General features: G+C 57.9%; 53 protein-coding genes and 4 tRNA genes (1 of these 57 cut by a window edge). 14 read left to right on the forward strand and 43 right to left on the reverse strand.

Translation table 11 applies throughout. The features are described 5' to 3' along the window. Positions 1-84: 84 nt before the first annotated feature. The 4 genes from hemG to pepQ are packed head-to-tail and all read right to left on the reverse strand — an operon-like array spanning position 85 to position 4,075. Positions 85-627, reverse strand: a complete 543-nt coding sequence (gene hemG, locus ABLV54_RS03435; RefSeq protein WP_023291587.1) for a menaquinone-dependent protoporphyrinogen IX dehydrogenase — start codon at positions 625-627, stop codon at positions 85-87. A gap of 11 nt (positions 628-638) precedes the next feature. Further along, entirely contained in the window at positions 639-2,090 is a 1,452-nt protein-coding gene (gene trkH / locus ABLV54_RS03440) for a Trk system potassium transporter TrkH (protein ID WP_004886724.1), read from the reverse strand. Positions 2,091-2,129: 39 nt separating this feature from the next. Beyond that, positions 2,130-2,744, reverse strand: a complete 615-nt coding sequence (locus ABLV54_RS03445) for an IMPACT family protein (protein WP_004886726.1) — start codon at positions 2,742-2,744, stop codon at positions 2,130-2,132. After that, complete coding sequence (pepQ, locus tag ABLV54_RS03450) at positions 2,744-4,075, reverse strand: Xaa-Pro dipeptidase (RefSeq protein ID WP_032454527.1); 1,332 nt, start codon at positions 4,073-4,075, stop codon at positions 2,744-2,746. Before pepQ ends, ABLV54_RS03445 begins: the two co-directional genes overlap by 1 nt. Positions 4,076-4,266: 191 nt before the next feature. Between pepQ and fadB the strand changes: the two genes are divergently transcribed. Continuing rightward, positions 4,267-6,456 (forward strand): fatty acid oxidation complex subunit alpha FadB, encoded by a 2,190-nt coding sequence (fadB, locus tag ABLV54_RS03455; RefSeq protein WP_248861067.1) that lies wholly within the window; start codon positions 4,267-4,269, stop codon positions 6,454-6,456. A 9-nt stretch (positions 6,457-6,465) separates the two neighbouring features. Continuing rightward, positions 6,466-7,629 carry an acetyl-CoA C-acyltransferase FadA gene (fadA, locus tag ABLV54_RS03460; protein ID WP_004886733.1) on the forward strand — a complete coding sequence of 388 codons (1,164 nt, stop codon included), beginning with the start codon at positions 6,466-6,468 and terminating at the stop codon, positions 7,627-7,629. A 193-nt stretch (positions 7,630-7,822) separates the two neighbouring features. On the opposite strand, the gene fre is transcribed toward fadA, so the two are convergent. Both fre and ubiD read right to left on the reverse strand, forming a co-directional pair. Beyond that, positions 7,823-8,524: an NAD(P)H-flavin reductase gene (fre, locus tag ABLV54_RS03465; protein ID WP_004886735.1), complete on the reverse strand. Its 702-nt coding sequence runs from the start codon at positions 8,522-8,524 to the stop codon at positions 7,823-7,825. A 49-nt stretch (positions 8,525-8,573) separates the two neighbouring features. Further along, on the reverse strand, positions 8,574-10,049 hold the full coding sequence (gene ubiD / locus ABLV54_RS03470) for a 4-hydroxy-3-polyprenylbenzoate decarboxylase (protein ID WP_023291584.1): 1,476 nt from the start codon (positions 10,047-10,049) through the stop codon (positions 8,574-8,576). A gap of 178 nt (positions 10,050-10,227) precedes the next feature. Here ubiD and rfaH point away from each other — a divergent pair, with 178 nt between their 5' ends. Continuing rightward, complete coding sequence (gene rfaH / locus ABLV54_RS03475) at positions 10,228-10,716, forward strand: transcription/translation regulatory transformer protein RfaH (RefSeq protein WP_004886742.1); 489 nt, start codon at positions 10,228-10,230, stop codon at positions 10,714-10,716. On the opposite strand, the gene tatD is transcribed toward rfaH, so the two are convergent. From tatD to udp, 9 genes are all read right to left on the reverse strand, one after another. Then, a complete protein-coding gene (gene tatD / locus ABLV54_RS03480; protein ID WP_050534278.1) occupies positions 10,713-11,504 on the reverse strand; it encodes a 3'-5' ssDNA/RNA exonuclease TatD in 792 nt (263 codons plus the stop codon). The genes rfaH and tatD overlap by 4 nt on opposite strands. A gap of 43 nt (positions 11,505-11,547) precedes the next feature. Further along, a complete protein-coding gene (tatC, locus tag ABLV54_RS03485; RefSeq protein WP_004886745.1) occupies positions 11,548-12,327 on the reverse strand; it encodes a Sec-independent protein translocase subunit TatC in 780 nt (259 codons plus the stop codon). A gap of 2 nt (positions 12,328-12,329) precedes the next feature. Then, positions 12,330-12,854, reverse strand: a complete 525-nt coding sequence (gene tatB / locus ABLV54_RS03490) for a Sec-independent protein translocase protein TatB (protein ID WP_048296407.1) — start codon at positions 12,852-12,854, stop codon at positions 12,330-12,332. Positions 12,855-12,857: 3 nt separating this feature from the next. After that, positions 12,858-13,109: a Sec-independent protein translocase subunit TatA gene (tatA, locus tag ABLV54_RS03495; RefSeq protein ID WP_002883425.1), complete on the reverse strand. Its 252-nt coding sequence runs from the start codon at positions 13,107-13,109 to the stop codon at positions 12,858-12,860. Positions 13,110-13,238: 129 nt separating this feature from the next. Beyond that, on the reverse strand, positions 13,239-14,879 hold the full coding sequence (gene ubiB / locus ABLV54_RS03500) for a ubiquinone biosynthesis regulatory protein kinase UbiB (protein ID WP_044521773.1): 1,641 nt from the start codon (positions 14,877-14,879) through the stop codon (positions 13,239-13,241). Next, positions 14,876-15,481: an SCP2 domain-containing protein gene (locus tag ABLV54_RS03505; protein WP_032454522.1), complete on the reverse strand. Its 606-nt coding sequence runs from the start codon at positions 15,479-15,481 to the stop codon at positions 14,876-14,878. Before ABLV54_RS03505 ends, ubiB begins: the two co-directional genes overlap by 4 nt. Positions 15,482-15,494: 13 nt before the next feature. Then, positions 15,495-16,250 carry a bifunctional demethylmenaquinone methyltransferase/2-methoxy-6-polyprenyl-1,4-benzoquinol methylase UbiE gene (gene ubiE / locus ABLV54_RS03510; protein ID WP_023291579.1) on the reverse strand — a complete coding sequence of 252 codons (756 nt, stop codon included), beginning with the start codon at positions 16,248-16,250 and terminating at the stop codon, positions 15,495-15,497. 70 nt (positions 16,251-16,320) lie between these two features. Continuing rightward, positions 16,321-17,769 carry a DNA recombination protein RmuC gene (gene rmuC / locus ABLV54_RS03515; RefSeq protein ID WP_023291578.1) on the reverse strand — a complete coding sequence of 483 codons (1,449 nt, stop codon included), beginning with the start codon at positions 17,767-17,769 and terminating at the stop codon, positions 16,321-16,323. Between the two features lie 133 nt (positions 17,770-17,902). Continuing rightward, positions 17,903-18,664, reverse strand: a complete 762-nt coding sequence (gene udp, locus ABLV54_RS03520) for a uridine phosphorylase (RefSeq protein WP_002883419.1) — start codon at positions 18,662-18,664, stop codon at positions 17,903-17,905. 272 nt (positions 18,665-18,936) lie between these two features. Between udp and ABLV54_RS03525 the strand changes: the two genes are divergently transcribed. Then, positions 18,937-19,749 (forward strand): dienelactone hydrolase family protein, encoded by an 813-nt coding sequence (locus tag ABLV54_RS03525; protein WP_023291577.1) that lies wholly within the window; start codon positions 18,937-18,939, stop codon positions 19,747-19,749. 58 nt (positions 19,750-19,807) lie between these two features. On the opposite strand, the gene metE is transcribed toward ABLV54_RS03525, so the two are convergent. Continuing rightward, complete coding sequence (gene metE, locus ABLV54_RS03530) at positions 19,808-22,072, reverse strand: 5-methyltetrahydropteroyltriglutamate--homocysteine S-methyltransferase (protein ID WP_050534277.1); 2,265 nt, start codon at positions 22,070-22,072, stop codon at positions 19,808-19,810. 231 nt (positions 22,073-22,303) lie between these two features. On the opposite strand from metE, the gene metR reads away from it, so the two are divergent. Next, positions 22,304-23,257, forward strand: a complete 954-nt coding sequence (metR, locus tag ABLV54_RS03535) for an HTH-type transcriptional regulator MetR (RefSeq protein WP_050534276.1) — start codon at positions 22,304-22,306, stop codon at positions 23,255-23,257. Here the strand turns inward: metR and ABLV54_RS03540 are convergent. The 3 genes from ABLV54_RS03540 to pldB form a co-directional block, all read right to left on the reverse strand. Then, positions 23,145-24,044 carry a carboxylate/amino acid/amine transporter gene (locus ABLV54_RS03540; protein ID WP_023291574.1) on the reverse strand — a complete coding sequence of 300 codons (900 nt, stop codon included), beginning with the start codon at positions 24,042-24,044 and terminating at the stop codon, positions 23,145-23,147. The two genes, metR and ABLV54_RS03540, sit on opposite strands and share 113 nt — an antisense overlap. Before the next feature lie 88 nt (positions 24,045-24,132). Continuing rightward, on the reverse strand, positions 24,133-24,933 hold the full coding sequence (gene yigL / locus ABLV54_RS03545) for a sugar/pyridoxal phosphate phosphatase YigL (RefSeq protein ID WP_348813631.1): 801 nt from the start codon (positions 24,931-24,933) through the stop codon (positions 24,133-24,135). A 44-nt stretch (positions 24,934-24,977) separates the two neighbouring features. Further along, the gene (gene pldB, locus ABLV54_RS03550; protein WP_008807942.1) at positions 24,978-25,970 is read right to left on the reverse strand and encodes a lysophospholipase L2; all 993 of its coding nucleotides are present in this window, start codon (positions 25,968-25,970) and stop codon (positions 24,978-24,980) included. 109 nt (positions 25,971-26,079) lie between these two features. On the opposite strand from pldB, the gene rhtB reads away from it, so the two are divergent. After that, on the forward strand, positions 26,080-26,700 hold the full coding sequence (gene rhtB, locus ABLV54_RS03555) for a homoserine/homoserine lactone efflux protein (protein WP_002883411.1): 621 nt from the start codon (positions 26,080-26,082) through the stop codon (positions 26,698-26,700). Positions 26,701-26,862: 162 nt separating this feature from the next. Beyond that, positions 26,863-27,795, forward strand: a complete 933-nt coding sequence (locus ABLV54_RS03560) for an Rpn family recombination-promoting nuclease/putative transposase (RefSeq protein WP_050534275.1) — start codon at positions 26,863-26,865, stop codon at positions 27,793-27,795. Between the two features lie 44 nt (positions 27,796-27,839). Here ABLV54_RS03560 and rhtC read toward each other — a convergent pair whose 3' ends face one another. The 3 genes from rhtC to pldA all read right to left on the reverse strand — a co-directional run bounded on the left by rhtC (position 27,840) and on the right by pldA (position 31,276). Beyond that, positions 27,840-28,460: a threonine export protein RhtC gene (rhtC, locus tag ABLV54_RS03565; protein WP_023291572.1), complete on the reverse strand. Its 621-nt coding sequence runs from the start codon at positions 28,458-28,460 to the stop codon at positions 27,840-27,842. Positions 28,461-28,521: 61 nt separating this feature from the next. Continuing rightward, positions 28,522-30,348 carry an ATP-dependent DNA helicase RecQ gene (recQ, locus tag ABLV54_RS03570; RefSeq protein ID WP_050534274.1) on the reverse strand — a complete coding sequence of 609 codons (1,827 nt, stop codon included), beginning with the start codon at positions 30,346-30,348 and terminating at the stop codon, positions 28,522-28,524. A 67-nt stretch (positions 30,349-30,415) separates the two neighbouring features. Next, positions 30,416-31,276 carry a phospholipase A gene (pldA, locus tag ABLV54_RS03575; protein ID WP_004886777.1) on the reverse strand — a complete coding sequence of 287 codons (861 nt, stop codon included), beginning with the start codon at positions 31,274-31,276 and terminating at the stop codon, positions 30,416-30,418. Between the two features lie 152 nt (positions 31,277-31,428). On the opposite strand from pldA, the gene yigI reads away from it, so the two are divergent. Together yigI and rarD are read left to right on the forward strand one after the other, a co-directional pair. Then, a complete protein-coding gene (gene yigI, locus ABLV54_RS03580) occupies positions 31,429-31,893 on the forward strand; it encodes an acyl-CoA thioesterase YigI (RefSeq protein WP_002883404.1) in 465 nt (154 codons plus the stop codon). Positions 31,894-31,941: 48 nt separating this feature from the next. Further along, positions 31,942-32,838, forward strand: a complete 897-nt coding sequence (gene rarD / locus ABLV54_RS03585) for an EamA family transporter RarD (RefSeq protein ID WP_023291570.1) — start codon at positions 31,942-31,944, stop codon at positions 32,836-32,838. Between the two features lie 84 nt (positions 32,839-32,922). On the opposite strand, the gene corA is transcribed toward rarD, so the two are convergent. From corA to ABLV54_RS03620, 7 genes are all read right to left on the reverse strand, one after another. Next, complete coding sequence (gene corA / locus ABLV54_RS03590; RefSeq protein WP_002883400.1) at positions 32,923-33,873, reverse strand: magnesium/cobalt transporter CorA; 951 nt, start codon at positions 33,871-33,873, stop codon at positions 32,923-32,925. A gap of 355 nt (positions 33,874-34,228) precedes the next feature. After that, positions 34,229-36,391, reverse strand: coding sequence for a DNA helicase II (gene uvrD / locus ABLV54_RS03595; protein WP_004886784.1), 2,163 nt, complete (start codon positions 36,389-36,391; stop codon positions 34,229-34,231). A 63-nt stretch (positions 36,392-36,454) separates the two neighbouring features. Next, positions 36,455-37,171: a 5-amino-6-(5-phospho-D-ribitylamino)uracil phosphatase YigB gene (gene yigB, locus ABLV54_RS03600; protein WP_023291569.1), complete on the reverse strand. Its 717-nt coding sequence runs from the start codon at positions 37,169-37,171 to the stop codon at positions 36,455-36,457. Next, the gene (gene xerC / locus ABLV54_RS03605; RefSeq protein ID WP_044521758.1) at positions 37,171-38,073 is read right to left on the reverse strand and encodes a tyrosine recombinase XerC; all 903 of its coding nucleotides are present in this window, start codon (positions 38,071-38,073) and stop codon (positions 37,171-37,173) included. The genes yigB and xerC overlap by 1 nt, the downstream gene beginning before the upstream one ends. Further along, positions 38,070-38,777, reverse strand: a complete 708-nt coding sequence (locus ABLV54_RS03610) for a DUF484 domain-containing protein (protein WP_044521756.1) — start codon at positions 38,775-38,777, stop codon at positions 38,070-38,072. The genes xerC and ABLV54_RS03610 overlap by 4 nt, the downstream gene beginning before the upstream one ends. Further along, positions 38,774-39,598 carry a diaminopimelate epimerase gene (dapF, locus tag ABLV54_RS03615; RefSeq protein WP_002883394.1) on the reverse strand — a complete coding sequence of 275 codons (825 nt, stop codon included), beginning with the start codon at positions 39,596-39,598 and terminating at the stop codon, positions 38,774-38,776. Before dapF ends, ABLV54_RS03610 begins: the two co-directional genes overlap by 4 nt. Before the next feature lie 35 nt (positions 39,599-39,633). Continuing rightward, complete coding sequence (locus ABLV54_RS03620) at positions 39,634-39,837, reverse strand: lipoprotein (protein WP_004886794.1); 204 nt, start codon at positions 39,835-39,837, stop codon at positions 39,634-39,636. A 138-nt stretch (positions 39,838-39,975) separates the two neighbouring features. On the opposite strand from ABLV54_RS03620, the gene cyaY reads away from it, so the two are divergent. Then, positions 39,976-40,296: an iron donor protein CyaY gene (gene cyaY, locus ABLV54_RS03625; protein WP_023291566.1), complete on the forward strand. Its 321-nt coding sequence runs from the start codon at positions 39,976-39,978 to the stop codon at positions 40,294-40,296. A gap of 133 nt (positions 40,297-40,429) precedes the next feature. Here the strand turns inward: cyaY and cyaA are convergent, their stop codons facing one another. Continuing rightward, positions 40,430-42,982, reverse strand: coding sequence for a class I adenylate cyclase (cyaA, locus tag ABLV54_RS03630; protein ID WP_002883383.1), 2,553 nt, complete (start codon positions 42,980-42,982; stop codon positions 40,430-40,432). A 357-nt stretch (positions 42,983-43,339) separates the two neighbouring features. Between cyaA and hemC the strand changes: the two genes are divergently transcribed. The 4 genes from hemC to hemY are packed head-to-tail and all read left to right on the forward strand — an operon-like array spanning position 43,340 to position 47,421. Next, positions 43,340-44,281, forward strand: coding sequence for a hydroxymethylbilane synthase (gene hemC, locus ABLV54_RS03635; protein ID WP_032454513.1), 942 nt, complete (start codon positions 43,340-43,342; stop codon positions 44,279-44,281). Further along, positions 44,278-45,018, forward strand: a complete 741-nt coding sequence (gene hemD, locus ABLV54_RS03640; RefSeq protein WP_023291564.1) for a uroporphyrinogen-III synthase — start codon at positions 44,278-44,280, stop codon at positions 45,016-45,018. The genes hemC and hemD overlap by 4 nt, the downstream gene beginning before the upstream one ends. A gap of 21 nt (positions 45,019-45,039) precedes the next feature. Continuing rightward, complete coding sequence (hemX, locus tag ABLV54_RS03645) at positions 45,040-46,221, forward strand: uroporphyrinogen-III C-methyltransferase (RefSeq protein WP_023291563.1); 1,182 nt, start codon at positions 45,040-45,042, stop codon at positions 46,219-46,221. A gap of 3 nt (positions 46,222-46,224) precedes the next feature. After that, the gene (gene hemY / locus ABLV54_RS03650) at positions 46,225-47,421 is read left to right on the forward strand and encodes a protoheme IX biogenesis protein HemY (RefSeq protein WP_023291562.1); all 1,197 of its coding nucleotides are present in this window, start codon (positions 46,225-46,227) and stop codon (positions 47,419-47,421) included. Between the two features lie 462 nt (positions 47,422-47,883). Here hemY and ABLV54_RS03655 read toward each other — a convergent pair. The 13 genes from ABLV54_RS03655 to rffG all read right to left on the reverse strand — a co-directional run. After that, positions 47,884-47,960, reverse strand: a tRNA-Pro gene (locus tag ABLV54_RS03655). Positions 47,961-48,002: 42 nt separating this feature from the next. Then, positions 48,003-48,089: transfer RNA gene (locus ABLV54_RS03660), tRNA-Leu, on the reverse strand. A gap of 23 nt (positions 48,090-48,112) precedes the next feature. Continuing rightward, positions 48,113-48,188 (reverse strand) — tRNA-His (locus tag ABLV54_RS03665). A gap of 55 nt (positions 48,189-48,243) precedes the next feature. Continuing rightward, positions 48,244-48,320: transfer RNA gene (locus ABLV54_RS03670), tRNA-Arg, on the reverse strand. Between the two features lie 102 nt (positions 48,321-48,422). Continuing rightward, entirely contained in the window at positions 48,423-49,808 is a 1,386-nt protein-coding gene (locus ABLV54_RS03675; protein ID WP_032454511.1) for an amino acid permease, read from the reverse strand. A 206-nt stretch (positions 49,809-50,014) separates the two neighbouring features. Further along, positions 50,015-50,755: a lipopolysaccharide N-acetylmannosaminouronosyltransferase gene (gene wecG, locus ABLV54_RS03680; RefSeq protein ID WP_023291561.1), complete on the reverse strand. Its 741-nt coding sequence runs from the start codon at positions 50,753-50,755 to the stop codon at positions 50,015-50,017. Between the two features lie 11 nt (positions 50,756-50,766). Further along, positions 50,767-52,113: an ECA oligosaccharide polymerase gene (wzyE, locus tag ABLV54_RS03685; protein ID WP_032454510.1), complete on the reverse strand. Its 1,347-nt coding sequence runs from the start codon at positions 52,111-52,113 to the stop codon at positions 50,767-50,769. Further along, complete coding sequence (locus tag ABLV54_RS03690) at positions 52,110-53,186, reverse strand: TDP-N-acetylfucosamine:lipid II N-acetylfucosaminyltransferase (protein ID WP_050534272.1); 1,077 nt, start codon at positions 53,184-53,186, stop codon at positions 52,110-52,112. The genes wzyE and ABLV54_RS03690 overlap by 4 nt, the downstream gene beginning before the upstream one ends. Next, the gene (gene wzxE / locus ABLV54_RS03695; RefSeq protein ID WP_050534271.1) at positions 53,183-54,433 is read right to left on the reverse strand and encodes a lipid III flippase WzxE; all 1,251 of its coding nucleotides are present in this window, start codon (positions 54,431-54,433) and stop codon (positions 53,183-53,185) included. Before wzxE ends, ABLV54_RS03690 begins: the two co-directional genes overlap by 4 nt. Before the next feature lies 1 nt (position 54,434). Then, entirely contained in the window at positions 54,435-55,565 is a 1,131-nt protein-coding gene (gene rffA / locus ABLV54_RS03700; protein ID WP_050534270.1) for a dTDP-4-amino-4,6-dideoxygalactose transaminase, read from the reverse strand. A 4-nt stretch (positions 55,566-55,569) separates the two neighbouring features. Continuing rightward, positions 55,570-56,244 carry a dTDP-4-amino-4,6-dideoxy-D-galactose acyltransferase gene (gene rffC, locus ABLV54_RS03705; protein ID WP_023291556.1) on the reverse strand — a complete coding sequence of 225 codons (675 nt, stop codon included), beginning with the start codon at positions 56,242-56,244 and terminating at the stop codon, positions 55,570-55,572. Beyond that, entirely contained in the window at positions 56,222-57,103 is an 882-nt protein-coding gene (gene rfbA / locus ABLV54_RS03710) for a glucose-1-phosphate thymidylyltransferase RfbA (RefSeq protein WP_023291555.1), read from the reverse strand. The genes rffC and rfbA overlap by 23 nt, the downstream gene beginning before the upstream one ends. Before the next feature lie 18 nt (positions 57,104-57,121). Continuing rightward, positions 57,122-57,442: the 3' portion of a dTDP-glucose 4,6-dehydratase gene (rffG, locus tag ABLV54_RS03715; protein ID WP_050534269.1), read on the reverse strand. It continues 747 nt past the right edge of the window; 321 of the gene's 1,068 nt are visible here — the last part of the coding sequence; its start codon lies beyond the right edge, outside the window — the gene reads right to left on this strand; its stop codon occupies positions 57,122-57,124.

The raw sequence follows: 57,442 nt of genomic DNA on the forward strand, positions 1-57,442 counted from the left end.
GCGCATTATAGGGAGTAATTCTGAGGTGACAAGGGGAAATGCAAAAAAACTTTTCGTTCGCTCGCTTTTCCATCAAGACGCTGTTTAAACGCCCTGTTTGCGGATCATTTGCGCGATTTCTCGGGCAAATCGGGAGACCTGTTGCCAGTCGGTATAGACCACTTCTTTACGGGTATCCGTTTCGCCCCCGGTCATTTTCATAATCAGGCGGATCATAAACCGATCGTACCAGCGGTAACGCGGGTAACGTAGCGCCCCGGCAAACACCGCGCAGCTCTGCGGCTGCCACGGCGAGTTGAGCAGAAACTTGCGCGTATAGCTGTTGGTCTGCGGCGTGCGCTTCTCGGGTTTGCGCGCAACCAGGTTCACCGAAAAGAATGCCCCCGGCAGCGCCTGCAATGCTGCAAGGTGCTTTTTCACAAAGCGGTCCACCGCCGGATGAAAGTGTCCGTAGCGAATCGACGCGCCAATCACCACGCGATCATAATGATGCCATTCCACGTCATCGGTACGGTTCAGATTCAGGGTGTCCGCATCGATACCCAGCTCTTTAAGCTCAGAGGCGAGAAACGAAGCGATTTCACGTGTCTGCCCGTCGCGGGTGGAAAAGAGAATTAAAGTTTTCACGAGCACTCCTGTTATTCGCGCCAGAAAGTGGGAGTAAAGAGCACCAGTAAGGTGAACACTTCCAGACGACCAAACAGCATATTAGCAATCAGGATCCATTTCGCGACCGGGTTCATGGTGGCAAAGTTGTCCGCGACGACGCCGAGCCCAGGCCCGAGGTTGTTCAATGTCGCCACCACGGAGGCGAAAGCGGAGAAGTCATCCACCCCGGTGGCGATAATAGCCAGCATACTAATGATAAAGACCAGCGCATAGGCGGAGAAGAATCCCCATACCGCTTCCAGAATACGTTCCGGCAGCGCGCGGTTACCTAATTTAATGCTATACACCGCATTCGGGTGAACCAGACGCTTAAGCTCACGGTTGCCCTGCTTGAACAGCAACAGGATACGGATAACCTTTAAGCCACCGCCCGTGGAGCCTGCGCAGCCGCCGATAAATGCAGAGCACAGCAGAAGCACCGGCAGGAACAGCGGCCAGCGCGCAATGCTATCGGTGGTGAATCCCGCGGTGGTCGCCATCGACACCACCTGGAAAAACGCCTGATTCAGCGTCGTCAGCACCGAGCCGTACACGTTATGAAGCCATAGCACCAGCGTACAGACGATGACCAGCGTCAACTGGACGCCAATGAACATTCGAAACTCAGGGTCGCGCCAGTACACCTTCAGGCTGCGTCCGCTCAACAACGAAAAATGCAGACCGTAGTTACAGCCGGAGATTAGCAGGAAGATGGCAATGATGGAGTTGATCATCGGGCTGTTGAAATAGCCGACGCTGGCATCGTGAGTCGAGAAACCGCCGATGGCGATGGTGGCGAAGCTGTGCCCTATCGCATCGAAGGCCGGCATACCGGCAAACCAGAGCGCCAATGCGCAGGCGACCGTCAGTAACACATAGATGAGCCACAATGTCTTTGCCGTCTCGGCGATGCGCGGGCGCATCTTGTTATCTTTCAGCGGGCCGGGCATTTCCGCACGGTAGAGCTGCATCCCCCCGACGCCGAGGATAGGCAGAATCGCCACCGCCAGCACAATGATCCCCATGCCGCCGAACCACTGCAGCATCTGCCGGTAAAAGAGGATAGCGTGCGGGAGCGAGTCCAGCCCCACCAGGGTGGTCGCCCCGGTCGTCGTCAGGCCGGAAAATGACTCGAAGAAGGCATCCGTCACCGTCAGGTTCGGCTGTTCGGCGAAAATGAAGGGCAAGGCCCCTACGCTACCCAGCACGGTCCAGAACAGCACCACGATCAGAAATCCTTCACGGGATTTCAGTTCACCCTTTTGCTTACGGTTCGGCCACCACAGCATGGAGCCGATCGCCAGAGCGACAAAAAAAGTTTGAGTGAAGGCCCGTCCCGCGCCATCGCGATATATCAGGGCCACTAATCCCGGGACGATCATCGTCCCCGAAAACAAGATGACCAGCAGTCCAACGATTCGGGTTATGGCGCGAAAATGCATCTCTGGCGCTTCCTTTGATAGGCAAAAAAACAGAGGGGATTATTCGTTAATCTTCAGCAATTGCAATGAACCGCGACTAAAATCAGCCAGTTTTGCTGAAAAAGCCGCCACTTCAGCCTGGGGAAGCGCCACGCGCAGCCGAACCGACGCCAGATATTCGCTTTCAACGACGTTGCCGGAAAATTGGGCGAGCAGCGCTTCGACGCCGGCCAGTTGCCCATATTCACATTGCAAAGTATATGCCGTTAACGGCGTCTTGCGCAGTGTCGTCAACTGCGCCAGCGCCTGATGAACACCGCCGCCATAGGCTTTCACCAGACCGCCGGTGCCCAGCAGGATACCACCGTAGTAACGCACGACGACAGCGGTTATCTCGCCGACGCCGCTTCCCATCAGCTGCGCCAGCATCGGTTTACCCGCCGTTCCCGCCGGTTCGCCATCATCAGAAAACCCAAGCTGTTGCGAATCATCAGGCGGTCCGGCGACCCACGCCACGCAGTGGTGACGGGCATCGGGGTGATCCGCTCTGACGGACTCGACAAAGGCTTTCGCCGCCGCCACGCCGTCGGTATGCGCCAACAGCGTGATAAAACGGCTCTTTTTGATCTCCTCAACGACGGAAACGGGCGCCGCCGGGATTAACCAGCTCTCCATTAGGCCAGCTTCAGATCGCGCGTCATATTTTCGATACTGTTTTCGTGAACCACCACGTTATCTTCGATACGGATCCCGCCGAATGGCTTCATGGCGTCAATTTTTTGCCAGTTGAAGTGTTTGCTGAACGGGCCTTCACGCCACGGCGCCAGTAACGACTCGATAAAGTAGATGCCGGGTTCAATGGTCAACACCATACGCGGCTCGATAATACGGGTGCAGCGCAGATACGGGTATTTCGCTGGCGCCGCCAGATGCGTACCGGAGTCGTCTTGCATAAAGCCAGCAACATCATGCACCTGCAGACCCAGCGGATGACCAATCCCGTGCGGCATAAATGGCCCGGTCAGATCGTTTTCCACCATCGCCTCTTCGCTCATGTCAGTGACTAACTGGTGTTTACGCAGCAGCTTCGCAATACGCTGGTGGAACTGGATATGGTAATCGACGTAGCGAGTCCCGGCTTTCATGGTGCTAATCAGCGCCAGCTGCTCGTCGTTAACGTCTTTAATCAGATGGGCGAAATCGTTATCGCCGTGTGCCGCCCAGGTCCGCGTCAGATCCGCAGCATAGCCGTTATATTCCGCACCGGCGTCGAGCAGGAAGCTGCGCATTTCCGCCGGAGCGCGGTGGTCCAGTTTGGTGTAGTGCAGGACAGAAGCATGCTCGTTCAGCGCCACGATGTTGCTGTAAGGCACGTCGGTATCGCGGTGACCGGTTGCGGTAAGATAGGCCTGATTGATATCGAATTCGCTCATCCCGGACTGAAAAGCTTCATAGGCCGCACGATGACCATTCACCGCCGACTTCTGCGCTTCACGCATACAGGCCAGCTCGTAATCGGTTTTGTAAGCCCGGTAGTAATGCAGATAATCGATAACCCCTTTCGGGTTGATCTTATCCGCGGCGATTCCCAGACCCAGCGCGCGCTCCGGCACCGGCCCGATATAACCAATATTTCCGCGAGCGGCAGGCAGTTGGCTGCCGATGCCATCGGCCTTCGGCAGCGCGACTACATCGACCTCTTCGGTCCAGAACGAGGTTGGCAGCGGCTCAACGTTATGCCAGTAATCAACCGGCAGATAGAACCACAGCTTCGGTTTATTCACACCGTCCACCAGCAACCAGCAGTTAGGCACCTGAGTCACCGGCACCCAGGCTTTGAACTGCGGATTGACCTTGAACGGGTATGGATGGTCATCAAGGAAGACGTTAACCAGCTCGCCGGAGTGAATCAGCAGAGCATCCATCTGAAAACGGGACAGGACGTCGCGGGTACGTTCTTGTAGGGTAACAATATGATTTTTATAGAGCGCGGCCAGGGATTCCATCTTTTGTCCTTTGCTTTTATGGGATCGTGATACTCCGCATCTTAGCACATCGACCTGCGTGCGGGTGATTTCCACCGGATGTGATCCGACCAGCAATTATTTAAAGAGTAATTTGCAATTCTTTAACATAAATTCCACACTCCGTTTCATCTGGTATGACCAGATCATATTGCTGGATTCAGGAGACTGACATGCTCTACAAAGGCGACACCCTGTACCTCGACTGGCTGGAAGATGGCATCGCCGAACTGGTGTTCGATGCCCCAGGTTCGGTCAACAAGCTTGATACCGCAACCGTAGCCAGCCTCGGTCATGCGCTGGACGTACTGGAAAAACAAAACGATCTCAAAGGCCTGATGCTGCGCTCTGAAAAAGCGGCGTTTATCGTCGGCGCGGATATTACGGAATTCCTCTCACTGTTCCTGGTCCCTGAGGAGCAGTTAAGCCAATGGCTGCATTTTGCTAACAGCGTCTTCAACCGTCTGGAAGATCTTCCGGTCCCCACTGTCTCCGCCGTCAACGGTTACGCGCTGGGCGGCGGTTGTGAATGCGTCCTGGCGACCGATTATCGCCTGGCGACGCCGGATCTGCGCATTGGTCTGCCGGAAACCAAACTCGGCATTATGCCAGGCTTCGGCGGCTCAGTCCGTTTGCCGCGCCTGCTCGGCGCCGACAGCGCGCTGGAGATCATTGCTGCCGGGAAAGATGTCGGTGCCGATCAAGCGCTGAAAATCGGCCTGGTGGATGGCGTAGTTGCTGCCGACAAACTGCGCGACGGCGCGCTGGCGATCCTGCGCCAGGCGATTCAGGGCGACCTGGACTGGAAAGCGAAACGTCAACCGAAGCTGGAGCCGCTGAAGCTCAGCAAAATTGAAGCGACGATGAGTTTCACCATCGCCAAAGGCATGGTCGCGCAAACCGCCGGGAAGCATTATCCGGCGCCGATCACCGCGGTGAAAACCATTGAAGCCGCCGCGCGTCTTGGTCGTGAAGAGGCCCTGGTGCTGGAAAATAAAAGCTTTGTCCCGCTGGCTCATACCAATGAGGCCCGCGCGCTGGTCGGTATCTTCCTCAACGACCAGTACGTCAAAGCGAAAGCGAAAAAACTGACCAAAGATGTCGAAACGCCGAAGCAGGCCGCCGTCCTGGGCGCGGGCATTATGGGCGGCGGCATCGCTTATCAGTCGGCGTGGAAAGGCGTACCGGTCATCATGAAGGACATCAACGATAAATCGCTGACGCTCGGCATGACCGAAGCGGCGAAGCTACTGAATAAACAGCTGGAACGCGGCAAAATCGACGGTCTGAAGCTGGCCGGAGTAATAAGCACCATTCAGCCAACGCTGGAGTATAGCGGTTTTGATCGCGTGGACGTGGTCGTTGAAGCGGTGGTGGAAAACCCGAAAGTGAAGAAAGCAGTGCTGGCGGAAACGGAAAATAAAATCCGCCCGGATACCGTGCTGGCGTCCAACACCTCAACGATCCCCATCAGCGAGCTGGCCAGCGTTCTGCAGCGCCCGGAAAATTTCTGCGGCATGCACTTCTTTAACCCGGTGCATCGCATGCCGCTGGTAGAAGTGATCCGCGGCGAAAAAACCCCGGATAATACCATTGCCAAAGTCGTCGCCTGGGCCAGCAAAATGGGCAAGACGCCAATCGTGGTCAATGATTGTCCCGGTTTCTTCGTCAACCGCGTGCTGTTCCCCTACTTCGCCGGCTTCAGCCAGCTGCTGCGCGACGGGGCGGATTTCCGCAAAGTCGACAAAGTGATGGAGAAACAGTTTGGTTGGCCGATGGGCCCGGCCTATCTGCTGGACGTGGTCGGCATCGACACCGCGCACCATGCTCAGGCGGTCATGGCGGCGGGCTTCCCGCAGCGGATGCAGAAAGATTATCGCGACGCTATAGACGCCCTGTTTGACGCCAACCGTTTCGGCCAGAAGAACGGCCTCGGCTTCTGGCGCTATAAAGACGACAGCAAAGGTAAGCCGAAGAAAGAAGAAGATGCCGCCGTCGACAGCCTGCTGGCCGACGTCAGCCAGCCGAAGCGCGATTTCAGCGATGAAGAGATTATCGCCCGCATGATGATCCCGATGGTTAACGAAGTCGTCCGCTGCCTGGAAGAAGGCATTATCGCCAGCCCGGCGGAAGCGGATATGGCGCTGGTATACGGCCTCGGCTTCCCTCCGTTCCACGGCGGCGCCTTCCGCTGGCTGGATACCATCGGCAGCGCGAAGTATCTCGATATGGCGCAGCAGTACCAGCACCTTGGGCCGCTGTATGAAGTCCCTGCCGGTCTGCGTGACAAAGCGCGCCATAACGAAGCGTATTATCCCCAGGTAGAGCCAGCCCGTCCGGTTGGCGCTCTGAAAACGGCTTAAGGAGTCACAATGGAACAGGTTGTCATTGTCGATGCTATTCGCACCCCGATGGGCCGTTCAAAGGGCGGCGCATTTCGCCACGTGCGCGCGGAAGACCTCTCCGCGCACCTGATGCGTAGCCTGCTGTCGCGCAACCCGTCGCTTGAGGCTAGCGCAATAGACGATATCTACTGGGGCTGCGTGCAGCAAACCCTCGAGCAGGGTTTTAACATCGCCCGTAACGCGGCGCTGCTGGCGGAGATCCCGCATTCGGTACCGGCAAACACGGTTAACCGTCTGTGCGGTTCTTCCATGCAGGCGCTGCACGATGCCGCACGCATGATCATGACCGGCGATGCCAGCGTTTGCCTGATTGGCGGCGTGGAGCACATGGGCCATGTGCCGATGAGCCACGGCGTCGATTTCCACCCGGGCCTGAGTCGCAACGTGGCGAAGGCGGCAGGGATGATGGGGCTGACCGCTGAAATGCTGGCGCGTCTGCACGGCATTAGCCGGGAAATGCAGGATCAGTTCGCCGCGCGCTCCCACGCCCGCGCCTGGGCTGCGACCCAGTCCGGCGCATTCAAAGCCGAGATTATCCCCACTGGCGGCCACGATGCCGATGGCGTACTGAAGTCCTTTAACTATGACGAAGTGATCCGCCCGGAAACCACCGTCGAGACGCTGTCTACCCTGAGGCCGGCGTTTGACCCGGTGACCGGTACGGTAACGGCGGGTACCTCTTCCGCCCTTTCCGATGGCGCGGCGGCGATGCTGCTGATGAGCGAAAGTCGCGCCCGCGAACTGGGGCTGAAGCCACGCGCCCGCGTCCGTTCGATGGCGGTGGTCGGCTGCGACCCGTCCATTATGGGCTATGGCCCGGTTCCCGCCTCGAAGCTGGCGCTGAAAAAAGCGGGCTTATCCACCAGCGATATCGACGTCTTTGAAATGAATGAGGCCTTTGCCGCGCAGATCCTGCCGTGCATTAAAGATCTGGGCCTGATGGAGCAGATCGATGAGAAGATCAACCTTAACGGCGGGGCGATCGCGCTCGGTCATCCGCTGGGTTGTTCCGGGGCGCGTATTAGCACCACGTTGATCAATCAGATGGAGCGTAAAGATGCCCAGTTCGGCCTCGCCACCATGTGCATTGGCCTGGGACAAGGGATCGCCACCGTGTTTGAGCGGGTGTAAATTTACAAAAGGGTATCTCACAGCCAATGGCGTCAGAACAAGGCGGCAAGCGAGCGAATCCCGATGAGCTTACTGAAGTAAGTGATTCGGGTGAGCGAGCGCAGCCGACGCAGTTATGACGTCATTGGCGAAGAGAGACAGTTTAGTTGCCGTTCTTCCCGCCTGTCAGGGGCGGGTTTTTTATTTGCAGATATCAGATAAAAGCAAACGCGTCGCCAAACAGGCGATCTTCGCGCGCGCCGCGTTCATTGCAGAACAGGTCGCGAGCAATCTTGGCCATCTCAAAACGCCCGGCAATATAGATATCGTGATCGGCCAGGGTACCGTAATCCTGCAGCACCGCGGTCAGCACGGTGCCGGAACGCCCACGCCAGCCCTCTTCCGGCTGCTCAACCACCGGCTCAATACGCAGATTCGGATGTTTGACGCTCAAGGCTTCCAGCTCAGCCAGATCGTACAGATGTTTGGTCTCGCGGCCGCCCCAGTAAATCGCGATATCGCGCTGAGGATTGCGTGACAGCGCGGTCAGCAGAATAGAACGCACATAAGAGAAGCCGGTGCCGCCGGCAATCAAAATCAGCGGGCGGTCTTCATCTTCACGCAGCCAGGCTTCGCCATGCGGGATATCAACCTCAATTTCGCGCTCTTTCAGGATGCGATCCATGACCGCCATCGCGTACAGATTGAGCTCCGAGGCGCCGATATGCAGTTCGATAAATTCCTGTTCCGCCGGCGTGGAGGCCATGGAGAATGGGCGTTTGTCGCGCTCATCCATTACCACCATCAGATACTGGCCAGCGCGGAAAGAGAATGCCGCTTCCGGTACTAATCGAACACGATACACGGTATCGGTAATCGCCTCCACCGAGGTCACTTTACAGCTTAAGGTTGTCATGCGTCCCCTCTGTCGGGTCTATAGAGCAAAACAGCGGCGTTAGCCCCGCTTACTGTTGTTTAAAGATGGCCAGATCATCCCAGATGGCGTCAATGCGCGCCGTGACGGCAGGATCTTTTTTGATTGGGCGACCCCATTCACGCTGGGTTTCGCCAGGCCATTTATTGGTGGCATCCAGCCCCATTTTTGAACCCAGGCCGGAAACCGGCGAGGCAAAATCCAGATAATCAATTGGCGTATTCTCTACCAGTACCGTATCACGAGCTGGGTCCATACGGGTAGTGATCGCCCAAATCACATCGTTCCAGTCGCGAGCGTTGACATCGTCATCGCAGACAATCACGAATTTGGTGTACATAAACTGGCGCAGGAACGACCAGACGCCCATCATCACGCGCTTGGCATGGCCTGCATACTGTTTTTTCATCGTCACCACCGCCAGACGGTAGGAGCACCCTTCCGGCGGCAGATAGAAATCGACGATTTCCGGAAACTGTTTTTGCAGGATCGGGACAAAGACTTCATTCAGCGCCACGCCCAGCACCGCAGGCTCATCCGGCGGACGGCCGGTATAGGTCGAATGATAAATCGCGTCTTCACGTTGGGTAATATGGGTGACCGTAAACACCGGGAACTGGTCTACTTCATTGTAGTAGCCGGTATGGTCGCCATACGGACCTTCCGGCGCCATCTCCCCGGCCTCGATATAACCTTCCAGCACAATCTCTGCGCTGGCTGGCACTTCAAGATCGTTCGAGACGCATTTCACCACTTCGGTTTTGGTGCCGCGCAGCAGCCCGGCAAAGGCATATTCCGACAACGTATCCGGCACCGGGGTCACCGCGCCAAGAATGGTCGCTGGGTCGGCGCCGAGCGCCACAGAAACCGGGAAGCGTTCGCCCGGACGCGCCGCGCTCCACTCCTGGAAATCCAGTGCGCCGCCGCGATGAGACAGCCAGCGCATAATCAGTTTGTTTTTGCCAATCAGCTGCTGGCGATAAATCCCCAGGTTCTGCCGCTCTTTGTGCGGCCCGCGGGTCACCGTCAGCCCCCAGGTGATCAGCGGCGCGGCATCGTCCGGCCAGCAGGTCATAATCGGGATTTTCCTCAGGTCGACGTCATCGCCCTGGATGATTTTTTGCTGGCAGGGGGCGCCGCGCAGACGTTTGGTCGGCATATTCAGCACTTGCTTAAACTGCGGCAGCTTATCAAACAGATCGCGGAAACCTTTGGGCGGCTCAGGCTCTTTCAGAAAGGCTAACAGCTTACCCACCTCGCGCAGCGAACTGACGTCCTCCTGACCCATCCCCAGCGCCACGCGCCGCGGCGTGCCGAACAGGTTGCACAGCACCGGCATGGTATAGCCTTTCGGATTCTCAAACAGCAACGCCGGACCGCCAGCGCGCAGGGTGCGGTCGGCAATTTCGGTGATTTCCAGGTGGGGATCGACCGGCAGAGTGATACGTTTTAGTTCGCCCTGTTGTTCCAGGAGTGTCAGAAAGTCGCGAAGATCGTGATATTTCATGAAAGTGTTATTGACCTCTCTACAGGCGGCTAATTATACGGTGTTCAACGGCGAGATGCTGTAATTTTGTTAAATTAGCGTGAAAGAACGCTGAAATTTGGATTTCAATTATAATGGCTTTCGCGATTACACCAGCCATTTGTTATGCTTGCCGTTATTAGAAGTGGAATGAGTCATTATGCAAGCCTGGTACTTACTGTATTGCAAACGTGGGCAGCTACAACGAGCCCAGGAACATCTGGAACGTCAGTCAGTTAACTGCCTGATGCCGACGATTGCGCTGGAAAAAATCATTCGCGGTAAACGCACCATGGTCAGCGAACCGCTGTTCCCGAACTACCTGTTTATTGAGTTCGATCCAGAGGTGATTCATACCACCACCATCAGCGCCACCCGCGGGGTTAACAACTTCGTGCGCTTTGGCGCCCTACCCGCTATCGTCCCTTCGGCGGTCATCCATCAGCTCTCTATCTATAAACCGGAAGGCATCACCGACCCGGAAACGCCGCATGAGGGCGATAGCGTACTGATCACCGACGGCGCGTTCGAAGGCTTACAGGCTATCTTTACCGAGCCGGACGGTGAAGCACGCTCTATGTTGCTGTTAAACCTGCTGAATAAGCAAGTCCTGCAGAGCGTAAAAAACACCGATTTCCAGAAAATCTAAGCGCCGATAACGTCGACGCCAAACAGCGCTCTGACGTTGGCGTCCGTTTGCGCCTCAAGCCACTGCGCCTCCTCGCCGCGCCAGGCCGCGACGCTGGCCAGGATATGCGGCAAATACGCGGGCTCGTTACGACGCGAGGCGGGTTTCGGCTTGAGGTCGCGCGGCAGCAGATAGGGCGCATCGGTCTCCAGCAGCAGACGTTCCGCCGGGATCGCCGGCAGTAGCTCTCGCAGCTCGAGCCCGCGCCGCTCATCGCACACCCAACCGGTAATGCCGATAAACAGCCCCAGATCCAGACATTCCTGCGCCTCGCTGCGGCTGCCGGTAAAGCAGTGCAGCACCGCGCCCGGGATCTTCCCAAGCCAGGGTTTAAGTAGCGTCAGAAACCGGTCGTGGGCGTCGCGGCAGTGTAAAAACACCGGCATCGACAGCTCGGCGGCCAGCGCCAGTTGGGCGCTGAATGCCGCCTCCTGCTCCTGCGGCGTGGAGAAATTACGATTAAAATCCAGACCACATTCCCCTATCGCCACCACCTGCGGCTCGCGGGCAAGGACATAAATCGCCTCGGCGACCGCTGGCGTCCAGCTGCTGCCGTCATGGGGATGAACCCCCGCCGTGGACCAGCAGCCGGCGTAATGGCTCGCCATTCTCTGCGCCTGCTGGCTCTCCGGCAAATTTGTGCCGGTCAGCAGCATGCCGTGGACACCCGCCGACCGGGCGCGCGCCACCACCTCATCATGGTCGCGGGCAAACTGCGAACTGGTCAGATTAACGCCGATATCAAACATGATCGCTCCATATGACAACCGCCCTGACGGGCGGTTGGCGGTATTACTCTTCTCTGTGCTCAGCGGCTTCAGCTTCGGCCGCGGCATCGTCATCACGCGTCAGACGCTTCCCGGTGTAGAAGCGGGCAAAGAACACCCCGACTTCAAACAGACAGTACATCGGAATGGCCAGCAGCGTCTGCGAGAACACGTCCGGCGGCGTCAGCAGCATGCCCACCACGAAGGCGCCCACCAGCACATACGGCCGTTTTTTGCGCAGCTCTTCCGGCGTAGTGACGCCCATCCAGCAGAGCAGCACAATGGCGACCGGCACCTCAAAAGAGACCCCGAACGCCATAAACAGCGCCATCACGAAGTCGAGATAGCTGCGGATATCGGTCGAGACCAGCACCCCCTCCGGGGCAGCATGGGTCAGAAAGCCGAACGCCAGCGGAAACACGACAAAATACGCGAAAGCCATGCCGATATAGAACAGCAGCGTGCTGGAGACCAGCAAGGGCACCACCAGCCGGCGCTCGTGCTTATACAGCGCCGGCGCGACGAAGGCCCATACCTGATACAGAATAATCGGCACCGACAGGATCACCGACACCATAAAGGTCAGCTTTATCGGCGTAAAGAAAGGTGAAGCGACATCGGTGGCGATCATCGTCGCGCCTACCGGCATCTTGCTGATAAGCGGGGCCGAGACCAGCTGATAGATATCATTGGCGAAATAGACCAGCGCCAGGAAGATCACCAGGATAGCAATGATGCTGTTGAGCAGACGCTTGCGCAGCTCAATCAGATGCGAAATTAGCGGTTGTGTATCGTCTACGCCCATGTTTACGGTTTATCACTCGATGCGGGGGAAGAATGGGGGGCAGCCGCCGTAGCGGATGTTTTCTCTGCCGGTGAAGCGGGTTGCTCGTCGGCCACGGGCTCAGGCGCATGAGCCGGAGCGCTGGCCTGATGTTCGGCCGTCGCCGGCGTGACGTCCTGCCGCTGCGCTTCGCTGCCTTTCACCACCGGATTATGGATGGTATTCGCTTCGTCGCTGGCCTTTTCCGGATCGTGGGCGCTATAGGAGCGCTTCATCGACTCCGCGGCCTCGCGCAGCTCGTCCATAGAGGCTTTCAGCTCCGGCGTCAGGTTATTCAGGCTGGCCTTTTCCACCTTCTTGAGGCTCTCCTGGAACTCCTGCAGTTTTAGCTCCTGAGCCAGCTCATTCTGCACCGTGGTCGCCAGCGACCGTAGCGTACGGATCCAGCCAACCACCGTTTTAACCGCGACGGGAAGCCGCTGTGGCCCCAGAACAATGAGGCCAATTACAAACACCAGCAGTAGTTCACTAAAACCAATATCGAACACGAGTTACACCTGCTCTTTGTCGTGGCGTTTTGTCTCGTCTTTTTTTGCATCATCCTGTTTGTCGGCGATAGTTTTCGCCGTGAAATCTGCGTCTGGCGCCGACTTTTCGGGTTTATCATCATCACTCATGGCTTTTTTAAAGCCTTTGATGGATGCCCCTAAGTCTGACCCCAGTGAGCTCAGCTTCTTCGTCCCGAAAAGCAGAACTACGATGACGACAACAATTAATAACTGCCAAATACTGATACCACCCATACACGTTCCCCTATGACAGATGATGAATTATGTGGACGCATTATACACGCCATCCTGCCAGCCGCCTCGCCGTCAGGCCACCGGCATGATTTTGCGCAAATAAGCCTGCGTCATGAAGTGGCGAACCGATCAGCGGGTTTTTCGCCAGCCAATCAGCCAGGTCACGACACCGCCGGCCATCAGCCAGCCGGGCATCATTCCCCACTCAGGGCGATGGATAAAGAGCAGCGTACCACTGAGCAATAAAACCGCGCCTATACCAAACAGATAACGGGATTGGCCCTGGCGCACATGACGCACATGCATATCCCGCACGATAGTATCGACGCTGGTCTGCAGCTGTTTGCTCTGCTGCAGGCTCTGATACACCAGCTCAGGTATTTCAGGCATTCTTTCGATCCAGAACGGCGCTTTGTCTTTAAACGCGCGCACCAGCGCCGGAATACCGACCTGATCTTTGATCCACGACTCAAGGAAAGGCTTCGCCGTTTTCCACAAGTCTAACTGAGGATAGAGCTGCCGGCCTACCCCTTCTACGTAAAGTAATGTCTTCTGTAGCAAAACAAGCTGCGGCTGGACTTCCATATTGAAGCGCCGCGCGGTGTTGAACAGATTAAGCAGCACGTGGCCGAAGGAGATCTCCGCCAGCGGCTTCTCAAAGATGGGCTCGCAGACCGTGCGGATCGCGAACTCAAACTCTTCAACATTAGTGTCCGGCGGAACCCAACCGGAGTCGACGTGCAGCTCGGCAACCTTACGATAATCGCGGTTGAAAAAGGCGATAAAGTTTTCCGCCAGATAGCGCTTATCTTCTTTGTTCAGCGAGCCGACAATGCCGCAATCGATACCGATATACTGCGGATCTTCCGGGTGCTCGTAGCTGACGAATATGTTGCCAGGGTGCATATCAGCATGGAAAAAACTGTCGCGGAACACCTGGGTGAAGAAGACCTGCACGCCCCGCTCCGCCAGCAGCTGCAGGTTGGTTCCCTGAGCCTCCAGCGCCTCGACGTCGGACACCGGAATGCCGTAGATGCGCTCCATCACCATCATGCTTTCGCTGCAGTAGTCGGGGTACACTTCCGGCACATACAGCATCGGGCTCTCTTCGAAATTACGCCGCAGCTGAATGGCGTTAGCGGATTCCCGCAGCAGGTTCAGCTCGTCCAGCAGCGTTTTTTCATACTCACGAACTACCTCCTGCGGGCGCAGACGGCGGCCGTCAGGCAGCAGACGCGGCACCCAGCGCGCCAGGCGGTAGATGAGCTTCATGTCCGCTTTAATGATCGGCAAAATATCCGGACGGATAACCTTGATCACCACCTCTTTGCCGTTCTCTTTCAGACGCGCGGTATGCACCTGGGCGATAGACGCCGAGGCTAACGGCTCAACGGAGAAATCATCAAACCAGGCCTCCACCGGCAGGCCACCCATCGCTTTCTCTATCTGCTGCTGCGCGAGCTTCCCGTCAAAGGGCGCCACGCGGTCCTGCAACAGCGCCAGCTGATCGGCAATATGCGGCGGAAAGAGATCCCGCCGCGTGGAAAGCATCTGGCCGAATTTAATCCACACCGGCCCCAGCTCCTGAAGCGCCAGCCGCAGACGGGCGCCAAGGGGTTGATCCTGATGGCGGTTTGGCATCCAGAACAGCATCCGCCGCCAGATACGCAGCGGCAGCGTGATCCGCATTTTGGGGATGAGCTCATCGAGCCCGTAGCTCAAAAAGGTGTGGACGATGAAATACAGGCGCCGTAATTCTCCTGGCGTCATTTGCCCTCCAGCGTTTCCAGCCGTTTTTCCAGTGCGGCCAGCGCGCGTTCAATAGCCGTCGTCTCTTCAGCAAACCAGGCCAGCTCCAGCGGCCCCGGCGCCAGGCGCCACTCTTCAGTGATCGCTTCCGCGACATAGCGCTGCTGGCGCTGCGCCCCTTTCAGTAAAAACTGAGCGCCGCCGCGGAGAACTTTACCGACGCCTTCGGCCACGATGTCGCCGGTGTAAGGCGCCAGCAGTTCAGCGGGATCGAACTCCGCCAGATCGCACAGGGTGACCATGTTCTGCACCACCTGCAGATCGCCCTGCACTTCCAGCTCGCCGCTGCGGATAAGCGCCGTGAGCTGCTGACGGTTGCGCAGTTTTGGCAGTACGCTGAGCCGGGTAATCACGGTGCAGTCGGCCTCTCCCTCCCAGGCGCTCAGGACATCAACCTGGCGTTCGCTGAACACCAGCACCACGGGCGTGGAGAAGTCCTGCAGCTGTACCCGCAATACCTTGCCCAGCAGGCGCTGGCGGGCGGGTTTTAGCGCTTTGTCGCGCCAGAGGAAAGTATTCAGCGCCGTTTCAATGCCAGCGGTCACCAGGGGTGTGAAAGGCATAGCGTCCCTCCTGTCAGAACTTGTAACCGCGATGCAAAGCAACGATACCTGCCGTCAGGTTGTAGTAGTCCACGCTTTCGAAGCCTGCATCCTGCATCATCCCTTTCAGGGATTCCTGGTCCGGATGCATACGGATCGACTCCGCCAGGTAGCGATAGCTGTCGCCGTCTTTTGCCACCAGCTCGCCCACCTTCGGCAGGATATGGAAGGAGTAAGCGTCGTAGGCTTTGCTCAGCGGTTCAATAATGGGTTTAGAAAACTCCAGCACCAGCAGACGTCCGCCCGGCTTCAGCACGCGGTACATCGAACGCAGCGCTTTTTCTTTGTCGGTCACGTTACGCAGACCGAAAGAGATGGTGATGCAGTCAAAGGTATTATCAGCAAACGGCAGGGCTTCCGCGTTGGCCTGAACATACTCAACGTTACCCACGATGCCGATATTGCGCAGCTTTTCGCGGCCCATTTTGAGCATTGAATCATTGATATCAGCAAGCATAACGCGGCCGGTTTCCCCTACCAGACGGGAAAACTTAGCCGTCAAATCACCGGTACCCCCCGCCAGATCCAGCACGGTCTGCCCGCGACGTACACCGCTGCAGTCGATGGTGAAACGCTTCCACAAACGATGGATACCAAACGACATTAAGTCATTCATCACATCATACTTTGCGGCGACAGAATGGAATACATGCGCCACCATGTCCGCTTTCTGCTCTTTAGCGACCGTCTGAAAGCCAAAGTGCGTCGTTTCTTGTGAATCCTCAACCATCTTTATGCCTGCTTGCTTTTCAAGAAAATGTTCACTGAGTGTATCAGACTCAGCGCATTTCCCATACGTTTCAGCGTGGCGGAGCCGCCTCCCGGCTGCGCACCGCCTCGGCAGAGTCGGGCGAAAATGCGTCATTTTCCGGCAGGTTATCCTCCTCTTCGAGACGATATTGATCGTCCTGAGCAGTGGCTTGTTCGACTAAATCAGGATTAATCCCGCGCTTGACCTCCACGCCCAACCCGCGAAAAGCCTCCGCCTGAGCCAGCAGATTACCGCGCCCGGAAGCGAGCTTTTTCATCGCCTGGCGATAGTTCTCTTGCGCTTTATCCAGACTCTGGCCGATAGCGGACATATCGTCCACAAACAGGCGCATTTTGTCGTAAAGGCGCCCCGCCCGCTCGGCGATCTTCTGCGCGTTGCGGCTCTGGTGCTCATAACGCCACAGATTGGCGATGGTGCGCAGGGCCACCAGCAGCGTCGTCGGGCTGACCAGCATAATATTATTTTGCAGCGCCTCGCTGATAAGCTCGGGCTGGCGATCAATGGCCAGCAGGAATGCCGGCTCGACGGGAATAAACATCAGCACATAGTCGAGGGAGCGCAGGCCCGGCAGTTGCTGATAATCCTTGCGTCCCAGCAGGCGGATATGATTACGCACCGAGGCAAGGTGCTCCTGCAGCGCGACTTCGCGGGTGTAGTCGTCCTCGGCGTTGAAATAGCGCTCATAGGCGACAAGGGTCATTTTGGCGTCGATAACCACGTCTTTACCCTGCGGCAGGCGCACGATGACGTCCGGTTGCATCCGCGAGCGGTTGTCGGTCTCGATGCTGACCTGGGTCTGGTACTCATAGCCTTCCCGCAGGCCGGAGGCTTCCAGCACGCGGGTGAGAACCACTTCCCCCCAGTTGCCCTGAGTTTTGTTATCGCCCTTCAGCGCTTTGGTCAGGTTCAGCGCCTCCTGCGCCATCTGCGCGTTCAGCTGCTGCAGGTTGCGGATCTCATGCGCCAGGGTGTGCCTTTCCCGCGCCTCCTGGCCGAAGCTCTCCTGCACCTGGCGGCGGAACCCGTCCAGCTGTTCGCGCAGCGGGGTCAGCAGGCCATGCAGGCTCTGGCGATTTTGCTCATCGACGCGTCGGTTGCTGTGTTCGAAAATGCGGTTGGCGAGGTTTTCAAACTGCTCGCTCAGGCGCTGCTCGCTGTTCACCATCTGGCGGATCTTATCTTCCGCATGCAGCTGGGTGGATTCGAGCCGGGTGGTAACCTCCCGCAGATCGGCCTCCAGCGAGGTATTGATATCCCGCAGGCTGCGCAGCTCGTTGTTCAGCAGCTCGCACTCTTCACGCCAGTGGGCTTCCTGTACCAGCTGCTGACGGGCGGCGCTCAGCTCAATATCCAGCTCTCGCCGCTCCTCGATAAGATCGGCCCGAATTTGATCGGCGCGCGCTTTGGTCGCCAGCCAGCCGACGATTAATCCAGCAGCCAGTGCGATAACCGCGCTGATAATAATGGAGAGATCCACGACGCCCCCTGCGATAACCTGATGACACAAAATAGAATTGTGCTGTACAAACGTCCAGTTTAAAAGGAATTTCCTGCGAGAGGCGACGCAAAAAAAAGGCCGGAGGATCCGGCCTGACAGGGAAAGCGTTGAATTACAGCAGACGGCGCGCCGCTTCCACGACGATTTTCACCGCGTGGCTTTCGGTTTGCTTCATGGTTTCGGCGTTAGGGATCTCTTGCTGGGTACGGTTAACGATAACCCCGGCTACCATCCCGGCGCGCAGACCCTGGCTGGCGCACATGGTCAGCAGCGTAGCGGATTCCATTTCATAGTTCATCACGCCCATCGCCTGCCACTCTTCCATGGAGCCTTTGAAGCGGCTCACTACGCGGCCGGAGAAGGTGTCGTAACGCTCCTGTCCCGGGTAGAAGGTATCCGAGGAAGCAGTCACGCCGATATGGGTGGTGGCGCCAATGGATTTCGCTGCTTCCACCAGCGCGGTGGTGCAGGCGAAATCTGCGACGGCCGGGAATTCCATCGGCGCGAAGTGCAGGCTGGCGCCGTCCAGACGAACGGAAGCGGTAGTCACCAGCACATCGCCAACGTTGATGTGCGGCTGAATGGCGCCGGTGGTGCCAATGCGCAGGAAGGTACGCACGCCAAGCTGCGCCAGCTCTTCCACAGCGATAGACGTAGACGGGCCGCCGATGCCGGTGGAGCAGACGATCACCGGTTTGCCGTCCAGTTCCGCGCGCCAGGAGGTAAATTCGCGGTGAGATGCCAGCTTAACCGGCTTATCCATCAGCGCGGCGATCTTTTCCACACGCTCCGGATCGCCAGGGACGATAGCCAGCGTAGCCCCTTGTAAATCGTTCTTGGTGAGGCCGAGATGAAAAACATCAGACTTGGACATAAAAAACTCCTCTGTGGGTCGAATTATCAGCAGAAGCAAAACGGTACTGTACAGAAGCCCCTGGCAACATTTTGTGATGTTAGTCACCAAGAACAATAATGATTGCAGTTGTTTTTCAGTAAATAGTGATAAACATCACATTAACAAGTTATATTCATCGTCACTGAACAAAAGATAGCCGCTTTCAGGCACTGTGCTTTATTACCGCCCGAACTAAAGGTAAAGGGTCTATAGTTACTGATGCGCTAATAAATAAGGGTACGGAGAATACCATGACCACCACCAAGCAACCTGGATTCGCACCTGCAGCCTCGCCGCATGCCGCAACCGCCGTTCATACGCCGGAAGAGCATATTGTCGCCGGAGAGACCTCTATTCCCTCTCAGGGGGAAAACATGCCGGCTTACCATGCCCGCCCGAAAAACGCCGATGGCCCATTGCCGATCGTCATCGTGGTGCAGGAAATCTTCGGCGTGCATGAGCATATTCGCGATCTTTGTCGTCGCCTGGCGCAGGAAGGCTATCTGGCTATCGCGCCTGAATTGTACTTCCGTCAGGGCGATCCGAATGAGTATCACGATATCCCGACCCTGTTTAAAGAGCTGGTTACGAAGGTGCCGGACGCGCAGGTGCTGGCGGATCTCGACCACGTCGCCAGCTGGGCGGCGCGCCATGGCGGCGATGCCCATCGTCTGCTGATCACCGGCTTCTGCTGGGGCGGACGTATCACCTGGCTATATGCTGCCCATAACCCGCAGTTGAAGGCGGCGGTAGCCTGGTACGGCAAACTGGTAGGAGAAAAATCGCTGAATTCGCCAAAACACCCGGTGGATATCGCCGTCGATCTCAACGCCCCGGTACTCGGCCTGTACGGCGCCAAAGACGCCAGCATTCCACAGGACACCGTCGAAACCATGCGCCAGGCGCTGCGGGCGGCCAACGCCACGGCGGAAATCGTGGTCTATCCTGAAGCCGATCACGCCTTTAACGCCGACTATCGCGCCAGCTATCACGAAGAGTCAGCCAAAGACGGCTGGCAGCGGATGCTCGACTGGTTTGCTCAATATGGCGGTAAAAAAGGGTAATCGTCCAAAGCATGAAAAAAGGAGGCAAATGCCTCCTTTTTGATTTTTCGGGTGACGATCAGGCAGATTGACGCAGGTTACGCGCCGCTTGCACCATATTCGCCAGCGCGGCGCGAGTCTCCGGCCAGCCCCGGGTTTTCAGGCCGCAGTCCGGGTTAACCCACAGCCGCTCCGCCGGGATACGCTGCGCGGCTTTTTCCAGCAGCGCTTCGATCCACTCCACGCTCGGTACGTTTGGCGAGTGAATATCATATACCCCCGGCCCGATTTCATTGGGATACTCGAACACTTCGAACGACTCCAGCAGTTCCATGTCGGAACGCGAGGTTTCAATGGTGATCACGTCGGCGTCCAGCGCGGCGATGGAGTCCATGATGTCGTTGAACTCGCAATAGCACATGTGGGTATGGATCTGAGTGTCGTCTTTGGCCACCGCGGCGTTAAGGCGGAAGGCTTCCACACCCCACTGCAGATAGGCATCCCAGTCGCTGCGCTTCAGCGGTAACCCTTCGCGCAAAGCAGGCTCATCAATCTGGATGATGCCGATACCGGCCGCTTCCAGATCCGCCACTTCATCACGCAGGGCCAGCGCAATCTGTTTCGCGATGGTTTCACGGCTGACGTCTTCCCGCGGGAAGGACCAGCACAGAATCGTCACCGGTCCAGTGAGCATCCCTTTCACCGGCTTGTCGGTCAGCGACTGCGCGTACTTCGCCCATTCGACGGTGATCGCCTGTGGACGGCTGACGTCGCCGATCACCACCGGCGGCTTCACGCAGCGGGAGCCATAGCTCTGCACCCAGCCGTTTTGCGTGAAGATGAAACCGTCCAGATGCTCACCGAAGTATTCCACCATATCGTTCCGCTCGGCTTCCCCATGCACCAGTACGTCTAATCCTAACCGCTCCTGCTCGACGATCGCCTGCTTAATATGTTCCGCAATGCCGGTACGATAATGACTGGCGTCCAGATTGCCCTTTTTGAAGTCCAGGCGCAGGCCGCGGATCTCGGTCGTCTGCGGGAATGACCCGATAGTGGTGGTCGGCCACGCCGGCAGGTTAAAGCGTTGACGCTGCGCCTGAGCGCGAACCTCATAGGGGCTGGCGCGCTGGCTGTCCTGAGCGGTGATCGCCGCCAGCCGTTTTTCCACCGCCGGGTTGTGTACGCGCGTCGAATGGCGACGGGCATGGACTGGCGCGCTCCACTCGGTAATCGCCGCGGTATCGCCGCTGTTCAGCGCATCGCGCAGCAGCGCCAGCTCACCGCATTTTTGCAGCGCGAAGGCAAACCAGCTCTTCACTTCCGCATCAAGGCGCGTCTCCACGCTCAGGTCGATCGGGCTGTGCAACAGAGAGCAGGATGTCGCGACCCACAGCTCGCGCTTACCGACGAGGTTTTTAATTTGCGCATATTTTTCGGCGAGATCGGCGCGCCAGACGTTACGCCCGTTGATCAGGCCGGCGGACAGCAGCCAGTCGGCAGGCAGACATTTATGCAGTTCGGCGACATCATCTTTACCGTGGACCAGATCGACGTGCAGCCCCTGGACCGGCAGCGCAGCAATGGTCGCGAGATTGTCGCTAACGCCTTCAAAATAGGTGGTCAGCAGCAGTTTGACCTGGCCCTGCAGGGCGTCATAAGCCGGTTTAAAGGCCTCCAGCCACGCTGGCGGCAGCTCCAGCACCAGCGCCGGTTCATCAATCTGCACCCACTCAATGCCGCGCTTCGCCAGTTCGGCCAGCACCTGCTGATAAACCGGCAAGATGTCATTCAGCAGGCTCAGACGGTCAAACGGTTCGCCTTTCACTTTGCCCAGCCACAGATAGGTCACCGGCCCCAGCAGCACGGGCTTGATCTTGTGGCCCAGCGCCAGCGCTTCGTCCACTTCATCCAGCAGTTGGGTCCAGGTCAGTTTGAACTGCTGGCCCTTCACGAACTCTGGCACCATGTAGTGATAGTTGGTGTTGAACCACTTGGTCATTTCCGCAGCGGCCGCTGGCTCGCCGGTAGGAGCGCGGCCGCGGCCAATGCGGAACAGGGTATCGATATCGACAGAGCCGTCTTTGTTCTGATGACGAGCCGGCACGTTGCCAAGCAGCAGGCTGGTGGTCAGAACATGGTCGTACCAGGCGAAATCGCCCACCGGCAGCAGGTCAATACCGGCCTGCTTCTGCTGCTCCCAGTGACGGGCGCGCAGTTCCCGGCCTACCGCCAGCAGCTCCTCGCGAGTGGCATTGCCCGCCCAGTAGCTCTCTTGCGCTTTTTTCAGCTCGCGGCGCAGGCCAACGCGAGGGAAACCGAGGGTGTGGTTAATAATTGTCATTTTTTGAGCCTCATAATTGCAATCCGAAAGATTTCGGATTTAGGGAAGGCGGCAAACTTGCTCATCCCCAGGAGCTTACTGAAGTCAGTGACTGGGGTGAGGAAGTGCAGCCAACGCACCATAAATTCGAAAGATAAAGGATTTAGCCATCCAGATGTTTACACATCCATAATTGGCAGTTACTGTATATTCCTCAAGCGCAAATTGCTCATGGCGAAATGAAGGACTTTCATGATCGAAATTAAACATCTGAAAACGCTGCAAGCGTTGCGGAACAGCGGTTCACTGGCGGGCGCAGCGGCTGCCCTGCATCAGACCCAGTCCGCCTTGTCTCACCAGTTCAGCGATCTGGAACAGCGCCTTGGCTTTCGTCTCTTTGTGCGTAAGAGCCAGCCGCTGCGTTTTACTCCTCAAGGGGAGATCCTCTTACAGCTGGCCAACCAGGTGCTGCCGCAGATCGCTCGCGCCCTGCAGGACTGTAACGAACCACAACAGACCCGGCTGCGGCTGGCTATCGAATGCCACAGCTGTATTCAGTGGCTCACGCCGGCGCTGGAGAATTTCCGCGCCCGCTGGCCGCACGTGGAAGTCGACTTCCATTCCGGCGTCACCTTCGACCCGCAGCCTGCGCTGCAGCAGGGCGAACTGGATCTGGTCATGACCTCAGATATCCTGCCGCGCAGCGGTCTGCACTACTCGCCAATGTTTGATTATGAGGTGCGCCTGGTGCTGGCGCCTGAGCACCCGTTAGCCATGAAGACGCTGATTACGCCGGAGGATCTGGCCACGGAAACGCTGCTGATTTATCCCGTGCAGCGCGGACGCCTCGACATCTGGCGTCATTTCCTGCAGCCGGCCAGCATCAGTCCCCAGCTGAAAAGCGTCGATAACACGCTGTTGCTGATCCAGATGGTGGCAGCCCGGATGGGTATCGCCGCGCTGCCGCACTGGGTGGTGGAAAGTTTTGAACGCCAGGGTCTGGTGGTGACCAAAACCCTGGGCGAGGGATTATGGAGCCGGCTGTACGCGGCCGTTCGCGATGGCGAACAGCGTCAACCGGTCACCGAAGCGTTTATTCGCTCTGCGCGGAACCACGCGTGCGATCATCTGCCGTTTGTCCGGAGTGCGGAGCGACCCAGCGTCGATGGACCCACAGCGAGGCCAGGATCACCAACGCTCCGCTAATAAAGCTCGGCCAGTGCGGCTGCTCCTGCCAGATGGCAAGGTTAACCAACAGCCCGGCGGGGACATGGACGTTATTCATGATCCCCAGCGTGCCAGCGTCCACCTGAGTGGCGCCATAGTTCCACATAAAGTAGCCCAGCCCGGAAGCCACAACGCCAAGCCACACCAGCACGCTCCACTGCAGCCTGGTGGTCGGCAGCTTCTGTGGGTTGCCCAGCATAAACCATGCCGCCACCGCCACGATAAAGGCCCCGACATAGAACCAGGCAAAGGCATTGTGCTGCGGCATCGGTCGCACCTCCATCAGGCGCTTGTAACCCACCATCCCGATGGCGAAGCAGAGGTTTGACAACTGCACCAGTAACAGCCCGGTCCAGAAATGATCGCTGACTTTGTCGTAACGGATAATCGCCGCCCCCAGCACCGCCAGCGCGGCGCTCAGCAGATAGCCCCAGCGTAGTTTACGTCCGCTGAGCAAATCGTAGATCAGCGTGATATACAACGGGGTAAACACGGTAAACAGCAGGAATTCCGAGACCGTCAGATAGAGATAGGCGCGGAAGGCCAGCAGGTACATGATGCCAAGCTGCATCGCGCCCACCAGCATATAGAGCACGATCGTGCGCGGAGACTGGCCGCGCGTCCGCAGGAAAGGCAGGAACACCAGCGCCGCCAGGCCCACGCGCATCAGCACCGAAAAATAGCTGTCGACGCTACCGGCCAGGTACTCGCCAATCAGGCTGAAAGAAAAGGCCCACAGGATAGTGGTGATAATTAACAGCGCCACAATGGTCGTCTCGTTGGATAAAGAACAGGCATTGTAGCGAAGAGTCAGGTTGACAACTGGACAGTTATTCGCCAGCCGTCAATCTTTGTCAGCCGAGGTACAGCTTACGCAGATAGTGCGGGACCGCATCGTCGGCGTTGCTGCCGATCACTTCCAGCTCCGGATGCAGATCCTTCAGCCGTTGATGGGCGTTGGCCATAATGCAGCCTTTACCGGCCATCGACAGCATCTCGGCGTCGTTCATGCCGTCGCCGAAAGCGATGCAATCGGACAGACTGTAGCCGAGCATTTTCGCCACCGCCTCCAGCGCATGCCCCTTCGATACCCCGCCCGCCATTACCTCCAGGCAGGTTAAGGTGGAGAAGCTGACGTTCACGCGATCGCCCCAGCGGGCGTTCATCGCCTGCTCAAGCGGCAGTAAATGTTCGTGATCCTCACAGGTAAAGAACACCTTGCTGATCCCCTGCGGATCCAGTTCGCCCGGCTCATACAGCTTGTAGTTAAACACCGCCTCTTTGAAAAAGCGCATCTCTTCCGGGCGATGGCGGTTCATATACCACTCATCTTCCCGATAGACGTTAGTGACGATTTTCGGGTCGTTGCGCACGATTTCAAACAGGTCGGCGGCAATATCGCGGTCGAGGTTATGGGCGAAAATTTGCTGGCCATCGCTATCGTGAACGCGGGCGCCGTTAGAGGTGATCATGTACGACCGGATGCCGAGATTATCGCGGATCTGCCCGACGTCGATGTAGTGTCGGCCGGTGGCGAAGACGAAATTGATCCCACGGGCGGTAAGCAGCTTCAGCGTCTCTTTGGCATACGGGGTCAGGAAATGATCGGGGGAAAGCAGCGTGCCGTCTAAATCAGACGCAACAACCTGGTACATAAAAAAGTTAACCTCTAAGCAGGGCGACGAGCGTTATCGTCGGATTAAGTATGTCGATTGAAAAACTCGACGATGGCATTGAGCGCGACTGAGCGCATAGCGTCCTTTTCAAAAAGGATCTCATGGTATGCCCCTTCAATGACGAGCGGCTTTCCGCCCTCACAGGGATGGCCGGCGGCGGCCCGTAATTCACAATAGCGGTCGTGCATCAGATTATCGACCACCCGCTCCTCTTCCGCCTGCAGCAGCAGCGTCGGGGCCGTATCTTTCTCCACATTCGCCAGCACTTCGTCACCGGCCAGCATGCCTTCGCGCACCCAGTGCCAGGTCGGGCCGCCGACCTGCAGTCGCGGCTCGTCGGCATAGAAGCGCAGGTTACGACGATAGCGTTGTCGACTGTGCGTCAGCACGTTAACGGCAAAAGGCAGCGCCCGCCAGCGTCCGGTGCCGATGGCATACTCTTCGCGAATGCGCTGATGGCCCTCAGCCCAGTCGAGAATATGCCGCACCATCCAGTCCGGCAGCCGAATGATAATCCCGAACATCGGCGCGCAGAGCGCAATGGCATCGCAATGCGCCTGGTAGCGTTGCAGAAAAAGCGTGGCAATCGCCCCGCCCATAGAGTGAGCGAGGATAAACCGTTTTCGCCAGTGGCCCGGGACCACCTGCTGCTGCCAGAGCGCAGCCAGGTCATCAACATAATCGCTGAAGTTAACCACGTGCCCGCGGTGGGTATCAGAGAGCAGACGACCCGAGCGTCCCTGGCCGCGATGATCAATGATCATTACGTCAAAGCCGCTGTGAAAGAGATCGTAGGCCACTTCAGCATACTTCACGTAGCTTTCGATGCGCCCGGGGCAAATCAGCACCAGCCGATCGTTATTTTGCGCGCAAAAGCGAACAAAGCGTACCGGTACATCATCGACGCCTTTAAATTCAGCCTCTTCGCGCTGTCGCCAGAAATCCGTCAGCGGCCCCATGCTAAAGGCCGCAAACGCGTTTTCTCGTGTTTCCCAGTCCTTTTTCTGCCCAAACATCGGGTTTACACCCCTGTTAACCGCTGAAAATCGTTTTTTTGCCGTGTATCACACAATGCTGACACAATAGCGTATTGTGGCATAAAAACAGACAATCAGGGAGTTTCTCATGACCATTGAGTGGTGGTTCGCCTACCTGCTGACATCAATCATTCTCAGCCTGTCCCCGGGTTCCGGAGCGATTAATACCATGACCACCTCCATTAACCACGGTTACCGCGGCGCGGCGGCGTCGATTGCCGGTTTGCAGACCGGGCTGGCCATTCATATCGTGCTGGTCGGCGTCGGCCTCGGCACTCTCTTCTCTCGCTCGGTGCTGGCCTTTGAGGTGCTGAAATGGGCCGGCGCAGCCTACCTGATCTGGCTGGGTATCCAGCAATGGCGCGCGGCAGGGGCCATCGACCTGAATACGCTGGCGAAGGCGCAGACCCGCGGCAAACTGTTCCAGCGGGCGGTGTTCGTGAATCTCACCAATCCTAAAAGCATCGTTTTTCTGGCCGCCCTGTTTCCACAGTTTATCCTGCCCCACCAGCCCCAGGTGATGCAGTATCTCGTTCTGGGCGTCACCACCATCGTCGTCGATATCATTGTGATGATTGGCTATGCAACCCTCGCACAGCGCATTTCAGCATGGATTAAGGGGCCAAAGCAGATGAAGGCGCTGAACAAAGTCTTTGGTTCACTGTTTATGCTGGTTGGGGCGCTGCTCGCCTCCGCCCGTCACGCCTGAATGATGGAATCTCGCTCGCAAAGAGAGGTTCGCCTGGCGGGCGAAGCCATCTCTCTGCGCGAGCCGGCGCGCAAAGCGGGAAATTAATCTTTTTGCCCGCTGTCGACGCTGAGCCCGCCGTGCCAGGATGCCGCCAGAGACGTGATTCACGGATGAACGGCGATGGCAGAAACGGCGACCCCACATGATGCGGTATTTAAAACTTTTCTGTCGCGGGCTGAGACAGCGCGCGATTTTATCGAGATCCACCTGCCACCGTCGTTAACAGCGATCTGCAAACTGGATACCCTGCGTCTGGAATCCGGCAGCTTTCTTGAAGACGATCTCAGGCCCTACTACAGCGATATTCTCTATTCGCTGGAAACCACCCGCGGTAAAGGGTATGTCCATGTTCTGATCGAGCACCAGAGCGCCCCCGATAAACTGATGGCCTTTCGCTTAATGCGCTATGCCATCGCCGCCATGCAGCGCCATCTGGAGAGCGGCCATAAAACGCTGCCTCTGGTTATTCCGGTCCTCTTCTATCAGGGACGACGCAGCCCCTATCCCTGGTCTATGAGCTGGCTGGATAATTTCGCCGATCCCGAGACCGCCCGCCAGCTCTATAGCGGGGCGTTTCCGCTGGTCGATATCACGGTGATCCCCGACGACGACATTATGCAGCACCGCAGCATGGCGGCCCTGACGCTGGTGCAAAAACACATCCGCCAGCGCGACATGGCGCAATTGCTGGATAAGTTGACCCAACTCTTAATGCTGGAGCAGATGAGCGGACAACAAATCACCGTATTGGTAAACTATATGGCTCAGGCAGGGGATGCCGAGGATACTCGGGCACTCTTATACGGGCTGGCACAGCGCGTGCCGCAGCATGGAGGATTACTGATGACGCTGGCGGAAACATGGCTCGCAGAAGGTATGGAAAAAGGCATCAGGAAAGGCGTACAGCAAGGCATAAAGGAAGGTATAAAGGAAGGCAAACATCAGGCCTTGCTGCAGGTTGCCGAAGCGATGCGCAAACGCGGGATCGATGACGAAGCGATTATGGAAATGACCGGTCTGTCTGAAGACGAGCTGCAGCGGCTTCGCTATTGACACTTTCTCCACCCGGATATAGCCGGGTGGAGCATCGCGCCAGGTTAACGCGAGATAATCAGATGGATGCCGAAGCCCGCAAACAGCGTGCCGGCGATACCGTCGATCCACTTCGCCATCCGCTGATAGCCGCGGCGCATCCCCGGCAGGGCGAACAGGCTGGCAACCACCAAAAACCAGGCCAGCGTCTCCATGATAATCAGCAGAAAAATGCCCCAGCGCGCGCCGGCGCCAACGCTGTCACCGACGAACAGCGAGAACACCGAGCCGAAGTAGATAATCGCTTTCGGGTTCGCCAGATTGGTCAGCAATCCCTTCAGGAAGCTGCGTCCGCTGCGGGCCAGTTCAACCTGCGGTTCTGCCGGGGACACCGCCTCTTTTTTCAACGCGCCGCGCAACATCTGATAGCCCATCCAGCACAGGTACAAGCCACCGCCGATCATAATGATGTTGTGCAGCCATGCCATTCTGGCGAGGATCAGGTTCAGGCCGAGCAGCGCAACCCCCGCCCAGATCATCACGCCGCAGGTGATCCCCAGCACTCCCATCACCGCCTCTCTGCGCGAGCGGCTGATGGCCGTTTGTGAGACAAAGAAAAAATCCGGCCCCGGGCTCATTAGCGCAATGATATGCACCAGCGCCACGGTGAGGAAAAGCATCAGCATAGTTAACTCGCAGGAAAATAATGAAGAGGATAACTATTCTGGCACTTTTATAGCCAGCTGACTACTCATCGTCGCCATCGACATGCGACCGGATCAGCGCCATAAACGGCTTGCCGAAACGCTCGAGTTTACGTGTCCCTACGCCGTTAACGCTGAGCATTTCGCCAGCGGTTAGCGGCGACTGCTCCGCCATCTCAATCAGCGTCGCGTCGTTGAAGACCACGTACGGGGGAATGTTTTCTTCATCGGCAATCGCTTTACGTAACTTGCGCAGCTTGGCAAACAGCTTACGATCGTAATTACCGCCGAAGGATTTCTGCATCGCCTTCGGCTTCAGCGCCACAATACGCGGTACGGCAAGCTGCAGCGGAACGTCGCCGCGCAGCACCGGGCGTGCGGCTTCGGTCAGCTGCAGCGCGGAGTGCTGGGCGATATTCTGCGTCACCAGCCCAAGGTGAATCAGTTGGCGGATCACGCTCACCCAGTGCTCGTGACTCTGTTCCCGGCCGATACCGTATACCGGGAGCTTATCGTGGCCCATCTCGCGGATGCGCTGATTGTTGGCGCCACGCAGGACTTCCACCACGTAACCCATCCCGAAGCGCTGGTTAACTCGATAAATAGTGGAGAGCGCCTTGCGGGCGTCCATTAAGCCATCGTACTGCTTCGGCGGATCAAGACAGATATCGCAGTTACCGCACGGCTCCTGGCGTCCTTCGCCAAAGTAGTTCAGCAGCACCAGACGACGACAGGTCTGGGCTTCAGCAAACGCCCCCATCGCGTTCAGCTTATGCCGTTCGATATCCTGCAGCGGTCCGGCGGGCTTCTCTTCCAGACAGCGGCGCAGCCACGCCATGTCCGCCGGATCGTAAAACAGCATCGCTTCCGCCGGCAGGCCGTCACGCCCGGCGCGGCCGGTCTCCTGATAGTAGGATTCAATATTGCGCGGGATATCAAAATGCACCACAAAGCGGACGTTCGGCTTGTTGATGCCCATCCCAAAGGCCACTGTCGCCACCACAATCTGCAGATCGTCGCGCTGGAATTTCTCCTGCACGTCGGCGCGCACGTCGTTTTCCAGGCCGGCATGGTAAGCCGCCGCGCTGATGCCGCGGCTCTGCAGGCGCGCGGCGGTATCTTCCACTTTCGAACGGCTGTTGCAGTAGATAATGCCCGATTTGCCTCGCTGATCCTGGACGTAGCGCATCAGCTGGTCGAGCGGCTTGAATTTCTCCATCAGCATATAGCGGATGTTCGGCCGGTCGAAGCTGCTGACCTGAATCAGCGGATCGTTAAGTCCCAGCAGACGGACGATATCGCGGCGGGTGGTGTCATCGGCGGTGGCGGTCAACGCCATAAACGGGATCTGCGTCATCCGCTGACGCAGCTGGCCCAGCGCGGCATATTCCGGGCGGAAGTCATGGCCCCACTGAGAGATGCAGTGCGCTTCGTCCACCGCCAGCATCGCCAGATTCCAGTTCGCCAGATGCTCAAGGAAGTTGTCGAGCATCAACCGTTCCGGGGCGATATACAGCAGACGAACCTGCCCGTTGCGGCAGCCGGCCATCACGTCCTGCTGCTGTTCGCGGCTCTGCGTCGAGTTCAGACAGGCCGCCGCCACGCCGTTGGCCAGCAGCTGATCGACCTGATCTTTCATCAGCGAGATCAGCGGCGAGACCACGACCGTCAGGCCGCCCATGACCAGCGCCGGTACCTGATAACACAGCGACTTGCCGCCACCGGTCGGCATAACCACCAGGCAGTCACGGCCCTCGAGCGCCGTCTCGATAATCGTCTCCTGGCCAGGACGGAACTGCTGGTAGCCGAAGGTCTCTTGTAAAACCTGCTTAGCCAGCGATTCCTGATTTAATACTTCCGCCTGTGCCACGTTGACCCCATTTGCCTGAAAAGAAAACAGGCGCTATTTTCAGCGCCTGCGAGCCAGAGTGCAACGATTAAAACAGATCGTTAAGCATTAGCCCGACGCCGACGCGCGTTTGATTAAAGTTGTAGTCGATAAGCGATTCGCCGTAGCCGCTGTAGATCTGGGTGTAAGCGCGAACATGTTTGGTGATGGGATAGCTCACCCCAAGTTCCGCCCCGCCGTAGCCAGTATTCCAGTTGTATTGCCCCTGCGCGCTGAGGATCGCCTCGCCCAGCTGGTAACCCACCTTCAGGCGGTAATAGCCCATATATTTGGTGATATCCGGGTTATCATCGGTGCTGCCCACCACATACCAGGGTTTCACTTCCACCAGCCAGTTGCCATTTTGCGCCATCAGGCGGGCATAAAGCCGGTTCCAGCTGCGCGAGGTGGGATCGGAACGGCCATTCGAGTCGTGGTTATATCCCATTTCGATATCGCGCAACGTCCAGCCGGCAAACTGATAGTCGGTCGCAAAGCCAAGAAACAGCTGGGGTTCGTAGTTGGTTTCGCGAAACGGCGCCGACTCTTTGCTGTTGGAGAGCTGCCACCAGGATTTCTGGGTATAGGACGCGCCGAGCAGCGAATTATCCCCCAGGATGCCGCGCCACAGCGGGAAGGCGAGGCTCAGCTGAAACTTCACTTCATCTTTACGGGCATTTTCGGCCCAGTCATAGCTGCGAATCGCCTCTTTATTGAGATCGCTGGTCCACGTGTAGAGCAGATAGTTGCTTTCATAAGGGTAGAGCAGAAAAGGATTATCATGATCCTGTAGCAGGTTGGCGATAATACTGCCGCGCACTGCTGGTTTGTCGTGTACCGACGCATCCTGCGCCATAACACCAGCCGGTAGCGCGCACAGCGCCGCCAGGCAGGCCAAAGAGATACGCATGCTGGTCTCCTGATAAATAGTTTTTATTTTTGTTTAACCTGAAGACATTCTACCTGTTTATTAATCCCCTGCCCCCTAATCCACTCCGAAAGTGGAAATCAATATTTTAGAAGCATAAAATCAACATTTTATTAACGAATGGAACCGGTGTTATGTCCGAACTTACTGCCGAAGCAGCTCTGAAACTGGTGGGGGAGATTTTCGTCTATCACATGCCGTTTAACCGCGCCCTCGGCCTCGAACTGGAGCGCTATGAAAAAGCGTTTGCCCAGCTCAGCTTTAATAATCAGCCGATGATGGTCGGCAACTGGGCGCAAAGCATTCTGCATGGCGGAGTGATCGCCTCCGCGCTGGACGTCGCCGCAGGGCTGGTCTGCGTTGGCAGCACCCTTACCCGCCATGACACTATCAACGAAGAAGAGCTGCGCCAGCGGCTTTCCCGCATGGGAACCATCGACCTGCGCGTGGACTACCTGCGTCCGGGCCGCGGCGAACGTTTTACCGCGACCAGCACCCTGCTGCGCGCCGGCAATAAAGTGGCGGTAGCCCGTGTGGAACTGCATAACGAAGCGCAGGTATATATTGCCAGCGCAACAGCGACCTATATGGTGGGTTGATTGGCCAAAATCGAGTAACATCACTCTCTTTGGCAATGGATTTTACCGATGGATGCGAAACAGACGCGGTTGGGGATTATTCTGGCCCTCGCCGCCTACTTTATCTGGGGTATCGCGCCGGCGTACTTCAAACTTATCTACTATGTTCCCGCCGATGAAATTCTGACCCATCGCGTGATCTGGTCTTTCTTCTTCATGGTGGCGCTCATCAGCGTCAGCCGCCAGTGGCCGCAGGTGAAAAAGCTGCTGAAGACGCCGCGCAAGATCTTCCTGCTGGCGCTCTCTGCAGTGCTGGTCGGCGGCAACTGGCTGCTGTTCATCTGGGCGGTGAATAACCACCATATGCTGGAAGCCAGTCTCGGCTACTTTATCAACCCGCTGGTGAACATTCTGTTAGGGATGATTTTCCTTGGCGAACGTTTCCGTCGCCTGCAGTGGCTGGCGATGATCCTCGCCTTTTGCGGCGTGCTGGTGCAGCTCTGGACCTTTGGTTCGCTGCCGATTATCGGCCTTGGGCTGGCCTTCAGCTTTGCCTTTTATGGTCTGGTGCGCAAGAAAATCGCTGTCGATGCGCAGACCGGCATGCTGGTGGAAACGCTGTGGCTGTTGCCGGTGGCGGCGATTTGGCTGTTCGGCATCACCGACAGCCCCACCAGCCATATGGGGCAGAACCCCTGGTCGCTCAATCTGCTGCTGATGGCGGCGGGCGTGGTGACCACCATCCCTCTGCTGTGCTTCACCGGGGCGGCAACGCGTCTGCGGCTCTCCACGCTGGGCTTTTTCCAGTACATCGGCCCAACGCTGATGTTCCTGCTGGCGGTGACGTTCTACGGCGAAGTGCCGGGCAAGGATAAAATGGTCACCTTTGGCTTTATCTGGGTGGCGCTGGCGATATTCGTGATGGATGCGGTGTATACGCAAAGACGGGGGCGTCGGAGCCAGTAGATTGCCGGATAGCGTCTATGCCCTATCCGGCTTACAAAAGTCCAGCACCCAGGCCGGATAAGCGAAGCGCATCCGGCACAACAACTACAGCCAGTTTTTACGCTTGAAGTAGAGATACGGCGCCAGGCCGGCCAGCATCATAAAGACGATCGCCCCCGGGTAGCCGAAGCTCCAGTGCAGCTCCGGCATAAATTCAAAGTTCATTCCGTAGCTGGAGGCCACCAGAGTTGGCGGCAGGAACACCACCGACACCACCGAGAAGATCTTAATGATGCGGTTCTGTTCGATATTGATAAAGCCCATCGCCGCCTGCATCAGGAAGTTCACCTTCTGGAACAGCGATTCGTTGTGCGGCAGCAGGGATTCGATATCGCGCAGGATCTCCCGCGCCTGCTCCAGCTGGCCCGCCGGCAGGCGCGCCTTACGTACGAGGAAGTTCAGCGCGCGCTGGGTATCCATCAAACAGAGGCGGACCTTCCAGCCGATATCTTCCAGTTCCGCCAGCGTCGACAGCGCTTCGTCGTACTCATCGCCCTGGTGGCCTTCCATAATCACGCGGCTCAGCTTTTCCAGGTCGCTGTAGATGTTTTCTATCTCATCCGCCAGCTGTTCGATTTTGGTCTCGAACAGATCTAACAACAGCTCGTAAGCGTTGCCGTCCACCAGCGTCTGGTTACGCACGCGCATGCGGTAGAGGCGAAAAGCCGGCAGTTCACGCTCGCGCAGCGTAAACAGGCGCCCTTCGCGGATAGTAAACGCCACGGTAGAGTTACCCGCGTGATCGTCGGCATCTTCGAAAAAGAAGAAGGAGTGGATATGTAACCCGTCTTCATCTTCAAAGAAACGTGCGGAGGCTTCGATATCTTCCAGTTCCGGGCGCGTCGCCAGGTTCTGACCCAGTTCCGTCTGCACGCGGCTTCGCTCGTCATCGTCAGGCTCGACCAGATCGACCCACACCGAGCTGGCGAGGTGCTTGATCTCATCGGCTTCCAGGCGCGTTAAACGATTGTTTTCCAGTTGAAATGCGCTCAGCATGACCGGGACTCCCAATGCAAAAAAATTATCGGACAGTTCGGTGGGCACACAGAAACAAATTGGGTTTCAGACCACTAAGCCTGACTCAGCGCGACGGGAATGGGGCAGGTCGCTGACAACCGCTAAGGCTATCAGCATAAGAGGATAGCCTTAGGAGTTGTTCCTGAATGACAGGAAGTTGAGCCAGCATCTACTGGGTGTGTCCAAGGCGAATGTCCTCTTAGCGTAATCGTGCGCGCATGTTACGCCAGCGCAAAATCGGCGTCAACACGCAACGGAACGCGAAAGCGCAAATCAGGCGCCTTAACGTATAAAGGTAGCAGAATATTACAAAATAATGATATTTTTCTTAAAGTTACACTTCCTCGAGCCGGGCGTAAGCCGCTACCAGCCATTTGATCCCCTGACCCTGAAAAGCCACCTGCAGCCGGCTGTGCTCGCCGCTGCCTTCGAGGTTGACGATGGTGCCTTCGCCAAACTTCGGATGTCGTACGCGCTGGCCTAATTTGTAGCCGGTATCGCTCTCGGCAATCGGCGCGCCCAGTCGCTGATGGTTTACCGGGCGGCTTACCGTGGCCCGCAGACGCACCTCTTCTACGCACTCCTGCGGCAGTTCTCCAATAAAGCGCGACGGGCGATGGTAAACCTCTTTGCCGTACAGACGGCGGGTTTCCGCGTAGGTCAGCGTCAGCTTCTGCATGGCGCGCGTCACGCCAACGTAGGCCAGACGACGCTCTTCTTCCAGGCGGCCGCCTTCATCAAGGGCCATCTGGCTCGGGAACATCCCCTCTTCGACGCCGACGATGAACACCTGCGGGAACTCCAGCCCTTTCGCCGAGTGCAGGGTCATCAGCTGAACCGCGTCCTGCCAGGTGTCCGCCTGCCCTTCGCCCGCTTCCAGCGCGGCGTGGGAGAGGAACGCCTGCAGCGGCATCAGATCTTCATCTTCTTCGTTGTAGCTGAACTGGCGCGTCGCCGTCACCAGCTCCTCTAAGTTTTCAATACGGGTCTGGCCCTTCTCGCCTTTCTCCTGCTCGTACATCGCGCGCAGCCCGGAGTCTTTAATCACCCGATCGGTCTGGACGTGCAGCGGCATATCGGTGGTCTCCTGCGCCAGCGCGTCAATCAGCTCCATAAAGCGCTGCAAGGCGCTGGCGGCGCGACCGGCCAGCGCTTTATCTTTCAGCAGCTCGCGGCTGGCCTGCCACAGCGTCAGCTGACGATCGCGCGACGTCTGGCGCACCACGTCCAGCGTGCGGTCGCCGATGCCGCGGGTCGGCGTATTGACTACGCGCTCAAACGCCGCATCGTCGTTACGGTTGGCGATCAGACGCAGGTACGAGAGCGCATCTTTGATTTCCTGGCGCTCGAAGAAGCGCATGCCGCCATAGATGCGGTACGGCATGCTGGCCTGCAGAAGCGCCTCTTCCAGCACGCGCGACTGGGCGTTGCTGCGATAGAGGATGGCGCACTGCTCCAGCGCCCCGCCGTTCTCCTGCCAGGTTTTTATCCGGTTCACCACGAAGCGTGCTTCGTCGAGATCGTTGAAAGCGCAGTACAGCGAGATCGGCTCGCCGTCGGCGCCGTCGGTCCAAAGCTTCTTGCCCAGGCGACCGTTGTTGTTTTCAATCAGGGCGTTGGCGGCGCTGAGGATGTTGCTGGTCGAGCGATAGTTCTGCTCAAGGCGGATGGTTTCCGCACCGGGAAAATCGTTAAGGAAGCGCTGAATATTCTCGACCTGCGCGCCGCGCCAGCCGTAAATCGACTGATCGTCATCGCCGACGATCATCACCTTGCCGGTATCGCCCGCCAGCAGGCGGATCCAGGCGTATTGAATGTTGTTGGTATCCTGGAATTCGTCGACGAGGATGTTGGTGAAACGCTCGCGGTAGTGCTGGAGGATATGCGGCTTATTCAGCCACAGCTCGTGGGCGCGCAGCAGCAGTTCGGCGAAGTCCACCAGCCCGGCGCGATCGCAGGCTTCCTGATAGGCCTGATAGACCTTCTGCCAGGTCTGCTCGACCGGGTTGCCGTAGCTCTGAATATGATGCGGACGCAGCCCTTCATCTTTCTGGCTGTTGATGTACCACATCGCCTGACGCGGCGGCCACTGCTTCTCATCGAGGTTCATCGCCTTAATCAGACGCTTCAGCAGGCGCAACTGGTCTTCGCTATCAAGGATTTGGAAATCCTGCGGCAGGTTAGCGTCCAGATGGTGCGCGCGCAGCAGGCGGTGGGCCAGGCCGTGGAAGGTGCCCACCCACATACCGCCCTGGGTGGTGCCCATCAGCTGACCGATACGATGGCGCATCTCTGCCGCCGCTTTGTTGGTAAAGGTCACCGCCATAATAGAATACGGCGAGCAGTTCTCCACGCTCAGCAGCCAGGCGATACGGTGCACCAGAACGCGCGTCTTACCACTGCCCGCCCCTGCCAGCACCAGCATGTTGGTGCGCGAGGCCGCTACGGCTTCACGCTGTTTGTCATTGAGGCTGTCGAGCAGGTAAGAAACGTCCATTAGCACCGCCGGAAGAGAAGGGGTTCCACGAACCCCTGTTAATATATACAGAGTGACTGGTGATTATATCAGCGAGGTCAGAGATGCCAACCGTGAAATTTCAATATGCGGCAGCAGGCGGCTGTCCGCGGTGTGCATCAGGTCCGCGCCTTGCGGTTTGATCCAGCATGCCTGCATGCCACAGCGCAGCGATCCGGCGACGTCAGTGGTCAGGTCATCGCCGACGTGCAGAATATGCCCGAGCGGTAAGTTCAGGCGCTCCGCCGCCAGATGGTACATGTCGGCAAACGGCTTGGAGCGGCCATCCGGCCCGGCGCGCAGCACAAAGCGGAAATAGTCGCTCAGGCCGAACAGCTCTGGTCGGGCGTTGCCGTTGGTAATCGCCACCAGCGGCCACTTCTCCGCCAGCTTCGCCAGCGTATCGTGGGTCTCCTGCGGGACATCGACGCGGCTGCGCCAGTGGGCGAAGTGTTCCATCGCCGCATCGGCCCCCGCTTTCGCCGCGTCGGCGGAGAGGCCAGCGTTACGCATGCCTAACTCCAGCGCACGGTGGCGCCAGACGGTCACGTCGTGATAGATCTCAGGCTCGGATGCCAGCAGCGTCTGGCGCAACTGATTAAGCTCATGGGCGTCGAACTGGCTGAGCGACGGATGGTAGCTGCGCACAAAAGCCAGCGACTCGTGCATCGTCCGGTCAATTACCGGGCGGTTATCATAAAGGGTATCGTCCAGGTCAAACGTCAGCGCGGAAATCTGGCCCAGAGGTCGGTAAAAACGCATTATTTCCCCCGTTTTGCGCGCGGATGCGCGGCATCGTACACCGAGGCAAGGTGTTGAAAGTCGAGATGGGTATAAATTTGGGTGGTGGAGAGGTTAGCATGACCCAACAGCTCCTGCACACCGCGCAGATCGCCGCTGGACTCCAGCATATGGGTGGCAAAGGAGTGGCGAAGCTTGTGCGGATGCACATGGCTGTTCAGCCCCTGCTTAATGCCCCACTCGGCGAACCGCTTCTGTACGTTGCGCGCCGAAATGCGCTTGCCCAGTTTCGACAAAAACAGCGCGTCGTCGTCGGTGCCGAACAGGCCGCGTAAATCCAGCCAGTGCTCAATCCACATCACGGCGTTGCGACCGATCGGCAAACGGCGCTCTTTGCTGCCTTTGCCCATCACCCAGACCTCGCCGCTTTCGAGATCGAGATGTTTGATATCAAGGTTGACCAGCTCGGACAAACGCAGCCCCGCGCCGTACATCACCTCCAGCATCGCCCGGTCGCGCACCGCCAGCGGATCGTTGAGATCGATATCCAGCAGCCGATTGACGTCATCGACATCGATATTTTTCGGCAGGTGACGGGGAATTTTCGGCGCGGCGATCCCTTTCGCCGGGTTGGCGCTGAGCTCGCCCTGGCCGACCAGCCAGTCGAAGAAACTGCGCAGCGCCGACAGGCGAAGCGCCAGGCTCGCCGGGCCTAACCCCGCGCGGCGACTGCGCACCGCAAAGCTTCGCACCTGAGCGGCATCGCACTGCGACCAGCTTTTCAGACCCGCCTCATCCGCCAGGGCGATCAACGCGTCCAGCTGTCGCTGGTAATTCAGTAACGTGATCGGGCTGAGCTGGCGTTCAACGCCCAGGTGGCGCAGAAAGCGGGAGACGGCGGAGAAGAGAGGAGAATCGGTCATGCGCGTTCAATCCAGCGCTCCAGCAGGCCGGGCAGCATCTGGGCAATCTCCTGCAGCAGCTGCGTCCCCTGTCCTGGCTGATAATGCTGCGCATCGCGGCTGCTAAAGAGCATCACGCCGGGGGCATTATCGCCGCCCAGCAGCGACATCGCCACTGACCCAATGGCTTTCGCCTCCGGCAGCACCACCAGCAGCTCCGGACCGTTGAGCGGCCCAAGGTAGTGGCGCGCCTGGCCCAGACGTTGAATACGGATCGGCTCAAACGCCTGCCGGCTTAACGCCAGATGGGTAAACTTCGAAGGCGCGCCGAGGCGCCAGCTGTCAGGGAACAGGCGCACCGTGGCGCCCGCCAGCCCCAGCTCGCGCGCCCAGCGGTGAAGGCGGTTGAGCATATCGTCGAGGCTCTCCGCCGCCGCCAGCCGCGTTTGCAGCTGCAGCAGGCGCTGGAACAGGCTTTCATTGGCGACCGCCTGCTCCATCAGCAGCGACATATTCTCTTCCAGCACATGAATATGGTTACGCGCCCGCATCATATGCCACTCCACCAGCGAAATCGTACCGCGTACCGGATGCGGGACGCGGAGGTGTTCGACCTGGGCGGCATTACGAATAAAAAATTCAGGATGTTGCAACAGATAGTCCACCACGGCGCGATCGTTCAATGCGCTGGCGACCTCCTGTTGTTCTTCCCCGATTGGTTTCATAAATGAATAAATCCATCATAGACATGGGCCGCCGGGCCGGTCATAAACAGCGGCTGGCCCGGGCCTTTCCAGGCGATATCAAGACGACCGCCGGGTAATTCCACACGTACCGTTTCAGCGAGCAGCCCCTGCTGGATCCCCACCGCCACCGCGGCGCAGGCGCCGCTGCCGCAGGCCTGAGTTTCCCCGGCGCCGCGTTCGTAGACGCGCAGACGGATATGGGACCGGCCAACCACCTGCATAAAGCCGATATTGGCGCGCTCCGGAAAACGCTCATGGCTTTCCATTACCGGGCCGAGGGTTTCCACCGCCGCCGTATCCACATCATCCACCTGGATAACGCAGTGCGGGTTCCCCATGGATACCACGCCGCACAATACTGTCTGCTCGGCGGCACGCATGATATAGGTCTTTTCCGCTTTGTTGGCGCGGAACGGCACCTGGGAGGGCTCGAAGTTGGGCTCGCCCATGTTCACCCGCACCAGATCGTCTTCCGTTACGCTTAATACCATACGGCCGTTGGCCGTACTCACGCGGATGTCACGTTTATTGGTCAGGCCTTTCAGCCGGACGAAGCGTGCGAAACAGCGCGCACCGTTGCCGCACTGCGACACTTCGCTGCCGTCGGCATTAAAGATCCGGTAATGGAAATCCAGATCCGGATCGTAGGGCGGCTCCACCACTAACAGCTGATCGAACCCGACGCCAAGGTGGCGATCCGCCAGGCGGCGAATCAGCTCCGGCGAGAAAAAAACATTCTGCGTTACCGCGTCAACGACCATAAAATCGTTGCCAAGGCCATGCATTTTAGAGAACTGCATCATCTACTCCAGTTGCGCGGAACAGAACGTTATCGTTAGTAATTGACCTGGCTCGGACCACCGGTATCGCCACGATCGTTACGATCCGGCGTTGAGCTCTGAATGCCCGGGTTAACCGGTTTGGTCGGCGGCGGCGCAGTTTTGTCAGCCGGCGGGAAATAGAGAGGCCCTTTCAAACCGCAGCCGGTCAGGCTGAAGATCGCAAACAAAACGGCAAGCGTAGGAAAAACGTTTTTCATTGATAGTTGCCCGTGATTCATTCTTTCTGCTTTCTATCATCGCAGGAGAAGGCGTAAAAGCAAGCCTTTAGCATCTGACTGCGCGCGCTTTTGTTTCGCGCTATACTGCCGCCAATCTCAAAAATGCGGGACAGAATCATGAATGACAGTGAATTTCATCGCCTTGCCGACAGCCTGTGGATGACCATCGAAGAACGCCTGGACGACTGGGACGGCGATAGCGACATCGACTGCGAAATCAACGGCGGCGTGCTGACCATCAGCTTTGAAAACGGCAGCAAAATCATTATTAACCGTCAGGAGCCGCTGCACCAGGTATGGCTGGCCGCCAAACAGGGCGGCTACCATTTCGATCTCAAAGGCGACGAGTGGATCTGCGATCGCAGCGGCGAGACCTTCTGGGATCTGCTGGAGCAGGCGGCAAGTCAGCAGGCCGGTGAGACGGTGAGATTCCGTTAATGACGTGTTTCCCGGATGGCGGCGCATCGCGCCTTATCCGGGCTACCCGACGTCTTAGAACCGTAGCCCTGCTAAGCGCAGCGCAAGCAGGGAATATCTCCGGATAGCGGCTCACGACTTATCCGGGCCAAATCTACGAGTAGCGCTGCTGCAGCACCGGCGAGGCGGTAACGTCCTGGCTGGTAGGTATCGCGGCGGCAATCGCCTGAGTGCGGAAAGGGATCACCTGGGTGCGCCCATCCACCTCGACAATCTGATAGAACTGCGGCAGGTTGAAGTTGATAAAGCTGGAGCCGTAGGTAAAACGATCGTGCGATGACGAATAGAAGCGGCTGACGTCGCGCACCAGCTCCTCTTTGCTGCCCTCGCAGTGGTGATACACCTCAGCGCGGTTGCTCTCATCGAGAATATAGATGTTAAAGCCGCTGTCGTTGTTATCCGCGTCTTCAAAGAAGAACTGAATAATCCCTTCGCTGGCGAAGCCGTCCACAACCGCCGGCAGCTTAACGTGATTGGTTTCCACCTGCACCGACAGGCCGTGGAGCTTGTTGTGCGAGATAGCGCCGTAGAATTCAATGGCGTTTTCCAGCTTCTGCACCGAAACATTGAGACGCTCGAAGAACAGCCCCCAGGTCTGGCCGGAGACGCGCAGCGCTTTAAAGCGCCCGGTATCCTGGCGGGTACTGGAGAGACGCAGTTCGATGCACTCGGAGATCATCTGCTGTACGCGGGTACGGATCAGGCCGCGCAGATGTTGGCTATAGCAGAACACCTCCACGCTGTCCGGCGGCGCGGCGTCCTGATGCATTTTACCGAGGATCGTTTTCAGCGCTTCGATCATCGCCTGCTCGCCGTTGAAATGCAGGGTACGCACTTCGTTCCACGAGTTGCGATACAGCAGGTCGACGCTGCCGATCAGGCATTTTTGCTCTTCGCCGAAGCTGAAAACATCAAGCTTACGGAAATCAAAGTGCACCACCTGATTGCGGAAGGCCGCCGTCGGGTCATATTCGAGGTTGACGATAATCGCCAGGTGGCGAATTTCGCATGGGCTGTATAGCGCTTTTGGCGTCGGCGCCGGCAGGCGCAGCGGGAAGTGGTGCGACACGTCGGCCACCATCTCCTGCAGCTTCGCCAGATCGACGATGCCGTTGCCCTTAATAAACAGGCGGGTGCGTGAGGTCAGCAGGCCGTTAAACCAGGCCCAGGCCACCAGCTTATTAAGATAACGGTTATATTCCAGCGGCTGATGGCTGATGATCGATTCCATATCCGGCGCGCGGTTGTACAGATACCAACCGGTACGGTTGGCGCGACCCGGCGGCACGTGGATAAAGGTCAGATTCGGTTCCGACAGGTCCGGCGAAATTTGCGGGTTCACCAGCGTCACTTTGCCCGGCAGCGCTTCAAAAGCCGCATACAGCTTACGCGTCAGCACGCCAATATCCTGCGGACTGGCGGAGACGCTGAGGTTATTGCGCCGCGCGAAGCGGATCAGATTACGATAGCTCTGCATCATCGCATCGAGCAGTTCGTTGTGCGCCTTGCGCACTTCATCAATTTTCCAGTTCGCGCGGTTGTCGAGCATCATCAGACGCTTTTCATCCCAGCCCCACGCGTTGACCAGCTGGCTGACGACTTCGCGACGCCAGCCAACGCAGGCGCGTTCGCGGCTGAGTTTTTCACACACTTTCAGATAGAAGCAGCGGCGCACCAGGTCGAGACGGGTTTCATCTTCGATGGCCTGCAGGTAGGTGGTGACGCGCTCCAGCATCATGCAGTACGGGTCGAGGCCGAAGGAGACGATCTCGCCATCGTGCAAACGCTGTTTGATATCTTTCGCTAACAGGCGGTTATTGGGGTATTCCCAGGAGTAGGCTTCCAGCAGCAGCGTTTTCAGCACCGCTTTATAGGGGGAGTCGATACTTTTATACAGCTGCCACAGGCTGGCGCCGAAGTACTCTTCCGCCGACAGCGAACTGAGGCCGCCGAGATCGAGCCATTCGTTAGGCGTCAGCACGCCCTGGGCATACAGCCCCATCACGTAATCATCGTAATGCTCTTCTTCATCGCACGGCACCATATTCCACAGAATACGCTTGCCGGCGAGGCGCACCGCGGTGCGGTAGAACTCATCAAGCAACAGGATATGCTGGGTCGAACCGCAGTCTTCGCCGCCGAGGCTACCGCTTTCGTTATGACGGAAACGGTTTTCGTCGATCAGGAAGAAGCTGACTTCCACGCCGAGCGAGGCAGCCCAGCTCTCAAGCAGGCTGCATTTTCGCTGCAGCAGCTGACGCTCTTCGCTATCCAGCCAGGCCTGGTGACATACCCAGATATCAAGATCGGAAGAGCAGCTCTGGCCGACGGAGGAAGTACTGCCCATCGAGTAGACGCCGGTGATCGGCAGCTCGCCTTTCGGCGGCTCCTGAGTCTGCATACCGCGATGCAGTTCCAGTTCTTCAAGATAGTGGCGTTGGGTTTCATCAGGCGTGTAGAGGCAAATGCCACGGGGAACGTTACCGTCAAGGTAACCCGGCATCAGCGGGTGATGATAATGTAATAACGTTGGCAGTAGACTGTAAACCTGCTGGAAAGCGGGTCCCATGGCAGCAAGCGCGCGATCCACGCGCAATTGGTTGATGGCATCCAGTCTCTGTTTCAGTGTCTCAATATAGAGGTACAAGACATATCGCCTGATGTTCAAAAACCCGAGGTACAATAGTACGGAGGATTTCAGTATTTCAACAAAAACCGTCACCATTCGTCGTCGGTGTGGTTGTGAAGAGCAGCGGACAGACAAATGGTTTAAAACGTGATCAATTTAACACCTTGCTCATTGACCGTAAAGAAAGATGCGCTACATACAAGTGTAGCACCGTTTATTACCTGTAAATTCCTCACTACGCCTCCGGCAACCGCCACGCGCATGAAAGGTTAAAAAAGAGTGGGCCGGAGCTATCTCCCACATAAACCGTGAAAACTAACATCCGTAAGACAACAATGTTAGGATGGTTAGTGGTCGACAATGACGGTAACAAGCATGTTAGACAAAGTTTTGAAAATTGCCACACGGCAAAGCCCGCTTGCGCTATGGCAGGCGCAATATGTTAAAGCGCGCCTGGAACAAGCGCATCCCGGACTGAAGGTCGAGCTGGTGCCGATGGTCACTCGCGGGGATGTCATCCTTGATACTCCCCTGGCAAAGGTGGGTGGCAAGGGCTTATTTGTGAAAGAGTTAGAGCTTGCCATGCTCGAAGGGCGCGCCGATATCGCCGTTCATTCGATGAAAGATGTGCCGGTGGAATTCCCGGAGGGGCTGGGGCTGGTGACAATCTGCGAGCGCGACGATCCGCGCGACGCGTTTGTCTCCAATCGCTATGCCTCGATTGATGAACTCCCGGCCGGCAGCGTCGTTGGCACGTCAAGTTTACGCCGTCAGTGCCAGCTGGCCGCCACCCGTCCGGATCTGGTGATCCGCTCTCTGCGCGGTAATGTCGGTACCCGACTGAGTAAGCTGGATAACGGCGAGTATGACGCCATCATCCTCGCCGCCGCCGGCCTGAAGCGCCTGCAGCTCGAGGCGCGAATTCGCCAGCCGCTGTCGCCTGAGCAATCTCTGCCGGCGGTCGGCCAGGGCGCGGTGGGCATCGAATGCCGTCTCGACGATGCATGGACCCAGGGGCTGTTAGCGCCTCTCAACCATACGGAAACGGCAGTGCGCGTGCGCGCCGAGCGGGCGATGAACACGCGTCTCGAAGGCGGCTGTCAGGTGCCGATTGGTAGCTATGCGGAACTGAAAGACGGTGAACTGTGGCTGCGGGCGCTGGTTGGCGCCCCGGATGGTTCGCAGATGGTACGCGGCGAACGGCGCGGGCCAGCAGAGCAGGCCGAAGCGCTTGGCATCTCGCTGGCGGAAGAGCTCCTGGATAACGGCGCCCGCGATATTCTCGCGGCAGTTTATGATGGAGAAGCCCCACGATGAGCATCCTGGTCACTCGTCCACTACCGCAAGGAGAAGCGCTGGTCAGCCGTCTGCGGGCCATGGGACGCGTGGCCTGGAGCTTTCCGCTGATAGAATTTACGCCCGGTCGGGAGCTTCCCGCGCTGGGCGACGCGCTTGCCCGCCTGGGGCCTGACGATCTGCTGTTCGCGCTGTCCCAGCATGCGGTGGAGTTCGCCCATGCCCGTCTGCAGCAACAGGGTATGCCCTGGCCCACTTCCCCGCGTTATTTTGCCATTGGCCGCACGACGGCGCTGGCCCTGCATACTGTCAGCGGGCAGCACATCCATTACCCGTTAGATCGGGAAATTAGCGAAGTCTTGCTACAATTACCTGAATTACAAAACATTGCCGGGAAGAATGCGCTGATCTTACGCGGCAATGGTGGGCGGGAACTCTTAGGCGCGACGCTGACCGAGCGCGGCGCCAGGGTCACATTTTGTGAATGTTATCAACGTAGTGCAAAGCATTACGATGGCGCAGAAGAAGCGATGCGCTGGCAATCTCGCGGGGTCACCACGCTGGTGGTCACCAGCGGCGAGATGCTGCAGCAGCTATGGTCGTTAATACCGCAATGGTATCGCGAACGGTGGCTCCTGCACTGCCGCGTTGTCGTTGTCAGCGAACGTCTGGCCCTTCAGGCCCGGGAGCTGGGCTGGCAGGAGATTCAGGTTGCCGATAGCGCCGACAACGATGCGCTGCTACGCGCATTACAATAACTCTCAACATTGGAAGCCATAATGACGGAACAACAAAATCAATCCGCCGTGGTTGAAGAGACCAGGGAGGCCGTGGAGACCACACCACAGCCAGAGAACACTGATAAGAAGAAGGCTGGCAACAAAACCAGCCTGGCGCTCAGCGCGATCGCTATCGCCATTGCGATAGCCGCCGGTATCGGCCTGTATGGCCTGAACAAACAGCAGGCCTCGCGTCAAAACGAAACCACCTCTGAATTATCAAGCCAGGTCGCGGCGCTGCAAAAAGCGCAGGAAAGCCAAAAAAGCGAACTGGAAGGCATTATCAAACAGCAGGCCGAGCAGCTAAACGAAGCCAAACATCAGCAGGAGACGCTGGCCAAACAGCTGGACGAAGTCCAGCAAAAAGTGGCGGTCATTTCCGGTAGCGACGCCAAAACCTGGCTGCTGGCCCAGGCCGACTTCCTCGTCAAGCTGGCGGGACGTAAGCTGTGGAGCGATCAGGATGTCACCACCGCCGCCGCGCTGCTGAAAAGCGCCGACGCCAGCCTCGCCGACATGAATGACCCAAGCCTGATCGGCGCCCGCCGGGCGATCACCGACGATATCGCCACCCTCTCCGCGGTGAACCAGGTCGACTACGACGGCATGATCCTCAAGGTTAATCAGCTGGCGAACCAAATCGATAACCTGCGGCTGGCGGATAATAACGATGACGATTCGCCGATGGATTCTGATAGCGATGAGCTCTCCAGCTCCATCAGCGAATGGCGCGTCAATCTGCAGAAAAGCTGGCAGAATTTTATGGACAGTTTTATCACCGTGCGCCGCCGCGATGAAACGGCGGTCCCGCTGCTGGCGCCGAATCAGGATATCTATCTGCGGGAAAATATTCGCTCTCGCCTGCTGGTCGCCGCGCAGGCAGTGCCGCGCCATCAGGAAGAGACCTGGAAACAGTCGCTGGATAACGTCTCGACCTGGGTACGCGCCTATTACGATACCGATGACGCCACCACTAAAGCCTTCCTTGAAGAGGTGGATAAGCTCAGTCAGCAAAGCATTACCATGACGGTGCCGGAAACGCTGCAGAGCCAGGCGTTGCTGGAAAAACTGATGCAGACCCGGGTGCGTAATCTGATGGCGCAGCCTGCCGTTTCCGCAGGCGGCGCGCCCTCGCCTGCACCTGCAGCACCGGCCGCCCCCGCTGCGCCGCAAGGAGAGTAACGCATGCTGAAAATTCTTTTACTCTTCGCACTGTTGATCGCCGGGATCGTGCTTGGCCCGATGATCGCCGGGCATCAGGGCTACGTCCTGATCCAGACTGATAATTACAATATTGAGACCAGCGTGACCGGGCTGGTGATCATCCTGATCCTCGCCATGGTGGTGCTGTTCGCCATTGAATGGCTGCTGCGCCGTATTTTCCGCACCGGGGCGCATACGCGCGGCTGGTTTGTCGGCCGTAAACGCCGTCGCGCGCGTAAGCAAACCGAGCAGGCGCTGCTTAAGCTGGCGGAAGGTGATTACCAGCAGGTTGAGAAGCTGATGGCGAAAAACGCCGATCACGCCGAACAGCCGGTGGTGAACTATCTGCTGGCGGCGGAAGCGGCCCAGCAGCGCGGCGATGAAGCGCGGGCTAACCAGCATCTGGAGCGCGCCACCGACCTGGCGGGCGATGACCTGATCCCGGTGGAAATCACCCGCGTTCGCCTGCAGCTGGCGCGCAATGAAAATCACGCCGCGCGCCATGGCATCGATAAGCTACTGGAAATCACCCCGCGTCATCCGGAAGTGCTGCGCCTCGCCGAACAGGCTTATACCCGTACCGGCGCCTGGCAGTCGCTGCTGGATATCATTCCGTCGATGGCGAAAGCTAACGTCGGCGATGAAGAGCACCGCGCCGCGCTGGAACAGCTGGCATGGGTTGGCCTGATGGACAAAGCGCTGGCCGACGGCGGCAGCGAGGGGCTGCGCGAATGGTGGCGCAACCAGAGCCGTAAAACGCGGGCGCTGGTGCCGCTGCAGGTGGCGATGGCCGAGCGCCTCATCGAGAGCGACGATCACGATACCGCGCAGCAAATTATTATTGATGGTCTGAAGAAACAGTATGACGACCGTCTGGTGATGCCGATCCCGCGCCTGAAGACCAATAACCCGGAACAGCTGGAGAAAGTACTGCGCCAGCAGATCAAAGCCGTTGGCGATCGTCCGCTGCTGTGGAGCACCCTGGGCCAGTCGCTGATGCGGCACGGCGAATGGCAGGAGGCCAGCATCGCCTTCCGCGCCGCGCTTAAGCAGCGTCCGGATGCCTTTGATTACGCCTGGCTGGCGGATGCTCTGGATCGCCTCCATCAACCGGAGGAAGCGGCCACCATGCGCCGCGATGGTCTGCTGCTGACGTTGCAGAATAACCCTCAGCAATAACCTCACCTGGCTATCGCCTCCTGCGGGGCGATAGCCCTTCTCCCCCGCATTCCCGTTGACGCTCCCCCTGAAAGAAAAAAACGCCTGCGCTGAAATCAGGGCAGGCGTTAAAACAGGTCTGTTTGACAACAAATTGGGTGCTTCACTCAACGTAATGTCCATGGTGTTTGATGAGGCATAAATGCGACATCTGTCAGTGGACGATAAGCACCGTAAGAACGGCTCTGCATCATTCCGGAGTTTATGAGGCACAAAGGCGAACATAAGAGATGGAATGAGCATCTACCCGATTATTATCGCACAGGATCCAGGGAAATTGCATCTACCACAGTGATGAATTGAGAGTTTTCCTGACGCGTATTCTTAAGCAAAGAGAAGATTTTTTATCAGCAAGATCAGGGGAATAAGTCATGGCAGGAAGTCACAGAAAACAAAAAACCCCGCCGAAGCGGGGTTCAAAATTGGTCGGCGAGAGAGGATTCGAACCTCCGACCCACTGGTCCCAAACCAGTTGCGCTACCAAGCTGCGCTACTCGCCGAAATACTGCTTTTTGAATTTTTAGTTCAATTCGTTAAAGTCGTGGTGCGAGGGGGGGGACTTGAACCCCCACGTCCGTAAGAACACTAACACCTGAAGCTAGCGCGTCTACCAATTCCGCCACCTTCGCAAATTCACAACTCTATCAAATAATGGGGTGGCTAATGGGATTCGAACCCACGACAACTGGAATCACAATCCAGGGCTCTACCAACTGAGCTATAGCCACCACTGCAAACCTTTTACGCGGTATTAAAACCACCGCAGCTCCAGCACCGGGTTAATGGTGCGCCCGACAGGATTCGAACCTGAGACCTCTGCCTCCGGAGGGCAGCGCTCTATCCAGCTGAGCTACGGGCGCTTAGCGCCGTTGCGGGGTCGGATAATACGGACTTCCTCCCCCGCTGTCTAGTGCCTTTTAAAAGAAAATTATCGTTTGCTCATGCTTTGTTCGTTTTGGCGCTTATTCAGCCGTATTATTGACTTGCCCCTGCCTTCCAAGGCCAAACACCTTATAAATCAGGGTAACGGCAGCAAGGAAAATAATGCCGACAAAGAGCGACATCCGGGTTTCATCATTCAGCCCCATCCCGATCAGCACGCAGATCAGGAAAGCCATGGTGAAATAGTTGGCCCACGGAAACAGCAGCGAACGGAACGGATGGCTGGCTATCGCTGCCCGATGTACGCGACGGAAACGCAGCTGACTAATCAGGATCACAAACCAGGGCACCATCCCCGGCAGGACGCTGGCGCTATAGACATAGACAAACACCCGTTGCGGATTAGGAATGATGTAATTCAGGCAGGAGCCTACCAGCAGGATCAGAATAGACAGCGCCACGCCGACGGCCGGAACGCCGTTGCGCGATACCTTACCGATCGCCGCCGGCAGCTGACGGTTCTTCGCCAGGGCGTACAGCATACGTCCGCAGCTGTACATCCCGCTGTTGCAGCCGGAAAGCGCCGCCGTCAGCACCACAAAGTTGATAATCCCCGCCGCGGCGGTAATACCGATTTTGGCAAACGTCAGTACGAACGGGCTGCCGTTGGAGCCGATTTGATCCCATGGGAAGATGGTGACGATAACGAAAATCGCGCCGACGTAGAAAATCAGGATCCGCCACAGCACTTTGCCCACCGCGCTGCGCAGTGTGACCTGCGGATTTTTCGCTTCACCAGCGGTAATGCCGATGAGCTCCACGCCCTGATAGGACGCGACCACGATACACAGCGCCGTCAGGAAGCCCTTCCAGCCGCCGGCAAAGAAGCCGCCATGTTCGGTCAGGTTGCCAAAACCGATGGAGTGGCCGCCGTTGCCAAAGCCGAAGAAAATGACGCCCAGGCCCACGACGATCATCACGATAATGGTGGTCACTTTAATCATGGCGAACCAGAACTCGATTTCACCGTACAGCCGGACCGCCGCGAGGTTAGCCAGCGCCACCAGCCCCACGGCAATTAACGCCGGGATCCACTGCGCCATCTCCGGGAACCAGAACTGCACATAGACGCCGATGGCGGTAATCTCAGAGATGCCCACCGCCATCCACATAAACCAGTACGACCAGGCGGTCAGGTAGCCGAAGAAGGGGCTCATATAGCGATGCGCATACACTGCGAAGGAGCCGGTGACGGGCTCAAGGAACAGCATTTCGCCCATTGAGCGCATAATGAAAAAGACGAACAGGCCAGCGATAATGTACGCCAGCAGCACGGAAGGCCCAGCCCACTTCAGGGTACTGGCCGCCCCCATAAACAACCCCACGCCAATCGTCCCCCCAAGGGCGATCAGTTCAATATGCCGGGCCTCCAGTCCACGCTGGAGCTCCGCTTTTTTCTCAGTCATATATCCTCTTGTGTTTGCCGTATTCCGGGTACTCCCGGTTATTGTTATTAACTGAACTCATAGCCTTGCCGACGCGCAGGTCTCCCCCCGCGCGTATGAAGCCTGCGAATGGTTAATGAATTTTATGGAAATGGCAAATAAAGTATCAGGCGAGTAAAGACATTAAACAGAAAATGGACACAAACTCGCCAGAATGCAGAGGAATATTAGAGTTTATTGGTGTAATGCCAACGTAAATATCGTAGCAGCCGGGCCTGCCTTTTAATCCGGCTCGGCTGGGAAACCAGGCGGTAAAACCACTCCAGCCCCAGATCCTGCCAGAACTTCGGCGCCCGATGAACGTGCCCGGTGAAAACATCGTAAGTGCCGCCGACGCCCATATACAGCGCGTGCGGGTACAGGCGCCGACAGTCGCGCATAAAGATCTCCTGACGCGGGGACCCCATGGCGACGGTGACGATTTTCGCCCCGCTGTCGCGAATGCGTTCGAACAATGCCTGCCGTTGCTCAGGCGCAAAATAGCCGTCCTGGCTGCCGACGATATTCACCTGCCAGCGCTGGCGCAGGCTGGACGCCGTCTGCGCCAGGACTTCAGGTTTACCGCCGACTAAAAACACCGGAGTGCCTTCAGCGCCGGCGCGCTGCATTAACGCTTCCCAGAGATCGGCTCCCGCCACGCGAGACACCTGGGCCTGCGGATATTTTTTACGCAGCGAACGTACCACGCTGATGCCATCCGCATATTTAAACTCCGCCGCCTCAATCAGCGCCCGCACCTCGGGGTTATCCTCTACGGCCAGCATTTTCTCGGCATTAATCGCCACCAGCGTCCCCTCCCGGAGAACGCCGTCGGCATACAAATAATCCAGAGCGTGCTGCATATCGCGCCAGCCTATGAGCTGCAGCCCTCTTAACAGGTACAACGGCGCGGAAATGGTCCCAGTCATGTCCATCCTTCTCAGACTTGCGGTTGCGAAAGCGGTTTTACGCGCTTATGAATCAGTCCCACGCTATCCAGGAACCAGTACAGCAGTTTCGCCGCCAGCAAGCAGATACCAAAGATCACGAGGAAAAACACCACGCGGGAGCCGAACGAATCCAGCCCCTCGCGCGCCAGCACTATCATGTTGAAGATAGCGCCGAAACAGAAACTATGCAGGATTGCCGCTTTATAGCGATTGCTCTCCCGGTTGCCGAGCTCATACAGCCAGTCGAACCATTTAATAATCAACCCGACCGCCACAGCGCCCAGCGGCACAAACCAGACGCCGCCCATCACCACCAGCGAGCCAATCAGCGTCGGCGAAATCGCCAGCCCCGAATGGTTGTTTAACACTTCCCAGGTGAAGTAGTTGGCGGTATTGAGCACCATCGTCGGACGACCGTGCCACATCCAGCTGGGGATAAAGACGTAGAAGTCGCGGATCATCGGCGCCAGCCCCTGGAAATCGATCTTGTCATAGTTTTGCAGCAGCAGCGCCAGGTTCTCCCACGGCGAGAAGGTATCGCGTGTGAGATAGAGGAAGGTATAAAACGCTTCGTCGCCGCTGACGTTCATCCCGTAGCGCTTCAGCGCCAGCCAGAACATGCCGACGATGCCCAGCACGCCCGCCGCAGCCAGCATCCACAAGCTGATCCAGCCGCGAATAATGCCGATAAACAGGAAGATGGCAAAGGCGATGATGATATTGGCGCGAGTCCCGCCGACGATAGCGTAGGTCAGCAGACCAAAGGCCACGGTGCTGACGAGGAAGAAAATCCACGCCTTATAATCCTGGCGCAGGAAATAGACCACCAGCATCGCCGGAATAAAGAAGTAGAAGAAGCGTTTCAACGCCACGCCGGAGACTTCAGCAGAGAAAATCTGGCTGTAAGAGTTGAGCTTAAACAGCAGGAAACCGTTGTGGGCGAAGAAGATGCCGACGCACAGCAGCGCCAGCCCCATCAGTATGCCCCACGCCAGATGGGTTTCCACCCGGTTCATGGTAAACAGCGGCCGACGCGTAACCTCACGCGATGCCGGACGCAGCCGCGTTTTATAGGTCACGTAGTAAATCGCGTAGAAGCACACCGCAATCAGCAGCGTCTGCAGCAAAATCTCCGGCGGCGCCACGCTGACGTCAAAGCGGAACACCAGAATACTGGTCAGCGGGAAACCGAAGAAAAAGGTCAGCAGAAACAGCAACGAGAAAAAGACGTTGAAGTTGAAGCGTACCCGACGGAACTCAAACCAGGTGGCGGTGGCGATAAACAGCGTCGACAGCAGCCAGACCACCAGCAGCCCGCTAAATTGCATTAACGTCATGCCTGCCCCTCCGCCGCTAACCGTAGCGCTCGCTGCCAGCCCGTCAGATAGTTCGGCCGGAAGAAAGCGATACCCGACTTATCCACGCTCGCCAGCTGGCGCTGCGCTTCGCGAACCACGCTGACGTCCAGCGCATCGCTGGTGAACAGCACCGGCACATGCTGCTCGGTCATATCCTGCCAGAACGGGTTTTCGCGGTTGAGCACGCAGGGAATGCCCGCCTGAATCAACAGGCACAAGGTGCCGATCCCCTGCTGACGCGCAAACAGGAAATAGCCCAGATCGCAGCGGCGCAGCAGCGCCAGATAATCATGAAACTCAAGCTTCTCGCTGAGGATCTGCAGATGCTCGCGACTAAACAGCGCCGCCCCCGCCTCACGAACCTCATTGATATAGGCCTCGTTATTCGCCGGATAGCCCATCGGCACGATGACGTTTACCATATCGCCAAACTGCTGATGGATAGCCTTCAGCGCGGCAATATGTTCATTGCTGCGATCCCCGGAGTTGCCCACCAGAATGGTCAGCGTGTCGCCGCGCGGCGCGTTTTCGGCCAGGGTATTCAGCGCCGGATCCATACGGGTCGGGAAGTAGAGTAGTTCGCCCGGAACGCGCGGATGGCGGTTAGCGAACCAGCTAAGATCGCCGCGGGTGGCGAAAACGCGCCCCACCCGCCCCTGCGCCAGGCGGCGCAGCGGATAGAACAGGCGGAACTTCAGGCTGGTCGCGTTTTCATACAGATCCGCCCCCCAGATATGCCAGTTAAACTGCGATGGGCGGATACCGCCGCTCAACAGCGCCAGCCACAGGCCGGTATTGAACTGGCCGTGGAAGAAAAAGCGCTGCTGACGGTTGGCTTTGGCTTGCGCAATCACCGCCTGCGCCAGCGACTTCTTCCCCGGATAGCAGGTGATGTCCAGCGCCGGATACCCATCACGCACGCTGGCCTCATCACCGACGACCATAAATCTCCTGGCCTGCGGATCGGCGGCCAGTTCGTCGTTAAAGAACCGCAGTACGGTCTGGTTATGATGCGGGATATCCGATCCCAGTACATGTATCAGTGCTGTCATGCCCGTTTACGCCAGAGTAAAAACACGCCACTACAAAGGGCGAAATAAACAATATAAGTGGCCATATACGCCTGCGCCGCGCCAACCGCGCCGTGCGCCGGTATAAGCCAGTGTGAGAATGCGGTCAGCAGCGTGAACTGGCTGATTTCCGTCAGAATATAAAAACGCAGCGACGCTTTAGCGATCACCAGATAGCCATAGACGTAGGCGCCTACTTTTAAAACGTCGCCCACCAGCTGCCAGGCGAACAGGTCACGCATCGCGGTAAAGCGATCGGAAAACAGCAGCCAGATGGCAAAATCGCGCAGCAGCCAGACCGTCAGGCTCGCCGCCGCCACTGCCGGCAGGACGAATTTCAGCGACTTGACTATCTCGCGGGTGATATCCGTTTTGGCGCTCAGCCGCGACAGCGTCGGCAGGAGATAGACGCTGAACGAGGCGGTAATAAACTGCAGATAGGCATCGGAGATACTGCTCACCCCCTGCCAGATACCGACCGCCTCCCAGCCATAATGCGCCGCCAGCAGATTACGCATCATCACATAAGCCACCGGCAGGGTCACTGAGGTTATCAGCGCCATCAGGGTAAATTTCGATAGCTGTCCCGCCAGACCGTTATCCCAGCGCGGACGCAGGGCGCTCAGCGGAATATTACCCCGCCGCCAGAGCATGATGCCCGCCGGGATCACCACCAGCGCCGGCACTAACGCCAGCCCCAGCAGCGCCCCCTGGTAACCACCGAAGTAGTAACAGGCATAATAGGCCGCCACGCCAATCAGGCTGCCGGCAATCAGCGAGAAGGCGTTTCCCGCCGCATCGCGAAAGCCTTTCATCAGCGCCAGCAAGAAGTTCGCCCAGGCGATCCCCATCTGCACCAGCGCCACCAGCCGTACCAGATTTTGATAATGAGTATGACTGAACAGCCCCTGGCTTATCGGCGCCGCCGCCAGTAAAAACACCAGCGCCAGCAGCGTGGAAAAGCCAAGCACCATCGCCGACGAGGTGCCCACCACCTGCTTCAGGCGCGGGGGATCGTCGTGATGCTGAGCCACCAGCTTCGTGACGCCGTTAAATATCCCGGCCCCGGCCAGCACGCCGAGCACGGTGACCAGTTGCCGGAAGTTACCGGCCTGGCCAACGCCCGCGGGCCCAAACGAGACGGCCAGCAGCTTGACGACCAACAGCCCGGCGCCGATTTTGACCAGCGTCGAGGCCGCCGTCCACAATGAGGCTTTTGCTAACGACATATCAGGAGAAGTAGCTCAGCAGCGAGTTAATCACCGTCCGCTGGTTCACCACAGACAGATTGTAAAACAGCGGCAGGCGCACCAGGCGCTCGCTCTCCTGGGTGGTATAGCGGTCTTCACCGTGGAATTCGCCGAAGTGTTCGCCTGCCGGACAGCTGTGCAGGGGAATGTAATGGAATACCGCGAGGATCTCCGCCTCTTTCAGCCAGGCGATAAGCCTGCTGCGATCCTCGATATCGCGCAGCTTAATGTAGAACATGTGCGCGTTTTGCCCGCAGTCAGCCGGGACCGTCGGCAGTTCGATACGTCCCGCGCGGGCCAGCGGCAACAGCGCGTCATAGTAATTCTGCCACAGCGCCAGACGCTGCTGGTTGATGCGCTCCGCCGCTTCCAGCTGCGCCCACAGATAGGCGGCCTGCAGGTCGGACATCAGATAGCTGGAGCCAATGTCCCGCCAGGTATATTTATCCACCAGGCCACGAAAGAACTGGCTGCGGTTGGTGCCTTTTTCGCGAATGATCTCCGCACGTTCCACCAGCGTGCGATCGTTGATCAGCGTCGCCCCGCCCTCACCGCCGGCGGTGTAGTTTTTAGTTTCATGGAAGCTGAAGCAGCCGATATGGCCGATGGTGCCCAGCGCGCGCCCCTTGTAGGTGGACATCACCCCCTGCGCGGCGTCTTCCACCACGAACAGGTTGTACTTGTCGGCGATGGCCATGATGGTATCCATCTCGCAGGCTACGCCAGCATAGTGCACCGGGACGATCGCCCGGGTTTTATCGGTGATAGCGGCTTCGATTAACGTTTCATCGATATTCATCGTATCGCGACGGATATCGACAAAGACGATTTTCGCCCCGCGCAGCACAAAGGCATTGGCGGTGGAGACAAAGGTATAGCTGGGCATAATCACTTCGTCGCCCGACTGGATATCCAGCAGCAGCGCGGCCATCTCCAGCGAAGCCGTGCAGGAAGGGGTTAGCAGGGCTTTTGCCGTGCCAAAACGCTGCTCCATCCACTGCTGGCAGCGGCGCGTAAAGCCGCCGTCGCCGCACAGCTTGCCGCTGTTCATCGCAGACTGCATGTAATCAAGCTCGGTTCCAACCACCGGCGGCGCATTAAATGGGATCATGGGGTCACCTGTATAGCCAGTAGGCGGTGCTTTCCACATTAGCACCGCTGAGAATATAACGTTTAAGCGCGGCGGTGTTGCCCATCTGGGTCGCCACCCGCAGTGTAGAAAGTCCGCGCGAAGCGGCCCAGTACCGCGCCGCCTGCATCAGCTGCGCCCCGGCGCCGCGTCCGGCCAGCAGGCCGATACGCGCCTCGGTGGCATTGAGCTGGCGCAGGGAGACAAAGGCGCGAATATCGCCCTCTGGATGGCGGTAAATCAGGCACTGATGATCGAAGGTGCCGCGCACCGCATTTTCAATCCACTGGGCATAGAAGCGGCCGCTGGCGTCGGCAGCATACCAGGGCGCGCGAAAGCGGCTCATCGCAAAGGCCTGCGCCGCCTGCTCGCGCAGTGGCGCAATATCCGCCTCCACGGCGACGTCGGCGCCTGCATCCGCAGGGTTGCCCACCGGTAGCGCCAGATCGACCTCGCCTTCCACCAGCTGAAAACCCAGCTGCTGCAGCGCGTCGAGCCGGACGGTGTCGCTGGCGGCTACCTTCGCCTGCACTCGCGACCACCCCGCCAGCGCCTCAGGCGTCAGCCGCGGCGCATGCTCGTCAAAGTGAACGACGGCGCTGTTAACGGCAAAGAAGCGGTTCTCCCACTCCAGGGGATCAATACTGGCGCGGACGGGCACGGAGCAGATCCAGCAGATATTGGCCGTAGCCGGTTTTTTCCAACCGCTTCGCCGCGTGTTTGACGCCGTCGTCGTCCAGCCAGCCGTTGCGCCAGCCGATCTCTTCCAGACAGGCGATTTTGAAGCCCTGACGCTTCTCGACGGTCTGCACGAACATGCTGGCCTCGATCAGGCTATCGTGGGTGCCGGTATCCAGCCACGCAAAGCCGCGTCCAAGCAGTTCGACGGTCAGTGCGCCATCTTCAAGGTACATCTGGTTGATGGAGGTGATTTCCAGTTCGCCGCGCTCGGATGGCTTGACCCGTTTGGCGTACTCCGCCACCTTGCCATCGTAGAAATAGAGACCGGTGACCGCCCAGTTCGACTTCGGCTGCTTCGGCTTCTCTTCCAGCGACAGCGCGCGAAAGTTGTCATCAAACTCCACCACGCCAAAGCGCTCAGGATCCATCACCTGATAGCCAAAAATCGTCGCCCCTTCCGTGCGGGCAGCCACGCTGCGCAGCTTGGGGCTGAAGCTCTGGCCGAAGAAGATGTTGTCGCCTAACACCAGGCACGCCGGTTCGCCGTTAAGAAAGGCTTCGCCGATGATAAACGCCTGGGCTAAACCATCCGGCGTCGGCTGTACGGCATAGTGCAGCGCAATGCCAAACTCTGAGCCATCGCCGAGCAGGCGCTGAAAATCGCGCAGATCGTCCGGCGTGGTGATGATCAGGATCTCACGGATCCCGGCCAGCATTAATACCGACAGCGGGTAGTAGATCATCGGCTTATCGTAGATCGGCAACAGCTGCTTCGACACGCCGCGGGTGATGGGATGCAGTCGCGTTCCGGAACCCCCCGCCAGAATAATACCTTTCATCATTCCCCCCAGAGATGATTAGCCTTGCAGTCCAAGACGCTCGCCCTGATAGCTTCCGTCCTGAACCTGGCGCCACCATGTCTCGTTCGCCAGATACCACGCCACGGTCTTACGCATACCGGAAGTGAAGGTCTCAGCCGGCGTCCAGCCCAGCTCACGGGCGATCTTCGAGGCATCAATGGCATAGCGCAGATCGTGGCCCGGGCGATCGGCAACAAAGGCGATCAGGTCGCGATAGTGCGCCACGCCCTGCGGCTTATGCGGCGCCAGCGCTTCGAGCAATTCGCAAATGGTTTCCACCACCTCGATGTTTTTACGCTCGTTATGACCGCCGATATT

Origin of the sequence: Klebsiella sp. JB_Kp042 (genome assembly GCF_040065275.1) — a bacterium.
In the GTDB taxonomy this organism is placed as follows: Bacteria; Pseudomonadota; Gammaproteobacteria; order Enterobacterales; family Enterobacteriaceae; genus Klebsiella; species Klebsiella quasipneumoniae.

Bases quoted from the DNA above. Each gene is read 5' to 3' on its own strand.
- trkH (WP_004886724.1), bottom strand. From the start codon at position 2,090: ATGCATTTTCGCGCCATAACCCGAATCGTTGGACTGCTGGTCATCTTG.
- ABLV54_RS03445 (WP_004886726.1), bottom strand. From the start codon at position 2,744: ATGGAGAGCTGGTTAATCCCGGCGGCGCCCGTTTCCGTCGTTGAGGAG.
- pepQ (WP_032454527.1), bottom strand. From the start codon at position 4,075: ATGGAATCCCTGGCCGCGCTCTATAAAAATCATATTGTTACCCTACAA.
- fadB (WP_248861067.1), top strand. From the start codon at position 4,267: ATGCTCTACAAAGGCGACACCCTGTACCTCGACTGGCTGGAAGATGGC.
- fadA (WP_004886733.1), top strand. From the start codon at position 6,466: ATGGAACAGGTTGTCATTGTCGATGCTATTCGCACCCCGATGGGCCGT.
- fre (WP_004886735.1), bottom strand. From the start codon at position 8,524: ATGACAACCTTAAGCTGTAAAGTGACCTCGGTGGAGGCGATTACCGAT.
- ubiD (WP_023291584.1), bottom strand. From the start codon at position 10,049: ATGAAATATCACGATCTTCGCGACTTTCTGACACTCCTGGAACAACAG.
- rfaH (WP_004886742.1), top strand. From the start codon at position 10,228: ATGCAAGCCTGGTACTTACTGTATTGCAAACGTGGGCAGCTACAACGA.
- tatD (WP_050534278.1), bottom strand. From the start codon at position 11,504: ATGTTTGATATCGGCGTTAATCTGACCAGTTCGCAGTTTGCCCGCGAC.
- tatC (WP_004886745.1), bottom strand. From the start codon at position 12,327: ATGGGCGTAGACGATACACAACCGCTAATTTCGCATCTGATTGAGCTG.
- tatA (WP_002883425.1), bottom strand. From the start codon at position 13,109: ATGGGTGGTATCAGTATTTGGCAGTTATTAATTGTTGTCGTCATCGTA.
- ubiB (WP_044521773.1), bottom strand. From the start codon at position 14,879: ATGACGCCAGGAGAATTACGGCGCCTGTATTTCATCGTCCACACCTTT.
- ABLV54_RS03505 (WP_032454522.1), bottom strand. From the start codon at position 15,481: ATGCCTTTCACACCCCTGGTGACCGCTGGCATTGAAACGGCGCTGAAT.
- ubiE (WP_023291579.1), bottom strand. From the start codon at position 16,250: ATGGTTGAGGATTCACAAGAAACGACGCACTTTGGCTTTCAGACGGTC.
- udp (WP_002883419.1), bottom strand. From the start codon at position 18,664: ATGTCCAAGTCTGATGTTTTTCATCTCGGCCTCACCAAGAACGATTTA.
- ABLV54_RS03525 (WP_023291577.1), top strand. From the start codon at position 18,937: ATGACCACCACCAAGCAACCTGGATTCGCACCTGCAGCCTCGCCGCAT.
- metE (WP_050534277.1), bottom strand. From the start codon at position 22,072: ATGACAATTATTAACCACACCCTCGGTTTCCCTCGCGTTGGCCTGCGC.
- metR (WP_050534276.1), top strand. From the start codon at position 22,304: ATGATCGAAATTAAACATCTGAAAACGCTGCAAGCGTTGCGGAACAGC.
- yigL (WP_348813631.1), bottom strand. From the start codon at position 24,933: ATGTACCAGGTTGTTGCGTCTGATTTAGACGGCACGCTGCTTTCCCCC.
- pldB (WP_008807942.1), bottom strand. From the start codon at position 25,970: ATGTTTGGGCAGAAAAAGGACTGGGAAACACGAGAAAACGCGTTTGCG.
- rhtB (WP_002883411.1), top strand. From the start codon at position 26,080: ATGACCATTGAGTGGTGGTTCGCCTACCTGCTGACATCAATCATTCTC.
- ABLV54_RS03560 (WP_050534275.1), top strand. From the start codon at position 26,863: ATGGCAGAAACGGCGACCCCACATGATGCGGTATTTAAAACTTTTCTG.
- rhtC (WP_023291572.1), bottom strand. From the start codon at position 28,460: ATGCTGATGCTTTTCCTCACCGTGGCGCTGGTGCATATCATTGCGCTA.
- pldA (WP_004886777.1), bottom strand. From the start codon at position 31,276: ATGCGTATCTCTTTGGCCTGCCTGGCGGCGCTGTGCGCGCTACCGGCT.
- yigI (WP_002883404.1), top strand. From the start codon at position 31,429: ATGTCCGAACTTACTGCCGAAGCAGCTCTGAAACTGGTGGGGGAGATT.
- rarD (WP_023291570.1), top strand. From the start codon at position 31,942: ATGGATGCGAAACAGACGCGGTTGGGGATTATTCTGGCCCTCGCCGCC.
- corA (WP_002883400.1), bottom strand. From the start codon at position 33,873: ATGCTGAGCGCATTTCAACTGGAAAACAATCGTTTAACGCGCCTGGAA.
- uvrD (WP_004886784.1), bottom strand. From the start codon at position 36,391: ATGGACGTTTCTTACCTGCTCGACAGCCTCAATGACAAACAGCGTGAA.
- yigB (WP_023291569.1), bottom strand. From the start codon at position 37,171: ATGCGTTTTTACCGACCTCTGGGCCAGATTTCCGCGCTGACGTTTGAC.
- xerC (WP_044521758.1), bottom strand. From the start codon at position 38,073: ATGACCGATTCTCCTCTCTTCTCCGCCGTCTCCCGCTTTCTGCGCCAC.
- ABLV54_RS03610 (WP_044521756.1), bottom strand. From the start codon at position 38,777: ATGAAACCAATCGGGGAAGAACAACAGGAGGTCGCCAGCGCATTGAAC.
- dapF (WP_002883394.1), bottom strand. From the start codon at position 39,598: ATGCAGTTCTCTAAAATGCATGGCCTTGGCAACGATTTTATGGTCGTT.
- ABLV54_RS03620 (WP_004886794.1), bottom strand. From the start codon at position 39,837: ATGAAAAACGTTTTTCCTACGCTTGCCGTTTTGTTTGCGATCTTCAGC.
- cyaY (WP_023291566.1), top strand. From the start codon at position 39,976: ATGAATGACAGTGAATTTCATCGCCTTGCCGACAGCCTGTGGATGACC.
- hemC (WP_032454513.1), top strand. From the start codon at position 43,340: ATGTTAGACAAAGTTTTGAAAATTGCCACACGGCAAAGCCCGCTTGCG.
- hemD (WP_023291564.1), top strand. From the start codon at position 44,278: ATGAGCATCCTGGTCACTCGTCCACTACCGCAAGGAGAAGCGCTGGTC.
- hemX (WP_023291563.1), top strand. From the start codon at position 45,040: ATGACGGAACAACAAAATCAATCCGCCGTGGTTGAAGAGACCAGGGAG.
- hemY (WP_023291562.1), top strand. From the start codon at position 46,225: ATGCTGAAAATTCTTTTACTCTTCGCACTGTTGATCGCCGGGATCGTG.
- ABLV54_RS03675 (WP_032454511.1), bottom strand. From the start codon at position 49,808: ATGACTGAGAAAAAAGCGGAGCTCCAGCGTGGACTGGAGGCCCGGCAT.
- wecG (WP_023291561.1), bottom strand. From the start codon at position 50,755: ATGACTGGGACCATTTCCGCGCCGTTGTACCTGTTAAGAGGGCTGCAG.
- wzyE (WP_032454510.1), bottom strand. From the start codon at position 52,113: ATGACGTTAATGCAATTTAGCGGGCTGCTGGTGGTCTGGCTGCTGTCG.
- ABLV54_RS03690 (WP_050534272.1), bottom strand. From the start codon at position 53,186: ATGACAGCACTGATACATGTACTGGGATCGGATATCCCGCATCATAAC.
- wzxE (WP_050534271.1), bottom strand. From the start codon at position 54,433: ATGTCGTTAGCAAAAGCCTCATTGTGGACGGCGGCCTCGACGCTGGTC.
- rffA (WP_050534270.1), bottom strand. From the start codon at position 55,565: ATGATCCCATTTAATGCGCCGCCGGTGGTTGGAACCGAGCTTGATTAC.
- rfbA (WP_023291555.1), bottom strand. From the start codon at position 57,103: ATGAAAGGTATTATTCTGGCGGGGGGTTCCGGAACGCGACTGCATCCC.